Source organism: Streptomyces camponoticapitis (assembly GCF_014646115.1).
Lineage (GTDB): Bacteria > Actinomycetota > Actinomycetes > Streptomycetales > Streptomycetaceae > Streptomyces > Streptomyces camponoticapitis.
Genome location: NZ_BMMV01000007.1, coordinates 165,510 through 217,853 on the forward strand (window position 1 = coordinate 165,510; position 52,344 = coordinate 217,853).

At 67.7% G+C, this 52,344-nt stretch carries 57 protein-coding genes and 1 pseudogene; 11 read left to right on the forward strand and 47 right to left on the reverse strand.

Annotation, left to right across the window (positions count from 1 at the left end):
* Positions 1 to 64 precede the first annotated feature (64 nt).
* On the forward strand, positions 65 to 1,063 hold the full coding sequence (gene coaA, locus IEY79_RS13235) for a type I pantothenate kinase (RefSeq protein WP_373292537.1): 999 nt from the start codon (positions 65 to 67) through the stop codon (positions 1,061 to 1,063).
* Between the two features lie 27 nt (positions 1,064 to 1,090).
* Positions 1,091 to 2,035: a DUF389 domain-containing protein gene (locus IEY79_RS13240; RefSeq protein WP_189107635.1), complete on the forward strand. Its 945-nt coding sequence runs from the start codon at positions 1,091 to 1,093 to the stop codon at positions 2,033 to 2,035.
* Between the two features lie 54 nt (positions 2,036 to 2,089).
* On the opposite strand, the gene glmM is transcribed toward IEY79_RS13240, so the two are convergent.
* The 4 genes from glmM to IEY79_RS13260 form a co-directional block, all read right to left on the reverse strand.
* The gene (gene glmM / locus IEY79_RS13245; protein WP_189107636.1) at positions 2,090 to 3,457 is read right to left on the reverse strand and encodes a phosphoglucosamine mutase; all 1,368 of its coding nucleotides are present in this window, start codon (positions 3,455 to 3,457) and stop codon (positions 2,090 to 2,092) included.
* A 375-nt stretch (positions 3,458 to 3,832) separates the two neighbouring features.
* Positions 3,833 to 4,360, reverse strand: coding sequence for a 30S ribosomal protein S9 (gene rpsI / locus IEY79_RS13250; RefSeq protein ID WP_189107637.1), 528 nt, complete (start codon positions 4,358 to 4,360; stop codon positions 3,833 to 3,835).
* 42 nt (positions 4,361 to 4,402) lie between these two features.
* A complete protein-coding gene (rplM, locus tag IEY79_RS13255; RefSeq protein ID WP_189107638.1) occupies positions 4,403 to 4,846 on the reverse strand; it encodes a 50S ribosomal protein L13 in 444 nt (147 codons plus the stop codon).
* A gap of 241 nt (positions 4,847 to 5,087) precedes the next feature.
* Positions 5,088 to 6,710, reverse strand: coding sequence for an ABC-F family ATP-binding cassette domain-containing protein (locus tag IEY79_RS13260; RefSeq protein ID WP_189107639.1), 1,623 nt, complete (start codon positions 6,708 to 6,710; stop codon positions 5,088 to 5,090).
* Between the two features lie 95 nt (positions 6,711 to 6,805).
* Here IEY79_RS13260 and IEY79_RS13265 point away from each other — a divergent pair, with 95 nt between their 5' ends.
* Positions 6,806 to 7,690 (forward strand): hypothetical protein, encoded by an 885-nt coding sequence (locus tag IEY79_RS13265; RefSeq protein WP_189107640.1) that lies wholly within the window; start codon positions 6,806 to 6,808, stop codon positions 7,688 to 7,690.
* Here the strand turns inward: IEY79_RS13265 and truA are convergent.
* From truA to rpsJ, 31 genes are all read right to left on the reverse strand, one after another.
* The gene (gene truA, locus IEY79_RS13270; RefSeq protein WP_189107641.1) at positions 7,658 to 8,557 is read right to left on the reverse strand and encodes a tRNA pseudouridine(38-40) synthase TruA; all 900 of its coding nucleotides are present in this window, start codon (positions 8,555 to 8,557) and stop codon (positions 7,658 to 7,660) included. The two genes, IEY79_RS13265 and truA, sit on opposite strands and share 33 nt — an antisense overlap.
* Positions 8,558 to 8,657: 100 nt before the next feature.
* Entirely contained in the window at positions 8,658 to 9,167 is a 510-nt protein-coding gene (rplQ, locus tag IEY79_RS13275; RefSeq protein ID WP_189107642.1) for a 50S ribosomal protein L17, read from the reverse strand.
* Positions 9,168 to 9,247: 80 nt separating this feature from the next.
* Positions 9,248 to 10,270 carry a DNA-directed RNA polymerase subunit alpha gene (locus tag IEY79_RS13280; protein WP_003956430.1) on the reverse strand — a complete coding sequence of 341 codons (1,023 nt, stop codon included), beginning with the start codon at positions 10,268 to 10,270 and terminating at the stop codon, positions 9,248 to 9,250.
* A 159-nt stretch (positions 10,271 to 10,429) separates the two neighbouring features.
* Positions 10,430 to 10,834: a 30S ribosomal protein S11 gene (gene rpsK / locus IEY79_RS13285; RefSeq protein ID WP_003956432.1), complete on the reverse strand. Its 405-nt coding sequence runs from the start codon at positions 10,832 to 10,834 to the stop codon at positions 10,430 to 10,432.
* Between the two features lie 64 nt (positions 10,835 to 10,898).
* A complete protein-coding gene (gene rpsM / locus IEY79_RS13290; protein ID WP_189107643.1) occupies positions 10,899 to 11,279 on the reverse strand; it encodes a 30S ribosomal protein S13 in 381 nt (126 codons plus the stop codon).
* Positions 11,280 to 11,465: 186 nt separating this feature from the next.
* Complete coding sequence (rpmJ, locus tag IEY79_RS13295) at positions 11,466 to 11,579, reverse strand: 50S ribosomal protein L36 (protein WP_003956441.1); 114 nt, start codon at positions 11,577 to 11,579, stop codon at positions 11,466 to 11,468.
* Positions 11,580 to 11,634: 55 nt separating this feature from the next.
* On the reverse strand, positions 11,635 to 11,856 hold the full coding sequence (infA, locus tag IEY79_RS13300) for a translation initiation factor IF-1 (protein ID WP_003956442.1): 222 nt from the start codon (positions 11,854 to 11,856) through the stop codon (positions 11,635 to 11,637).
* Positions 11,857 to 12,062: 206 nt separating this feature from the next.
* Positions 12,063 to 12,899: a type I methionyl aminopeptidase gene (gene map / locus IEY79_RS13305; protein ID WP_189107820.1), complete on the reverse strand. Its 837-nt coding sequence runs from the start codon at positions 12,897 to 12,899 to the stop codon at positions 12,063 to 12,065.
* A gap of 162 nt (positions 12,900 to 13,061) precedes the next feature.
* Positions 13,062 to 13,724 (reverse strand): adenylate kinase, encoded by a 663-nt coding sequence (locus IEY79_RS13310; protein WP_189107644.1) that lies wholly within the window; start codon positions 13,722 to 13,724, stop codon positions 13,062 to 13,064.
* The gene (gene secY, locus IEY79_RS13315) at positions 13,724 to 15,043 is read right to left on the reverse strand and encodes a preprotein translocase subunit SecY (RefSeq protein WP_078075536.1); all 1,320 of its coding nucleotides are present in this window, start codon (positions 15,041 to 15,043) and stop codon (positions 13,724 to 13,726) included. The genes IEY79_RS13310 and secY overlap by 1 nt, the downstream gene beginning before the upstream one ends.
* Positions 15,044 to 15,308: 265 nt before the next feature.
* Complete coding sequence (rplO, locus tag IEY79_RS13320; protein WP_023539328.1) at positions 15,309 to 15,764, reverse strand: 50S ribosomal protein L15; 456 nt, start codon at positions 15,762 to 15,764, stop codon at positions 15,309 to 15,311.
* 1 nt (position 15,765) lies between these two features.
* The gene (gene rpmD / locus IEY79_RS13325) at positions 15,766 to 15,948 is read right to left on the reverse strand and encodes a 50S ribosomal protein L30 (RefSeq protein WP_189107645.1); all 183 of its coding nucleotides are present in this window, start codon (positions 15,946 to 15,948) and stop codon (positions 15,766 to 15,768) included.
* Positions 15,948 to 16,550, reverse strand: coding sequence for a 30S ribosomal protein S5 (gene rpsE, locus IEY79_RS13330; protein ID WP_023539330.1), 603 nt, complete (start codon positions 16,548 to 16,550; stop codon positions 15,948 to 15,950). The genes rpmD and rpsE overlap by 1 nt, the downstream gene beginning before the upstream one ends.
* A 46-nt stretch (positions 16,551 to 16,596) precedes the next feature.
* Positions 16,597 to 16,980 (reverse strand): 50S ribosomal protein L18, encoded by a 384-nt coding sequence (gene rplR, locus IEY79_RS13335; protein ID WP_189107646.1) that lies wholly within the window; start codon positions 16,978 to 16,980, stop codon positions 16,597 to 16,599.
* A 2-nt stretch (positions 16,981 to 16,982) separates the two neighbouring features.
* Positions 16,983 to 17,522: a 50S ribosomal protein L6 gene (rplF, locus tag IEY79_RS13340; protein WP_189107647.1), complete on the reverse strand. Its 540-nt coding sequence runs from the start codon at positions 17,520 to 17,522 to the stop codon at positions 16,983 to 16,985.
* A gap of 21 nt (positions 17,523 to 17,543) precedes the next feature.
* Positions 17,544 to 17,942 carry a 30S ribosomal protein S8 gene (gene rpsH / locus IEY79_RS13345; RefSeq protein ID WP_023539333.1) on the reverse strand — a complete coding sequence of 133 codons (399 nt, stop codon included), beginning with the start codon at positions 17,940 to 17,942 and terminating at the stop codon, positions 17,544 to 17,546.
* 226 nt (positions 17,943 to 18,168) lie between these two features.
* Complete coding sequence (locus IEY79_RS13350; protein WP_003948630.1) at positions 18,169 to 18,354, reverse strand: type Z 30S ribosomal protein S14; 186 nt, start codon at positions 18,352 to 18,354, stop codon at positions 18,169 to 18,171.
* Positions 18,355 to 18,356: 2 nt separating this feature from the next.
* A complete protein-coding gene (rplE, locus tag IEY79_RS13355) occupies positions 18,357 to 18,914 on the reverse strand; it encodes a 50S ribosomal protein L5 (protein WP_023539334.1) in 558 nt (185 codons plus the stop codon).
* Positions 18,914 to 19,237: a 50S ribosomal protein L24 gene (gene rplX, locus IEY79_RS13360; RefSeq protein WP_189107648.1), complete on the reverse strand. Its 324-nt coding sequence runs from the start codon at positions 19,235 to 19,237 to the stop codon at positions 18,914 to 18,916. Before rplX ends, rplE begins: the two co-directional genes overlap by 1 nt.
* A 2-nt stretch (positions 19,238 to 19,239) precedes the next feature.
* Complete coding sequence (rplN, locus tag IEY79_RS13365; protein ID WP_023539336.1) at positions 19,240 to 19,608, reverse strand: 50S ribosomal protein L14; 369 nt, start codon at positions 19,606 to 19,608, stop codon at positions 19,240 to 19,242.
* A 103-nt stretch (positions 19,609 to 19,711) separates the two neighbouring features.
* The gene (gene rpsQ, locus IEY79_RS13370; RefSeq protein WP_189107649.1) at positions 19,712 to 20,002 is read right to left on the reverse strand and encodes a 30S ribosomal protein S17; all 291 of its coding nucleotides are present in this window, start codon (positions 20,000 to 20,002) and stop codon (positions 19,712 to 19,714) included.
* Positions 20,002 to 20,226 carry a 50S ribosomal protein L29 gene (rpmC, locus tag IEY79_RS13375; RefSeq protein ID WP_031230018.1) on the reverse strand — a complete coding sequence of 75 codons (225 nt, stop codon included), beginning with the start codon at positions 20,224 to 20,226 and terminating at the stop codon, positions 20,002 to 20,004. The genes rpsQ and rpmC overlap by 1 nt, the downstream gene beginning before the upstream one ends.
* A complete protein-coding gene (gene rplP / locus IEY79_RS13380) occupies positions 20,226 to 20,645 on the reverse strand; it encodes a 50S ribosomal protein L16 (RefSeq protein ID WP_023539339.1) in 420 nt (139 codons plus the stop codon). The genes rpmC and rplP overlap by 1 nt, the downstream gene beginning before the upstream one ends.
* A 5-nt stretch (positions 20,646 to 20,650) precedes the next feature.
* Positions 20,651 to 21,502 carry a 30S ribosomal protein S3 gene (rpsC, locus tag IEY79_RS13385; RefSeq protein WP_189107650.1) on the reverse strand — a complete coding sequence of 284 codons (852 nt, stop codon included), beginning with the start codon at positions 21,500 to 21,502 and terminating at the stop codon, positions 20,651 to 20,653.
* Complete coding sequence (gene rplV, locus IEY79_RS13390; RefSeq protein ID WP_189107821.1) at positions 21,502 to 21,849, reverse strand: 50S ribosomal protein L22; 348 nt, start codon at positions 21,847 to 21,849, stop codon at positions 21,502 to 21,504. Before rplV ends, rpsC begins: the two co-directional genes overlap by 1 nt.
* 43 nt (positions 21,850 to 21,892) lie before the next feature.
* Positions 21,893 to 22,174: a 30S ribosomal protein S19 gene (gene rpsS / locus IEY79_RS13395; protein WP_003966956.1), complete on the reverse strand. Its 282-nt coding sequence runs from the start codon at positions 22,172 to 22,174 to the stop codon at positions 21,893 to 21,895.
* A gap of 14 nt (positions 22,175 to 22,188) precedes the next feature.
* Complete coding sequence (gene rplB / locus IEY79_RS13400; RefSeq protein ID WP_023539343.1) at positions 22,189 to 23,025, reverse strand: 50S ribosomal protein L2; 837 nt, start codon at positions 23,023 to 23,025, stop codon at positions 22,189 to 22,191.
* Positions 23,026 to 23,072: 47 nt separating this feature from the next.
* Positions 23,073 to 23,390, reverse strand: a complete 318-nt coding sequence (gene rplW / locus IEY79_RS13405) for a 50S ribosomal protein L23 (RefSeq protein WP_078075546.1) — start codon at positions 23,388 to 23,390, stop codon at positions 23,073 to 23,075.
* Positions 23,390 to 24,052, reverse strand: a complete 663-nt coding sequence (gene rplD / locus IEY79_RS13410; protein WP_189107651.1) for a 50S ribosomal protein L4 — start codon at positions 24,050 to 24,052, stop codon at positions 23,390 to 23,392. The genes rplW and rplD overlap by 1 nt, the downstream gene beginning before the upstream one ends.
* Positions 24,053 to 24,056: 4 nt before the next feature.
* A complete protein-coding gene (gene rplC, locus IEY79_RS13415; RefSeq protein WP_189107652.1) occupies positions 24,057 to 24,701 on the reverse strand; it encodes a 50S ribosomal protein L3 in 645 nt (214 codons plus the stop codon).
* Positions 24,702 to 24,715: 14 nt separating this feature from the next.
* Complete coding sequence (gene rpsJ, locus IEY79_RS13420) at positions 24,716 to 25,024, reverse strand: 30S ribosomal protein S10 (protein WP_003948644.1); 309 nt, start codon at positions 25,022 to 25,024, stop codon at positions 24,716 to 24,718.
* Positions 25,025 to 25,529: 505 nt separating this feature from the next.
* On the opposite strand from rpsJ, the gene IEY79_RS13425 reads away from it, so the two are divergent.
* The 3 genes from IEY79_RS13425 (at position 25,530) to IEY79_RS13435 (ending at position 26,376) form a co-directional block, all read left to right on the forward strand.
* The gene (locus IEY79_RS13425; protein WP_189107653.1) at positions 25,530 to 25,721 is read left to right on the forward strand and encodes a DUF1059 domain-containing protein; all 192 of its coding nucleotides are present in this window, start codon (positions 25,530 to 25,532) and stop codon (positions 25,719 to 25,721) included.
* A 146-nt stretch (positions 25,722 to 25,867) separates the two neighbouring features.
* Positions 25,868 to 26,119, forward strand: coding sequence for a type II toxin-antitoxin system Phd/YefM family antitoxin (locus IEY79_RS13430; RefSeq protein ID WP_078075549.1), 252 nt, complete (start codon positions 25,868 to 25,870; stop codon positions 26,117 to 26,119).
* On the forward strand, positions 26,116 to 26,376 hold the full coding sequence (locus IEY79_RS13435) for a Txe/YoeB family addiction module toxin (RefSeq protein ID WP_189107654.1): 261 nt from the start codon (positions 26,116 to 26,118) through the stop codon (positions 26,374 to 26,376). The genes IEY79_RS13430 and IEY79_RS13435 overlap by 4 nt, the downstream gene beginning before the upstream one ends.
* 44 nt (positions 26,377 to 26,420) lie before the next feature.
* Here IEY79_RS13435 and IEY79_RS13440 read toward each other — a convergent pair whose 3' ends face one another.
* Complete coding sequence (locus IEY79_RS13440; protein ID WP_189107655.1) at positions 26,421 to 26,630, reverse strand: DUF397 domain-containing protein; 210 nt, start codon at positions 26,628 to 26,630, stop codon at positions 26,421 to 26,423.
* Positions 26,627 to 27,502, reverse strand: a complete 876-nt coding sequence (locus IEY79_RS13445; RefSeq protein WP_229700846.1) for a helix-turn-helix domain-containing protein — start codon at positions 27,500 to 27,502, stop codon at positions 26,627 to 26,629. Before IEY79_RS13445 ends, IEY79_RS13440 begins: the two co-directional genes overlap by 4 nt.
* A gap of 132 nt (positions 27,503 to 27,634) precedes the next feature.
* Here IEY79_RS13445 and IEY79_RS13450 point away from each other — a divergent pair, with 132 nt between their 5' ends.
* The 5 genes and pseudogenes from IEY79_RS13450 to IEY79_RS13465 all read left to right on the forward strand — a co-directional run bounded on the left by IEY79_RS13450 (position 27,635) and on the right by IEY79_RS13465 (position 33,149).
* Positions 27,635 to 28,105 carry an ATP-binding protein gene (locus tag IEY79_RS13450; RefSeq protein ID WP_189107657.1) on the forward strand — a complete coding sequence of 157 codons (471 nt, stop codon included), beginning with the start codon at positions 27,635 to 27,637 and terminating at the stop codon, positions 28,103 to 28,105.
* Positions 28,106 to 28,199: 94 nt separating this feature from the next.
* Positions 28,200 to 29,108, forward strand: coding sequence for an RpnC/YadD family protein (locus IEY79_RS13455; protein WP_189107658.1), 909 nt, complete (start codon positions 28,200 to 28,202; stop codon positions 29,106 to 29,108).
* A gap of 131 nt (positions 29,109 to 29,239) precedes the next feature.
* Positions 29,240 to 30,601, forward strand: a complete 1,362-nt coding sequence (locus tag IEY79_RS13460; RefSeq protein WP_229700847.1) for a HEAT repeat domain-containing protein — start codon at positions 29,240 to 29,242, stop codon at positions 30,599 to 30,601.
* A gap of 27 nt (positions 30,602 to 30,628) precedes the next feature.
* Positions 30,629 to 30,763: pseudogene (locus IEY79_RS37345) on the forward strand (lantibiotic ABC transporter); the annotation flags it as partial.
* Between the two features lie 283 nt (positions 30,764 to 31,046).
* A complete protein-coding gene (locus tag IEY79_RS13465) occupies positions 31,047 to 33,149 on the forward strand; it encodes an alkaline phosphatase family protein (RefSeq protein WP_189107659.1) in 2,103 nt (700 codons plus the stop codon).
* Positions 33,150 to 33,514: 365 nt separating this feature from the next.
* On the opposite strand, the gene IEY79_RS13470 is transcribed toward IEY79_RS13465, so the two are convergent.
* The 10 genes from IEY79_RS13470 to rpoB form a co-directional block, all read right to left on the reverse strand.
* Positions 33,515 to 36,379, reverse strand: a complete 2,865-nt coding sequence (locus IEY79_RS13470; RefSeq protein WP_189107660.1) for a poly(A) polymerase — start codon at positions 36,377 to 36,379, stop codon at positions 33,515 to 33,517.
* The gene (locus IEY79_RS13475; RefSeq protein ID WP_189107661.1) at positions 36,379 to 38,079 is read right to left on the reverse strand and encodes an RNA ligase family protein; all 1,701 of its coding nucleotides are present in this window, start codon (positions 38,077 to 38,079) and stop codon (positions 36,379 to 36,381) included. Before IEY79_RS13475 ends, IEY79_RS13470 begins: the two co-directional genes overlap by 1 nt.
* Before the next feature lie 233 nt (positions 38,080 to 38,312).
* A complete protein-coding gene (tuf, locus tag IEY79_RS13480) occupies positions 38,313 to 39,506 on the reverse strand; it encodes an elongation factor Tu (RefSeq protein ID WP_189107662.1) in 1,194 nt (397 codons plus the stop codon).
* A gap of 165 nt (positions 39,507 to 39,671) precedes the next feature.
* On the reverse strand, positions 39,672 to 41,801 hold the full coding sequence (gene fusA, locus IEY79_RS13485) for an elongation factor G (RefSeq protein WP_189107663.1): 2,130 nt from the start codon (positions 41,799 to 41,801) through the stop codon (positions 39,672 to 39,674).
* Between the two features lie 38 nt (positions 41,802 to 41,839).
* Positions 41,840 to 42,310, reverse strand: a complete 471-nt coding sequence (gene rpsG / locus IEY79_RS13490) for a 30S ribosomal protein S7 (RefSeq protein ID WP_023539364.1) — start codon at positions 42,308 to 42,310, stop codon at positions 41,840 to 41,842.
* A 3-nt stretch (positions 42,311 to 42,313) separates the two neighbouring features.
* Positions 42,314 to 42,685 (reverse strand): 30S ribosomal protein S12, encoded by a 372-nt coding sequence (gene rpsL / locus IEY79_RS13495; RefSeq protein WP_003948652.1) that lies wholly within the window; start codon positions 42,683 to 42,685, stop codon positions 42,314 to 42,316.
* A gap of 385 nt (positions 42,686 to 43,070) precedes the next feature.
* A complete protein-coding gene (locus IEY79_RS13500; RefSeq protein WP_189107664.1) occupies positions 43,071 to 43,508 on the reverse strand; it encodes a hypothetical protein in 438 nt (145 codons plus the stop codon).
* Positions 43,509 to 43,516: 8 nt separating this feature from the next.
* Positions 43,517 to 44,299 (reverse strand): hypothetical protein, encoded by a 783-nt coding sequence (locus IEY79_RS13505; RefSeq protein WP_189107665.1) that lies wholly within the window; start codon positions 44,297 to 44,299, stop codon positions 43,517 to 43,519.
* A gap of 87 nt (positions 44,300 to 44,386) precedes the next feature.
* A complete protein-coding gene (locus IEY79_RS13510; protein WP_189107666.1) occupies positions 44,387 to 48,292 on the reverse strand; it encodes a DNA-directed RNA polymerase subunit beta' in 3,906 nt (1,301 codons plus the stop codon).
* A 134-nt stretch (positions 48,293 to 48,426) separates the two neighbouring features.
* On the reverse strand, positions 48,427 to 51,909 hold the full coding sequence (gene rpoB, locus IEY79_RS13515) for a DNA-directed RNA polymerase subunit beta (RefSeq protein WP_189107667.1): 3,483 nt from the start codon (positions 51,907 to 51,909) through the stop codon (positions 48,427 to 48,429).
* Positions 51,910 to 52,344: the final 435 nt, after the last annotated feature.

Consider the following 52,344-nt stretch of genomic DNA (forward strand, 5'->3'; position numbering starts at 1 on the left):
CCCCCCCCCCCCCCCCCCCCCCCACAACCACCCCCACCCCCCGACCCCCGACAATGGCGACGTGATCACACCGTCTTCGCCGTCACGAAGCGTCCACCGTCGGGCCGAGCACGGGCCGACCCCCTTCGTCGACCTCAGCCGCGCCGAGTGGAGCGCGCTGCGCGACAAGACCCCACTGCCGCTCACCGCCGATGAGGTCGAGCGGCTGCGCGGACTCGGGGACGTCATCGATCTGGACGAGGTACGGGACGTCTATCTGCCGCTCTCCCGGCTGCTCAACCTCTACGTACAGGCCACCGGCCAACTCCGCGGCGCGCTCAACACCTTCCTCCAGGACGCGGGCAACGGCCACGGCGCCCAGCGCGGCACACCCTTCGTCATAGGAGTCGCCGGAAGCGTGGCCGTGGGCAAGTCGACCGTCGCCCGGCTCCTCCAGGCGCTGCTCGCCCGCTGGCCCGAACACCCGCGCGTGGAGCGCGTGACCACCGACGGGTTCCTGCTGCCGATGAAGGAGCTCCGGGCGCGCGGCCTGATGTCGCGCAAGGGCTTCCCGGAGTCGTACGACCGCCGCGCCCTGACCCGCTTCGTCGCCGACATCAAGGCCGGCAAGGACGAGGTGACCGCGCCCGTCTACTCGCATCTGAAGTACGACATCGTGCCGGACGAGAAGCTGACCGTACGACGCCCGGACATCCTCATCGTCGAGGGCCTCAACGTCCTGCAGCCCGCCCTCCCCGGCCAGGACGGGCGTACCCGCGTCGGTCTCGCCGACTTCTTCGACTTCAGCGTGTACGTCGACGCGCGCGCCGAGGACATCGAGACCTGGTATCTGAACCGTTTCCGCGAGCTGCGCCAGACGGCCTTCCAGAACCCGTCCTCGTACTTCCGCAAGTACACCCAGGTCTCCGAGGAGGAGGCCCTCGACTACGCGCGCACCACCTGGCGCACCGTCAACCGGCTCAATCTGCTGGAGAACGTCGCCCCCACCCGCAGCCGTGCCACCCTGGTCCTCCGGAAGGGTGCCGACCACAAGGTGCAGCGCCTGTCCCTCCGTAAACTCTGAACTCCGAGCCAGGGTCTGAGAGCCGCCGTGCTGCATCTGCGCCTGATCGTCCCCGCCGGCCTGACCGACCGTGTCGTGAGCACCCTGGAGCGGACCGTCGGCACCACCCACCTGGTGGTCGTCCCGGGCGCCGCCCGTGACCCGGCGGGCGATCTCGTCCTGTGCGACGTCGCGCGCGAGGCGGGCGACGGGCTCATCGCCGAGCTGCGCGACCTCGGGCTCGACGAGAACGGCTCGATCGCCGCCGACGACATCGGGCTGTCCCTCTCGCGGCACGCCGATCAGGCGGAGGAGGAAGCCCCGGGCGAGGGCGCGGACGCCGTCCTGTGGGAGCAACTGGCGGACGCCACCCACGAGGAGTCCACCCTCTCGGTCACGTATCTCGCCTTCCTCACCCTCGCGACGATGATCGCCGCCTGCGGTGTGGTGCTGGACAACGCGATCCTGATCGTCGGGGCGATGGCCGTGGGGCCCGAGTTCGGGCCGCTCGCCGGGCTCTGTACGGCGGTGGTACGGCGCTCCGCACGGCTCGCCCTGCGCTCGGCGGTCGCGCTGCTCGCGGGGTTCGCCGCCGCGATGCTGCTGACGACCGGCTTCAGCCTGCTGATGAACGCGCTCGGACTGTTCCACAAGTCGATGCTGGAGGCGGACCGCCCGAACACGTCCTTCATCTTCAACCCGGACCTGTTCTCGCTGGTGGTCGCGGTGCTCGCCGGGGTGGCCGGCATGCTCTCGCTGACCTCGGCGAAGTCCGGCGCGCTGGTCGGCGTCGCCATCTCGGTGACCACGGTCCCCGCCGCCGCGAACGCCGCCGTGGCCCTCGGCTACGGCGATCTGAACCAGGTGTCGGGCTCCAGCGGCCAGCTCCTGATCAACCTCGGCGGCATCGTCGTGGCCGGGACGCTCACCCTGCTCGTCCAGAAGGCGCTCTGGGCCGGGGGTCGCGGGAGGCCGGCGCCCGAAAGCCGCTGACCTCCCGCCGGAAGCACGGGTCCGGGAGCCCCGGCCTGATCCGAACGACAGGCCCTAGCCCAGCGCCGACTTCACCACGTCCGCCAACCGCCCGGCCACCGCGCGCGCCTGCTCGATGTCGGCCGCCTCCACCATCACCCGAACCAGCGGCTCCGTACCCGAGGGCCGCAGCAGCACCCGGCCCGTCGACCCGAGCTGCTCCTCGGCCTCCGACACCGCCGTCGCCAGCTCCGCCGACGTCGTGACGCGCGACTTGTCCACGTCCGGCACATTCACCAGGACCTGCGGCAGCCGCCGCATCACGCCCGCCAGGTCCGCCAGCGAACGGCCCGTGCTCGCCACGCGCGCCGCCAGCATCAGACCGGTCAGCGTGCCGTCACCGGTCGTCGCGTGGTCGAGGACGATGACGTGCCCGGACTGCTCGCCGCCGAGGGCGTAGCCGTGCTCCTTCATCGACTCCAGTACGTAACGGTCGCCGACCGCCGTCTGTACGAGGGTGATGCCCTCACGCTCCATCGCGATCTTGAAGCCGAGGTTGGACATCACGGTCCCGACGACCGCGTCCTCGCGCAGCGTCCCCGCCTCACGCATCGCGAGGGCCAGCACCGCGAGGATCTGGTCGCCGTCGACCTCCTCGCCCGCCGCGTCCACGGCCAGGCAGCGGTCGGCGTCACCGTCGTGCGCGATGCCGAGGTCCGCGCCGTGCTCGACGACCGCGGCCTTCAGCAGGTCCAGATGGGTGGAGCCGCAGCCGTCGTTGATGTTCAGGCCGTCCGGCTCCGCGCCGATCGTGACAATCTCGGCGCCGGCGCGCGTGAACGCCTCGGGCGACACGCGGGCGGCCGCGCCGTGCGCCTCGTCCAGGACGATCTTGAGCCCGTCGAGCCGGTTCGGCAGCACCCCGATCAGGTGCGCGATGTACTGGTCGAAGCCCTCGTCGTAGTCCCGGACCCGGCCCACGCCCGCACCGGTCGGCCGCTCCCAGGGGGCGCCCGTGCGATGCACGGTGTTCTCCAGGTACGCGGCCTCGATCCGGTCCTCCAGCTCGTCGGCCAGCTTGTGACCGCCGCGCGCGAAGAACTTGATGCCGTTGTCCGGCATGGCGTTGTGGCTCGCGGAGAGCATCACGCCGAGGTCGGCGCCCAGCGCACCGGTGAGATACGCCACCGCGGGGGTGGGCAGCACACCGACGCGCAGGACGTCCACGCCCGCGCTCGCGAGACCCGCCACCACGGCGGCCTCCAGGAACTCACCAGAGGCACGCGGATCGCGCCCCACCACCGCGGTCGCCCGATGGCCCTCGAACGTACCCGCCTCGGCGAGTACGTGTGCCGCCGCGACCGAGAGGCCGAGCGTCAGCTCCGCCGTCAGGTCCGCGTTGGCGACACCGCGCACGCCGTCCGTGCCGAAGAGTCGTCCCACAGCTGTCCCTCCGAAAATCCTCAGAAATTGCCCCGAAGAGCTCCGCCAAGATCCAAGGAGAACACGGGGATTGCCCGGCGGATCATCCAGGGGATCGGGAAGCTCGGAAAACGAACGCCCCGGCAGCACGGAGTGCCGCCGGGGCGAACATATGCCATACATACGCCGTGAAGCCGTAAGGGCCATGGCGTGGCAGAGCTTGTCGGGTGGCCTTCGATCGGAAAGCGGACGCGGTCTGGTGCGTGCGATTCCAAGGCGCCGGGGTGCCCTCGTAGCGGAGCTACCAGGGCATTTCGGCATCGTGGGAAGCGTACGTGCCAGGGCGTGGACGCCCGGCCAGAGGCCACCCGACAGGCCCTGAGGCCGAGCGAGCGGTTAGCGCTTGCTGTACTGCGGCGCCTTGCGGGCCTTCTTGAGACCGGCCTTCTTGCGCTCGACCGCACGGTCGTCGCGGCTCAGGAAGCCGGCCTTCTTCAGCGGGGCGCGGTTGTTGTCCACGTCCGCCTCGTTCAGCGAGCGGGCCACACCAAGGCGCAGCGCGCCGGCCTGGCCGGAGACGCCGCCACCCGAGATACGGGCGATGACGTCGTAGCGGTTGTCGAGTTCGAGCACCTTGAAGGGCTCGTTGACAGCCTGCTGGTGGACCTTGTTCGGGAAGTAGTCCTCGAGCGAACGCCCGTTGATCTTCCACTTGCCACTGCCCGGAACGATCCGGACGCGGGCGATGGCGTTCTTACGACGTCCCAGGCCGGCGGCCGGCTGGGGGTCGCCGAAGCGGGAAGCCAGCGACTCGGAGGTGTACTCACCCTCGACGGGGGTCTCCGACTCGAAGGTCGTCACCTCGGCGAACGTCTCCTCGCCCTCGGGGGCGTCGACGGGGGTCTCTGCGGTGGTCTCGGCCACGATGTTCCTCAGATTTCTTTTCGTCTTAGGCGGTGGCCGGGATTACTGCGCGACCTGGGTGATCTCGAACGGGACCGGCTGCTGGGCGGCGTGCGGGTGCTGGTCGCCCGCGTACACCTTCAGCTTCGAGAGCATCTGACGGCCCAGGGTGTTCTTGGGAATCATGCCCTTGATGGCCTTTTCCACGGCCTTCTCGGGGCTCTTGGCGAGCAGCTCGTCGTAGCGGACGGAACGCAGACCACCCGGGTAGCCGGAGTGGCGGTACGCCATCTTCTGGGTCTTCTTGTTGCCGGAGAGGTGGACCTTCTCGGCGTTGATGATGACGACGAAGTCGCCCATGTCCATGTGAGGGGCGTAGGTCGGCTTGTGCTTGCCCCGGAGGAGGTTCGCTGCCGTAGTCGCCAGACGGCCCAGGACGATGTCCTGCGCGTCGATGATGTGCCACTGGCGCGTGACATCGCCGGGCTTGGGGCTGTACGTACGCACGGTCGTAGCCTTCGCTTCTTCAGTGAGTGGGTCCTGACAAGGCCACCCGGACGATCACGACAGCCCTGGCAGACGTACGGGGACGCAACCCGTGCCTGCCGCTGGATCATCGGCCCGGTGGACCGGCGTAAGGGCCTCTCACGTGAGAATGAACAAGCCAATACGCATAACGAACCAGAAGGATACCCAGGGTGCGCCGTACGGGTCAAAACGAGGCCCCCCAAGGACCCGGGCCCGGCCGTCAGCGCGCCCGCGCCACCCGCCGCTCGTCCCACACCGGCTCCACGCTCTCCCGCACGACCCCGTCCGACCCGAAGACCAGATAGCGGTCGAAGCTCTTCGCGAACCACCGGTCGTGCGTGACGGCGAGCACCGTCCCCTCGTACGCCTCGAGCCCGTCCTGAAGGGCTTCCGCCGACTCCAGGTCCAGGTTGTCCGTCGGCTCGTCCAGTAGCAGCGCCGTCGTCCCGCCCAGCTCCAGCAGCAGGATCTGGAAGCGCGCCTGCTGCCCGCCCGACAGCTTGTCGAACGGCTGGTCCCCCTGCCGCTCCAGCTCGTAGCGGCGCAGCACGCTCATCGCACCGCCCCGGTCCTTCGCGTGCTCGGTCCACAGGATGTCGACCAGGGTCCGCCCCAGCAGCTCCGGGTGCGCGTGCGTCTGCGCGAAGTGGCCGGGCACGACCCGCGCGCCCAGCTTCCACATCCCCGTGTGCGCGACCGACTGATCGCCGGCGAGCAGCCGCAGGAAGTGCGACTTGCCGGAGCCGTTCGACCCGAGGACCGCGACCCGCTCGCCGTAGAAGATCTCCAGCGAGAACGGCTTCATCAGACCGGTCAGCTCCAGGTTCTCGCAGGTCACCGCCCGCACCCCGGTACGCCCGCCCTTCAGCCGCATCCGGATGTCCTGCTCGCGCGGCGGCTCCTGCGGCGGGCCGGCGTCCTCGAACTTGCGCAGCCGCGTCTGGGCGGCCCGGTAGCGCGAGGCCATGCCGTCGTTGTACTTGGCCTTCTGCCCCAGGGCCCGGACCAGCTCCTTGAGCTGGACGTGCTGCTCGTCCCAGCGCCGGCGCAGCTCCTCGAAGCGGGCGAACCGCTCCTTGCGGGCCGCGTGGTACGTACCGAAGCCGCCGCCGTGCACCCAGACGTCGGACCCGGCCGGGCCCGGCTCCACACTGACGATCCGCTGGGCGCTGCGCGCCAGCAGCTCCCGGTCGTGGGAGACGAACAGCACGGTCTTGGAGGTCTCCTTGAGCCGCTCCTCCAGCCACCGCTTCCCCGGCACGTCCAGATAGTTGTCCGGCTCGTCGAGCAGCAGGACCTCGTCGGGGCCGCGCAGCAGCGCCTCGAGCACCAGCCGTTTCTGCTCGCCGCCGCTGAGCGTCTTCAGCGCGCGCCACTGGGCCTTCTCGTACGGGACGCCGAGCGCCGCGACCGTACAGGTGTCCCACAGGGTCTCGGCCTCGTACCCCCGTACCTCCGCCCAGTCGCTGAGCGCCTGCGCGTAGCTCATCTGCGCGGCCTCGTCGTCCCGCTCCATGATGGCGTTCTCGGCGGCGTCCACGGCCCGCGCCGCGTCCCTGATACGCGGCTGGGCGACGGAGACCAGCAGGTCGCGGACGGTGCGCTCGTCCCGTACGGAGCCGACGAACTGCTCCATCACGCCGAGCCCGCCGGAGACGGTGACCGTCCCGCCGTGCGGCTGGAGGTCCCCCGCCATCAGCCGCAGCAGCGTCGTCTTCCCCGCGCCGTTGGCTCCCACGAGCGCCACGACGGCGCCTTCGCCGACCCGGAACGACGCATCGCCGAGGAGCACCCGCCCGTCCGGTAGGTAGTACTCCAGATGCGCGGCCTCAAGATGTCCCATGCTTCGCATTGTCAGGGCCAGGACCCCACTCTCCCAACCATTTTCCCTTCCCGTACCCCGACCGAAGCACTCCCCGCGCGGTCTAAACTCCCGCCATGAGCTTTGGTCAAGGGGGGCCCTACGGACCGCCCCCACAAGGGCCGTACGGATCGCGTGACCCGCAGGGGCAGACGCCGGACTGGGCCGCGCTCGCCGACGCATCGGCGCAGCGGGCCCGGCGCAGGCGGTGGATGCTGATCGGCGGCGGCGCGCTCGCGTCCGCCGCCGTCGCGGCGATCGTCGCGACAGCCGTCGTGTCCACGAACGCCGACGGCGGTGACCGGGCGGGCGACAAGAACGCGAGCGACCTGCCCGCGCCGCCCGACCTGCCCAGCGAGAGCGCCGAGCCCGAGCCGTCCTTCTCGGAGGCCGTGCCGCTGCCGCCGCCGAACCCGAAGGACTTCATCTCCACCGAGGACAAGGACACGGCGCCGCTCAGCGCGGACACCCTCTTCCCCGGCTCCAAGCTGACGATGGGCGACCGCGAGTACACGAAGGGCGCGACGAACCGCACCACGAACTGCGCGGGTGCCACCCAGGACGACCTGGGCTCGATCCTCGCCTCCAACACGTGCGACCAGGTCATCCGCGCCACGTACCGCCGGGGCGACACGGCGGTGACCGTCGGCGTCGCGGTCTTCTCCACCGAGACGCAGGCGCTGAAGGCGAAGAAGGAGGCGCGCGGCGGTCTGGCCTCGCTCTCCGGCTCGGGTGTCCCGACGTTCTGCCGGGGCGGCGCCATCTGCCGCAAGACCACCAACTCGGTGGGCCGGTACGTGTACTTCACCGTCGGCGGCTTCACCACCGGCAAGGACGTCGTGAAGACGGACAAGGACGTCTACACCACCGGTGACGACGTCGCGGAGTTCACCTTCCTCCAGATCCGCAGGCGCGGTGAGACGCAGGCGTCAGCAGCAGCCACCGCACCCGTCGACCAGTGACGTAGCGCCCGTCCCGCCGGCAGCCGGCAGGGTCCGTCTGTTGCGGGCCAGCCGGTTGCGGGCGGCGAGCTGGTCGTCGGCCGGGTAGCCGACCTCCTCCAGGGTGAGTCCGTGCGGCCGTACGACATGGACGGCCGAGTCCCGCACCCCGGCGGCCAGCACCTTCGCCGGCCACTCCACGGGCCGGTGCCCGTCGCCGACGAACAGCAGCGCGCCCACCAGCGAGCGCACCATGTTGTGGCAGAAGGCGTCGGCACGCACGGTCGCGGTGACGACGCCGTGCGCGTCCCGCTCCCACTCCAGCCGCTGGAGCGTCCGGATCGTCGTCGCGCCCTCGCGCCTCTTGCAGTACGCGGCGAAGTCGTGCTCACCGAGCAGCCCCGCCGACGCGGCGTTCATCGCCTCCACGTCCAACGGCCAGTCGTGCCACAGGACATGACTGCGCAGCAGCGGGTCGACGCCGCCGGGATCGTCGGTGACGCGGTAGGCGTAGCGCCGCCAGATCGCCGAGAAACGGGCGTTGAAGCCCGCTGGGGCCTCCTCGGCCCGCCACACCCGCACATCGTGCGCCAGGCGCCCCGCGAGGCGCCGCAGCAGCCTCTCCCGGTGCTCGGCCCACAGCTCCACGGGCAGGTCGACGTGCGCGACCTGGCCGCGCGCGTGCACGCCCGCGTCCGTCCGCCCCGCGACGGTGAGCTCGTACGTCCGCGCGGACCGGGTCACCACCTTCAGCGCGTCCTCGATGTCCCCCTGGACCGTCCGCCGGGTGGCCTGTCGCGCCCAGCCGGAGAAGTCCTTCCCGTCGTAACTCAGGTCGAGCCGCACCCGTACGAAGCCGGGCGCCGCCCCCTCGATGTCCTCACTCACCCGCGGCTCCTCTCGTAAGCCTCACGAAGCCTCCCGACACGGAACGGGCCCGCCCCCGTGAGGGAGCGGGCCCGTCCGTCGGACAGTCGTCAGAACGCGCTCAGGCGTCCTTGGGCTCGTCCTTGGCCTCGACCGGCTTGGCGTCCTCGACGGGAGCGTCCTCCGTGGAGTCCGCCTCCTTCTTGAGGGCGTCTTCCTTGACGGCGCGCTTCGTGGCGGCCTCGGCCTCACCGGTGGCCTTCTGCGCCACGGTCAGGGCCTCGACCAGCTCGATGACCGCCATCGGGGCGTTGTCGCCACGACGGGGACCGATCTTGGTGATGCGGGTGTAGCCACCGGGGCGGTTCTCGTACCGCGGAGCGATCTCGGTGAAGAGCGTGTGCACGATGCTCTTGTCCGTGATCGTCTGGAGAACGAGGCGACGGTTGTGGATGTCGCCCTTCTTCGCCTTGGTGACCAGACGCTCGGCGACCGGACGCAGGCGGCGGGCCTTGGCCTCGGTCGTCGTGATCTTGCCGTGCTCGAACAGCGCCTTCGCGAGGTTCGCGAGAAGCAGCCGCTCGTGCGCGGCGCTGCCGCCCAGACGGGCGCCCTTGGCGGGCTTCGGCATGGTGTTACTCCTTCATATCTGCACCGGCCGTATCAGGTACCGGTGTCAGTTCCCCGCAGACGGTCGTCTGCGGAAAGGCCTCAGTACTGCTCGGTCTCCACGAACCCGGCGTCCGCGTCGTCGTCCGCGCCGAACGCGTCGGCGGCGGCCGTCGGGTCGAATCCGGGCGGGCTGTCCTTGAGGGCCAGGCCCATGCCGGCCAGCTTCGCCTTGACCTCGTCGATCGACTTGGCGCCGAAGTTACGGATGTCGAGCAGGTCCGCCTCGGACCGCGCCACGAGCTCACCCACGGAGTGGATGCCCTCGCGCTTGAGGCAGTTGTACGACCGAACGGTGAGCTCCAGCTCCTCGATCGGCAGGGCGAGATCGGCGGCGAGCGCCGCGTCCGTCGGCGACGGGCCCATGTCGATGCCCTCGGCGTCGATGTTGAGCTCGCGCGCCAGACCGAACAGCTCGACCAGGGTCTTGCCCGCGGACGCCATGGCGTCGCGGGGGCGCATGGCCTGCTTGGTCTCGACGTCGACGATCAGCTTGTCGAAGTCGGTGCGCTGCTCGACACGGGTCGCCTCGACCTTGTACGTGACCTTGAGCACCGGCGAGTAGATGGAGTCGACCGGGATACGGCCGATCTCCTGGCCCACCTGCTTGTTCTGGACGGCGGAGACGTAGCCGCGACCGCGCTCGACGGTCAGCTCCATCTCCAGCTTGCCCTTGCCGTTCAGCGTCGCCAGGACGAGGTCCGGGTTGTGGACCTCGACACCGGCCGGGGGCGCGATGTCGGCGGCGGTGACCAGGCCGGGGCCCTGCTTGCGCAGGTACATCACGACCGGCTCGTCGTGCTCCGAGGAGACGACCAGCTGCTTGATGTTGAGGATGAGGTCGGTGACGTCCTCCTTGACGCCCGGCACGGTGGTGAACTCGTGCAGGACCCCGTCGATCCGGATGCTGGTGACAGCGGCTCCGGGGATCGAGGAGAGGAGCGTACGGCGCAGAGAGTTACCGAGCGTGTAGCCGAAACCCGGCTCCAGGGGCTCGATCACGAACCGTGAGCGGTATTCGTCGACGACCTCTTCGGTCAGCGACGGACGCTGAGCGATAAGCATGGAAATGCCTCCAGTCTTGGCACCCGCTATTTGATGCCAACAGAACAAGGGTACGGGCTTTCCCGTCATCCGCTGTGGACGGCGGGAGAGCCCGAGCGGGCGGTACGGGGCCGAGGCTCCGTACCGCCCGGAATCCGCACCCTCAGGGGGTGCGAAGAATCAAACGCGGCGACGCTTCGGGGGGCGGCAGCCGTTGTGCGGGGTGGGGGTGACGTCCTGGATCGAACCCACCTCCAGGCCGGTGGCCTGGAGCGAGCGGATCGCGGTCTCACGGCCGGAGCCGGGACCCTTGACGAAGACGTCGACCTTGCGCATGCCGTGCTCCTGCGCCCGGCGGGCGGCCGACTCGGCGGCCATCTGCGCGGCGAAGGGGGTCGACTTGCGCGAGCCCTTGAAGCCGACGTGGCCGGCGGAGGCCCAGGAGATCACGTTGCCCGAGGGGTCGGTGATGGAGACGATGGTGTTGTTGAACGTGCTCTTGATGTGGGCGTGCCCATGAGCGACGTTCTTCTTTTCCTTGCGGCGCACCTTCTTGGCAGCGCCCTGACGACCCTTGGGGGGCATCTATTACTCCTACGGGAGGTGGTCGGTCCTACAGCGAAGACCGCTGATGAGCGTCCGCTGAGGACTACTTCTTGCCCGGCTTCTTCTTGCCGGCGATGGCGCGACGCGGACCCTTGCGGGTACGGGCGTTCGTGCTCGTGCGCTGGCCGTGGACCGGCAGGCCGCGACGGTGGCGCAGACCCTGGTAGCAGCCGATCTCGACCTTGCGGCGGATGTCGGCCTGGATCTCGCGACGGAGGTCACCCTCGGTCTTGAGGTTGCTGTCCACGTACTCGCGGAGCTTGACGAGGTCTTCCTCGGCAAGGTCGCGGACGCGCACGTTGGGGTCCACGCCGGTGGCGGCGAGGGTCTCCTTGGACCGGGTGCGCCCGATGCCGAAGACATAGGTGAGGGCGACCTCGACGCGCTTTTCGCGCGGGAGGTCAACGCCTGCGAGGCGTGCCATTCATGGCTCCTGTGTGATTTCGGAGGTCTTCCGCAGTGACTCTCCCGGACCGCTGTGCTCTCTCCGGGTCCCCGGCCTCCGCCGGAGGTGTCGGCGCCATCAGCTGGTGCGGATGGCGTCGGACACTGCGTATATACGTTTTCGCTCGCGTCGCGCGAAGTACTGCGAGATGCAGGGGGTCGTACGTCAGCCCTGGCGCTGCTTGTGGCGCAGGTTGTCGCAGATGACCATGACCCGACCGTGACGGCGGATCACCTTGCACTTGTCGCAGATCTTCTTGACGCTCGGCTTGACCTTCATGGTGTGAGGTTCTCCGGGTCAGTGCCGGCACCCCGGGGGCGGGGTGAGGCAAGATCTACTTGTATCGGTAGACGATCCGGCCACGCGTCAGGTCGTAGGGAGACAGCTCCACCACTACCCGGTCATCGGGAAGGATTCGGATGTAGTGCATCCGCATCTTGCCGCTGATGTGCGCGAGGACCTTGTGACCGTTCTGGAGCTCCACCTTGAACATTGCGTTCGGGAGAGACTCGATCACGGTGCCCTCAATTTCGATGGCACCTTGCTTCTTGGCCACGCTTCGCCCTTCGAATCGGCTACCTTGATCGATTCTGGACCCCCGTATGCGGACACACGGGTACACCAGAGCCGACGCGTCAGTCTACGGCAGGGCTCTCGAAAACACGAATCGGTGAGTTTGCCCACCCTCGGAGATCGTCAATCCTTGGAACACGGCCCGCACCCGTACGGCCCAGGACCGGCCCCGCCGGGGCGGGCGCCCCGTCACGCCAAGGGATCCGGCGCCGCCGTCACGCCAAGCTCCGCCAGCTTCGCCTTGCCGCCGTCCACCGCCGTCAGGACCAGCGGGCCGTCCTCCGTCAGCGCGACCGAGTGCTCCCAGTGCGAGGACCAGGTGCCGTCGGTCGTGATGACCGTCCACTCGTCCGCCAGGACCTCCGTCTGCGGCGTGCCGAGCGAGACCATCGGCTCGATCGCCAGGCAGAAGCCGGGGACCAGCTTCGGACCCTTGCCGCGCTTGCGTGAGACGTAGTTCAGCAGGTGCGGGTCCATGTGCATCTGGGTGCCGATGCCGTGGCCGCCGTAGTCCTCGACGATGCCGTACTTGCCGCCGCCGGGCTTCGGCTGGCGGCGGATGTACGTCTCGATCGCCCGCGAGACGTCGACCAGCCGCGCACCGCCCCGCATCGCGGCGATCCCCGCCCACATCGACCCCTCGGTCACGCGCGAGAGCTCGATCAGCTCCGGCGCGTGACCGCCGCCCACGAACGCCGTGAAGGCCGCGTCGCCGTGCCAGCCGTCCACGATCGCGCCGGCGTCGATCGAGATGATGTCGCCGTCCTTCAGTACGGTCGTGGTGTCCGGGATCCCATGGACCACCACCTCGTTGACCGAGGTGCAGATCGTCGCGGGGAACCCGCCGTAACCGAGGAAGTTCGGCTTCGCGCCGTGGTCGGCGAGGACCTTGCGCGCGACCTCGTCCAGGTCCTTCGTGGTGGCGCCGGGCACCGCGGCCTCGCCGGTGGCCGCGTGGATCGCGGCGACGACCAGCCCGGCCTCGCGCATCTTCGCGATCTGCTCGGGGGTCTTGATCTCCACCATGACGGCGGCCTGCCTCACTCGGTCGATGAAACGTTGTCTCCCGCGCGGCGTCCGCGCGGAACCATCTACGGTAGTCGCCGGACAGCAGTACGGCCGTGGTGCCCCTCGGGGCGCCCCGGCCGTATCACTGTGCCGTACAAGGTGGAATCGCGGTGACCGGACCTAGGCGGCCCGGCCCCCCTCCTCCAGAGCCGCCATCGCGCGCTCGGTCACCTCGGCGACCTTGCCCAGCGCCGAGATGGTGACCACGAGGCCCTGCTCCCGGTAGTGGTCGATGATCGGCTCGGTCTGCGTGTGGTAAACCTCCAGCCGCGTGCGGACCGTCTCCTCCGAGTCGTCGTCCCGCTGGTACAGCTCACCGCCGCACTCGTCACACACACCCTGCTTCTTCGGCGGGCTGTACGTGACGTGGAAGACGTGCGAGCTGTCGTTGCGGCAGATACGCCGACCGGCGATCCGCTTGACCACCTCGTCCTCGTCGACCTCCAGGTCCAGCACGGCGTCCAGGTGCAGTCCCTCGGCCGTGAGCGCCTTGTCGAGCGCTTCGGCCTGCGAGACGTTGCGGGGGAAGCCGTCCAGAAGGAAGCCGTTCGCGGCGTCCGGCTGCCCCATCCGCTCCAGCGCCATCGCGATGGTGACCTCGTCGGGAACCAGGTTCCCGGCGTCCATGTAGCCCTTCGCCTGCACACCGAGGTCGGTGCCCCGGCTGATGTTGGCGCGGAAGAGGTCACCGGTGGAGATGTGCGGAATGGACAGGTTCTTGGCGAGGTACGCAGCCTGCGTTCCCTTGCCGGCACCGGGCGGTCCGACGAGGACGATTCGCATCAGCGGAGGAACCCTTCGTAATTACGCTGCTGGAGCTGGCTCTCGATCTGCTTCACGGTCTCCAGACCCACACCCACGATGATCAGGATGCTTGTCCCGCCGAACGGGAAGTTCTGGTTCGCGCCGCCGAAGCCTGCCAACGCCATCGTTGGGACGAGAGCGATCAACCCCAGGTACAGCGAGCCCGGCCAAGTGATCCGGTTGAGTACGTAACTCAGATACTCGGCAGTAGGTCGACCGGCCCGGATGCCCGGGATGAAGCCACCATACTTCTTCATGTTGTCCGCTACTTCTTCGGGGTTGAACGTGATGGCCACGTAGAAGAAGGCGAAGAACACGACCAGCACGAAGTAGGTCGCGATGTAGTACGGATGGTCGCCCTTGATGAAGTGGGCCTCGATCCAGGTCTTCCAGCCCGACTGCGAACTGGAGAACTGGGCGATCAGCGCCGGGATGTAGAGCAGCGACGAGGCGAAGATGACGGGGATCACACCCGCCTGGTTGACCTTCAGCGGGATGTACGTGGACGTACCGCCGTAGGACCTTCGCCCGATCATCCGCTTCGCGTACTGCACGGGGATCCGGCGCTGCGCCTGCTCGACGAAGACGACGAGACCCACCATCACGAAGCCGATCAGAATGACCGTGCCGAACTCGATCCAGCCCTGAGCGAGCTTGCCGCTCTCCTTGATGGCCCACAGCGCGCCGGGGAAACCGGCCGCGATGGAGATGAACATCAGGATGGACATGCCGTTGCCGATGCCCTTGTCGGTGATCATCTCACCGAGCCACATGACGGCGGCCGTACCGGCGGTCATCGTGATGACCATCGTGACGGTGATGAAGATCGACTGGTCGGGGACGATCTCCGAGGCCACGGGGCAGCCGCTGAAGAGCGCGCCGCTGCGTGCGGTTGCCACCAGACCGGTGCCCTGGAGCACCGCGAGGGCGACTGTCAGGTATCGGGTGTACTGAGTGATCTTGGCCTGGCCGGACTGCCCTTCCTTCTTGAGGGCTTCGAGTCGGGGGATGACCACTGTCAGCAGCTGCAGGATGATGCTTGCCGTGATGTACGGCATGATGCCGAGCGCGAAGATCGTAATCTGCAGCAGCGCTCCGCCGCTGAACATGTTCACCAAGCCGAACAGGCTGTTATTGCCCTTCTGGGCTGCGTCGACGCACGTCTGTACGTTCTCGTAGCTGACGCCCGGGACGGGGATGTGCGCCCCGAACCGGTACAGCACGATGATGAACAGCGTGAAGAGCAGCTTCTTGCGCAGGTCGGGCGTCTTGAACGCCCGGGCGAACGCGGTGAGCACGGTGCCTCCTGCGACCCCCGCGCTCGCGCGTCAAGGGTGACGGTCTTGAGGATCGACGGATACATATCAGGCAAAAACCACGCGACCACCCCTGCGGACAGTCCGCGTGGCTCGGGGTCCAGGGGCGGACCCCCGGGTTCATACAGCAACAACGCACGCCACCTTACCGGCGTACCCGCTCCACTAGGAACGACCAACCGGGGATGCCCCTTTTGAGAGGCACCCCCGGTTGGTCGTTCAGTCCACCGAATTCGTCCGAGACGTCTCAGACGAGTTCGGTGACGGAGCCGCCGGCGGCGGCAATCTTCTCCTTGGCGGAGCCGGAAGCGGCGTCAACCGAAACCGTCAGTGCCACGGAGATCTCGCCCTGGCCCAGGACCTTGACGAGGCTGTTCTTGCGGACCGCACCCTTGTCGACCAGGTCGGCCACAGTGACCTCGCCACCCTGCGGGTAGAGCTCGGCCAGCTTGTCCAGGTTAACCACCTGGTACTCGGTACGGAACGGGTTCTTGAAGCCCTTGAGCTTCGGGAGACGCATGTGGAGGGGCATCTGCCCGCCCTCGAAGCGCTCCGGAACCTGGTAACGGGCCTTGGTGCCCTTGGTGCCACGACCCGCGGTCTTGCCCTTGGACGCCTCGCCACGGCCCACACGGGTCTTGGCGGTCTTGGCTCCGGGGGCAGGACGGAGGTTGTGGACCTTGAGCGGCTTCTGCTCCGCCATGTCAGTCGACCTCCTCAACCGTCACGAGGTGCCGCACGGTGTTGGCCATGCCGCGGAACTCGGGACGATCTTCCTTGACAACCACATCGTTGACCCGCTTGAGGCCGAGCGAACGAAGGGTCTCGCGGTGGTTCTGCTTGCTGCCGATGTACGACTTCTTCTGCGTGATCTTGAGACGGGCCATTACGCACCCGCTCCCGCACGCGCACGAAGCAGAGCCGCGGGGGCGACGTCCTCAAGGGGCAGACCGCGGCGGGCCGCGATCTCCTCGGGACGCTGCAGACCCTGGAGGGCCGCCACGGTCGCGTGCACGATGTTGATCGGGTTCGACGAGCCGAGCGACTTCGACAGGATGTCGTGGACGCCGGCGCACTCGAGCACCGCACGCACCGGGCCACCGGCGATGACGCCGGTACCGGGGGACGCGGGCTTGAGCAGGACGACGCCCGCCGCCTTCTCACCCTGGATCGGGTGCGGGATGGTGCCCTGGATACGGGGGACCTTGAAGAAGTGCTTCTTGGCCTCCTCAACACCCTTGGCGATGGCGGCCGGCACCTCCTTGGCCTTGCCGTAACCGACACCCACGGTGCCGTCACCGTCGCCCACCACGACCAGCGCGGTGAAGCTGAAGCGACGACCACCCTTCACGACCTTGGCGACACGGTTGATCGCGACGACACGCTCGACGTACGCGGTCTTCTCGGCGGCAGCGCCACCGTCACGGCCCTTCCGGTCCCGCCGCTCGCCGCCACCGGCACCGCTTCCGCGGCGCTGGGGTCCAGCCATTGGATTTACCTCTCTCTGTTACGTCCGCTAGCTCCGGAACCGGGGCTTAGAACTTCAGCCCGGCTTCACGGGCGGCGTCAGCCAGAGCGGCAATCCGCCCGGCGTACTGGTTGCCACCACGGTCGAACACGACGGCCTCGATACCGGCGGCCTTGGCGCGCTCGGCGACCAGGGCACCCACCCGCTGTGCCTGGGCGCTCTTGTCACCCTCGCCACCGCGGATCGACGAGTCCAGGCTCGACGCCGAAGCGAGCGTGTGGCCCGCGATGTCGTCGATGACCTGGGCCACCATGTGGCGGTTGGAACGCGTCACAACGAGCCGGGGGCGGACCTGCGTGCCCGAGACCTTCTTGCGTACGCGGATGTGACGGCGCTTGATGGCAGCGGCCTTGTAGGCCTTGCCCTTGGCGATCTTTACACCGTATGCCATGGCTACTTACCCGCCTTTCCGACCTTGCGGCGGATGACCTCGCCGGCGTACTTGACGCCCTTGGCCTTGTACGGGTCGGGCTTCCGCAGCTTGCGGATGTTCGCCGCGACCTCGCCGACCTTCTGCTTGTCGATGCCCTCGACACTGAGCTTCGTCGGGGACTCGACCTTGAAGGTGATGCCCTCGGGGGCCTCGACGACGATCGGGTGGCTGTATCCGAGCGCGAACTCCAGGTTGGAGCCCTTCGCCTGGACCCGGTAACCGACACCGCTGATTTCGAGCGCCTTGCTGTATCCCTGGGTCACACCGGTGATCATGTTCGCCACCAGCGTGCGGGACAGGCCGTGAAGGGCCTTGTTCTGACGCTCGTCGTTCGGGCGCAGCACCGCGAGGGTGCCGTCATCGCCCTTGGTGACCTCGATCGGCGCTGCGACGGTGTGCGAGAGGGAACCCTTGGGGCCCTTCACCGCGACCGTGCGGCCGTCGATGGTGACGTCCACACCGGTGGGAACCTGGATGGGGAGCTTGCCGATTCGCGACATGAGCTTTTCCTCCGTTCCCGACTACCAGACGTAGGCGAGGACTTCCCCACCTACGCCCTTCTTGCCTGCCTGCTGGCCGGTCAGAAGACCGTGGGACGTGGAGATGATCGCCACGCCCAGGCCGCCGAGCACCTTGGGCAGGTTGGTGGACTTGGCATACACGCGCAGACCCGGCTTCGAGATGCGCTTGATGCCGGCGATCGAACGCTCGCGGTTCGGGCCGAACTTCAGCTCGAGGGTGAGGCTCTTGCCGACCTCGGCGTCCTCGACCTTCCAGCCGGTGATGAAGCCCTCCTGCTGGAGGATCTCCGCGATGTGCGACTTGATCTTGCTGTGCGGCATCTCGACGGTGTCGTGATACGCCGAGTTCGCGTTACGCAGACGCGTGAGCATGTCTGCGATGGGATCAGTCATGGTCATGAATTGGCCTTCGGCCTCTCTCGCCGGGGTTTCCTGTATGCGCCATCCCTCTCCCCGCTCGATGGCGGGACGGGTGCGGTGCGGGGACCTACGGCGTAGTAAGTTTTGGGCGCCGGACGCCCAACCCCGCAAGCCTACGGCATGTGGGGCAGGGCATCCGCCGACCAGTTGCTTACCGAGAGCTCTGGTTGATTCCCTACTTCAACTGAATGCTGAAGTAACGGAATTACCAGGAGCTCTTGGTGACGCCCGGCAGCTCGCCGCGGTGTGCCATCTCACGAAGGCAGACACGGCAGAGGCCGAACTTGCGGTAGACGGAGTGGGGACGCCCGCAGCGCTGGCAGCGGGTGTAACCGCGCACGCCGAACTTCGGCTTGCGGGCGGCCTTAGCGATCAGAGCCTTCTTCGCCACGGTCAGTTCTCCTTGAACGGGAAGCCGAGGTGACGAAGGAGGGCACGACCCTCGTCGTCGTTGGTCGCCGTGGTCACCACGGTGATGTCCATGCCCCGGACCCGGTCGATCTTGTCCTGGTCGATCTCGTGGAACATGACCTGCTCCGTGAGACCGAAGGTGTAGTTGCCACGGCCGTCGAACTGCTTGGGCGACAGGCCGCGGAAGTCACGGATACGCGGCAGCGCGAGCGACAGCGTACGGTCCAGGAACTCCCACATGCGGTCACCGCGGAGGGTGACGTGGCAGCCGATCGGCTGCCCCTCGCGCAGCTTGAACTGCGCGATCGACTTGCGGGCCTTTGTCACGGCCGGCTTCTGGCCGGTGATCGTGGTGAGGTCCTTGATGGCACCCTCGATCAGCTTGGAGTCGCGGGCGGCGTCGCCCACACCCATGTTGACCACGATCTTGACGAGACCGGGGACCTGCATGACGTTCTCCAGGGAGAACTCCTCACGCAGCTTGCCGGCGATCTCCTCGCGGTAGCGCAGCTTCAGACGCGGTGCGGTTGTGGTCGTCATCAGATGTCCTCACCGGTCCGCTTGGCAACGCGGATCTTGTTGCCCTCGTCGTCAAAGCGGTACCCGACGCGGGTGACGACCTTCTTGCCGTCCTTCTCCACGACCAGCTGAACATTGCTGATGTGGACAGGGGCCTCGGTCGTCACGATGCCGCCGGTCTGCGAACCACGAGCGGTCTGGCCGGCCTTGGTGTGCTTCTTGACCCGGTTGACACCCTCGACGAGGACACGGTTCTGCGTGGGGTAGGCCACGATGACCTTGCCCTGCTTGCCCTTGTCCTTACCGGTGATGACCTGAACCAGGTCGCCCTTCTTGATCTTCATGCTTACAGCACCTCCGGCGCGAGCGAGATGATCTTCATGAACTTCTTCTCGCGCAGCTCACGGCCCACCGGGCCGAAGATACGGGTGCCACGAGGGTCGCCGTCGTTCTTCAGAATGACGGCGGCGTTCTCGTCGAAGCGGATGTACGAGCCGTCCTGGCGGCGGCGTTCCTTCACGGTGCGAACGATGACCGCCTTGATGACGTCACCCTTCTTCACGTTGCCACCGGGGATCGCGTCCTTGACGGTGGCGACGATGACGTCACCGATACCCGCGTAGCGGCGACCCGAGCCACCGAGAACACGGATGCAAAGGATCTCCTTGGCACCAGTGTTGTCGGCGACACGCAGTCGCGACTCCTGCTGGATCACGTCTATCTCCTGATCGTCTGCCGGTTCCCGGTGGGGGCCGTGACGTACGTACGGCCCCCACCGAGCCTGGCGGAACTACTCCCAGAGAATGCCCTGGGAGGGATTACTTGGCCTTCTCGAGGATCTCGACGATGCGCCAGCGCTTGGTCGCCGACAGCGGCCGGGTCTCCATGAGGAGGACACGGTCGCCGATCCCGGCGGCGTTCTGCTCGTCGTGCGCCTTGAGCTTGTTCGTACGGCGGATGACCTTGCCGTACAGGGCGTGCTTCACGCGGTCCTCGACAGCGACGACGACGGTCTTGTCCATCTTGTCGCTGACGACGAGACCCTCACGGGTCTTGCGGAATCCGCGGTCGCTCTTCGCGGTCGTCTCGGTCACGTTGCTCTCAGTCATCAGGCGCTCTCCACCGTCTCGATGCCCAGCTCGCGCTCACGCATCAGGGTGTAGATCCGCGCGATGTCCTTCCGGACCAGCTTCAGCCGGCCGTGGTTCTCAAGCTGACCGGTCGCCGCCTGGAAGCGGAGGTTGAACAGCTCTTCCTTGGCCTCGCGGAGCTTGTCGACAAGCTCCTCGTTGCCCAGTTCACGCAGCTCGGACGCCTTGGTAACGGCCGCCATCACGACTCACCTGCCTCGCGCCGAACGATGCGGCACTTCATCGGAAGCTTGTGGGCGGCGCGGGTGAGCGCCTCCTTGGCAACCTTCTCGTTCGGGTAGGACAGCTCGAACATCACCCGGCCGGGCTTGACGTTCGCGATCCACCACTCGGGAGAACCCTTACCGGAACCCATGCGGGTCTCGGCGGGCTTCTTCGTGAGCGGACGGTCCGGGTAGATGTTGATCCAGACCTTGCCGCCACGCTTGATATGACGGGTCATCGCGATACGAGCCGCCTCGATCTGGCGGTTCGTCACGTATGCCGGGGTCAGCGCCTGGATGCCGTACTCGCCGAACGCAACCTGCGTGCCACCCTTGGACATTCCGCTGCGCTTCGGGTGGTGCTGCTTGCGGTGCTTGACCCTACGGGGGATCAGCATTTCGGTCAGGCCTCCGTTCCGCCGGTAGAAGTGGGCGCGGCCTCCGCGGCCGGAGCAGCCGTCGCGTCGGCCTTGGGGGCCTCGGCACCCGGAGCCTGCTGCGGCTTGCGGCCACCGCGACCGCCACGCTCGCCACCGCGGCCACCGCGGCCGGCGGGACGGTCGCTGCCGCCACCACGAGCCGGACGGTTGCCCGCGCGCGCCGCGGCGTTCTCGGCGCGCACCTCGGCGATGTTCTTGACGTCGCCCTTGTAGATCCAGACCTTCACGCCGATACGGCCGAAGGTCGTCTTGGCCTCGAAGAAGCCGTAGTCGACGTTGGCCCGGAGCGTGTGCAGGGGCACGCGGCCCTCGCGGTAGAACTCCGAGCGCGACATCTCGGCGCCGCCGAGGCGGCCACCGCACTGGATCTTGATGCCCTTGGCGCCGGCCTTCATCGTCGACTGCATGCTCTTGCGCATGGCGCGACGGAAGGAGACACGCGAGGACAGCTGCTCGGCGACGGCCTGGGCCACCAGCTGAGCGTCCACCTCGGGGTTCTTGACCTCAAGGATGTTCAGCTGGACCTGCTTGCCGGTCAGCTTCTCCAGCTCGCCGCGGATACGGTCGGCCTCGGCGCCGCGGCGGCCGATGACGATGCCCGGACGTGCGGTGTGGATGTCCACGCGGACGCGGTCACGGGTGCGCTCGATCTCCACCTTGGAGATACCGGCACGCTCCATCCCCTTCGTCATCATGCGACGAATGGCGACGTCTTCCTTGACGTAGTCCTTGTACAGCTTGTCGGCATACCAGCGGGACTTGAAGTCCGTGGTGATACCGAGCCGGAACCCATGCGGGTTAACCTTCTGGCCCATTACCGGGTTCCTTCCTTGCTGCTGACGACCACGGTGATGTGGCTGGTCCGCTTACGGATCCGGTAGGCGCGGCCCTGGGCACGCGGCCGGAACCGCTTCAGGGTCGGACCCTCGTCCACGTACGCCTCGCTGATGACCAGCGAAGTGGCGTCGGAGTGGTCGTAGTTGTGCGCGGCGTTGGCAATGGCGCTGTCAAGCACCTTGCCGACCGGCACGCTCGCGGCCTGCGGGGCGAAACGCAGGACCGCCTGAGCCTCCGTGGCATCCATGCCACGGATGAGGTCCACCACGCGGCGGGCCTTCATGGGCGTGACGCGGATGTACCGCGCCTGGGCCCTGGCTTCCATGGTTGTCCCTTCGGTGTAAGTCATAGTCGTTTCCACCCCGCCGTTAGCGGCGCTTCGACTTCCGGTCGTCCTTGACGTGGCCGCGGAAGGTGCGAGTCGGCGAGAACTCGCCGAGCTTGTGGCCGACCATCGACTCGGTGACGAACACCGGGACATGGATCTTGCCGTTGTGCACCGCGATGGTGTGGCCCAGCATTGCCGGGACGATCATCGAGCGACGGGACCAGGTCTTGATGACGTTCTTGGTGCCAGCTTCGTTCTGGACGTCCACCTTCTTGATGAGGTGGCCGTCTACGAAGGGCCCCTTCTTGAGACTGCGCGGCATCTGAAAACCCGCTCCTAGCGCTTCTTGTTCGTCTTGCGGCGGCGGACGATGTACTTGTTGCTCGCCTTCTTCGGCGAACGCGTACGACCTTCCTTCTGACCCCACGGGCTGACCGGGTGGCGACCACCGGAGGTCTTGCCCTCACCACCACCGTGCGGGTGGTCAACGGGGTTCATGGCGACACCGCGGACGGTCGGGCGGACGCCCTTCCAGCGCATGCGGCCGGCCTTGCCCCAGTTGATGTTCGACTGCTCGGCGTTGCCGACCTCACCGATGGTGGCGCGGCAGCGGACGTCGACCAGCCGGATCTCTCCGGACGGCATACGAAGGTGGGCCATGGAGCCCTCCTTCGCCAGCAGCTGCACGGAAGTGCCCGCGGAACGGGCGAACTTCGCGCCGCCGCCGGGACGCAGCTCGATGGCGTGGATGGTCGTACCGACCGGGATGTTGCGCAGCGCCAGGTTGTTGCCGGGCTTGATGTCGGCGGACGGGCCGTTCTCGACACGGCTGCCCTGCGTCAGGCCACGCGGCGCGAGAATGTAGCGCTTCTCGCCGTCCGCGTAGTGCAGGAGCGCGATGCGCGCGGTGCGGTTCGGGTCGTACTCGATGTGCGCGACCTTGGCCGGCACGCCGTCCTTGTCGTGACGACGGAAGTCGATCAGACGGAAAGCGCGCTTGTGGCCGCCGCCCTGGTGGCGAACGGTCACACGACCGGCGTTGTTACGGCCGCCCTTGCTGTGCAGGGGGCGGACCAGCGACTTCTCCGGCGTGGACCGCGTGATCTCGACGAAGTCGGCGACGCTGGAGCCACGACGGCCCGGGGTCGTCGGCTTGTACTTGCGGATACCCATTTCTCAGTCCTCGGAATATTCCGGACTTCGATTCGATCCGACTCCCGTTAGGAAGTCGGGCCGCCGAAGATGTCGATACGGTCGCCCTCGGCGAGGGTCACGATGGCGCGCTTGGTGTCCGAGCGCTTGCCGAAACCGGTGCGGGTGCGCTTGCGCTTGCCCTGCCGGTTGATCGTGTTGACCCCGGTGACCTTGACCGAGAAGACCGCCTCGACGGCCTGCTTGATCTGGGTCTTGTTGGAGCCGGGCGCGACGATGAACGTGTACTTGTTCTCGTCGAGCAGCGCGTAGCTCTTCTCGGACACCACGGGCTTGACGAGAACGTCACGCGGGTCCGTGAAGGTCTTGCTGGTGATCTCGGCCATCAGGCTTCGCTCCCCTCGGTCTCGGCAGTCTGTCGCGCAGCCCCGCCGGACACGAAGGACTCGAAGGCGGCCTTGGTGAAGACCACGTCGTCGGAGACAAGCACGTCGTACGTGTTGAGCTGTCCCGGGTCCAGCAGGTGGACCTCGGGGAGGTTGCGCGCGGACAGCCACGCGGCCTCGTCGCTCCGCTCGACGACCAGGAGCACGTGCTTGCGCTCACTGACCTTGCCGAGCAGGCTCTTGGCGGCCTTGGTGGACGCCGCGCCCTCGACCACGTCGGAGACGACGTGGATACGAGCGTTGCGGGCCCGGTCCGAGAGGGCCCCGCGCAGGGCGGCGACCTTCATCTTCTTCGGGGTCCGCTGCGAGTAGTCACGCGGGGTGGGGCCGTGTACGACGCCACCGCCGGCGAACTGCGGCGCACGGGTCGAACCCTGACGGGCGCGGCCGGTGCCCTTCTGGCGGTAAGGCTTCTTGCCACCACCACGGACCTCGCCACGGCGCTTGACCTTGTGCGTGCCCTGACGGGCGGCGGCCAGCTGCGCGACGACGACCTGGTGGATCAGCGGGATGCTGACCTTGGCGTCGAAGATCTCGGCCGGGAGCTCGACGGTCCCGGTCTTGTCGCCCGAGGGCGACATGATGTCAATGGTGCTGCTCATGTCTTCAGGCCCCCTTCGCCGCGGTGCGGACCAGGACGAGGCCGCCGTTCGGACCGGGGACCGCGCCCTTGATGAGGAGCAGGCCCTTCTCCGCGTCAACGGCGTGAACGGTCAGGTTCTGGGTGGTGACCCGCTCGTTGCCCATGCGACCCGCCATGCGGAGGCCCTTGAACACACGGCCCGGGGTGGCGCAGCCACCGATGGAGCCGGGAGAGCGGTGCTTGCGCTGGGTTCCGTGACCGGCGCCGAGGCCCTTGAAGTTGTGACGCTTCATGACACCGGCGAAGCCCTTGCCCTTGCTCTTGCCCGTGACGTCGACCTTGACGCCGGACTCGAACGCGGCAGCGGTGATCTCCTGGCCGAGCGTGTACTCGCCGGCGTCGGAGGTGCGGAGCTCCACCATGTGGCGGCGGGGGGTCACGTCGGCCTTGGAGAAGTGGCCCTTGAGGGGCTTGTTCACCTTGCGCGGGTCGATCTCGCCGAAGGCGATCTGGACCGACTCGTAGCCGTCGGAGTCATTCGTACGGACCTGGGTAACGACGCAGGGTCCGGCCTTGACCACGGTCACCGGGACGACACGGTTGTTCTCGTCCCAGACCTGGGTCATGCCGAGCTTCTCGCCCAGGACACCCTTGATCTGCTTTGCCATCTCTTCCGCGCCTCTCAGAGCTTGATCTCGATGTCGACGCCGGCCGGAAGGTCCAGGCGCATCAACGAGTCAACGGTCTTGGGCGTCGGGTCGAGGATGTCGATCAGGCGCTTGTGCGTGCGCATCTCGAAGTGCTCGCGCGAGTCCTTGTACTTGTGCGGCGACTTGATGACGCAGTACACGTTCTTCTCAGTGGGCAGCGGCACCGGGCCCGCGACCGACGCACCAGTGCGAGTCACCGTCTCGACGATCTTCTTCGCCGAAGAGTCGATGACCTCGTGGTCGTAGGCCTTGAGCCGGATGCGGATCTTCTGTCCCGCCATGGCTACTCAGTAGTCCTGTTCTCTCGAAACGCTCTGGCCCCCGGATGAGGCTTGTCCCCTGTGCACAGGGACCGCCTGCCTCCGACCCACGCGGTCGGGCGTGTCGCATTCCCTTTTCGTCGAAATTCCCGAAGGATTTCCCTGCCAAGGGGTGCGGGCCCGAAGTCCGCGAGACCGGGGACGAACGCCCACCGGGCGCCTGGCCGGTACCCCGCTGACACTTCCCAGAAGATTCCCGTACGTCCGCCTCAGCGCTGCCGTGAGAGGCAGATGGGGCGACGAGTACTGTGGGACTCGCTTCCGGTCCTCCCGACGGGAGGCGCGCAGCATCGGCACTCAACCGAGCAACCTGTGCAGTGTGCCATATGGCCCGGAGCCCTGGCCAATCGCGGCCGGAGAGCGTACCCCACGGGGTGAGCGCCGAATCCTCGGGTGGACGCGAAGCACGCGCGGGGCCTGGCCGGAGTCACCTGAACAGGAGGACACTGGTACGTAGAGGTGCATCATGCGCAAAGTAGTGGACAGCCGGGACATGCCGAGCGAAACGGACTGCACCCTCGCGATCACGGGCGAGGAGGACGAGGCGGCCCCCACCCCGACCGAACAGGCGACGTCGCCCCACATCCCCGAGAACACGGCGGAACTGCGAACCCAGCTCCGCCCCAACCTGAGGGACGAGATGCCGCGGCACGCGTGATTCATCGGACTCACCCCCGGCGCGTGGTCCGCCTCCGTGCCACGCGCAGGAGTGGGGCCGCACGGGGTATGCGTCACGCGAAAGCCGAGCCGTCTTCAGACCAGCGCCTGTACAGTTATCTGTACGTAGCGCTGGGAGGCGATCTCATGAGGACGATGTCGTACACCGAGTCGCGGGCAAAGTATGCGGAGACGCTGGACTCGGTCGTCAACGACCGTGAGGAAGTCATAATCACGAGAGCCGGGCACGATGCGGTCGTGATGGTGGCATTGGACGACTACGAGTCCCTCAAGGAGACGGCCTACCTGCTGAGGAACCCTGAGAACGCCCGCCGCCTGCTGGCCTCGATCGACCAGCTCGAGAACGGCGGCGGCACAGTGCAGGAGCTTGCCGAGTGAAGCTGGTGTGGTCCGAGTCCGCCTGGGACGACTACGTGTGGTGGCAGTCGGAGGACCGAAAGGTTCTGAAGCGGATCAATACCCTTCTCCAGGACGTGACGCGCAACGGCAACGAGGGCATCGGGAAGCCGGAGCCGCTCAAGCACGGTTTCCAGGGGTACTGGTCACGCCGTATCACTGAGGAACACCGTCTGGTCCACAAATTGATGGAGGACGAGGTCCGGATCGCGGCCTGCCGCTACCACTACGGCCGCTGATGCCGAACCTCACCCTCTGGGTGTGAGGCGCGTTCAGGGCGGGTTCATGACTCCGACGCGTAGGACACGAAGCTCGCCCACGCGGTGGGTGTGAGGCCGAGGCGGGGGCCTTGGGGGGTCTTGGAGTCACGGACGTGGACCGTGGTGGGGGTGGTGGCGACCTCGACGCAGTCGTTGGGGTTGCTGCTATCGCTGTAGCTGCTCTTGAACCACGCCAGCTCGTTCGCGTCCTCGGCTGAGGTGCTGCGGATCATGTCTCCCCTAGGGCTTCCTCGATGAAGGCCAGAGACTCACGCGCATTAAGAGCCTCGGCCCGGATGATGCCATAACGCAGTTCCAAGATCCTTAGCTGCCTCGGATCGGAGACAGGTCGGCCACCGAACTCCTCATCAGTGCGTCCGACCGACGTGCCATCCCCGAACTTCAGCACTTGGATGCGCCCGCTCGTCCCAGGATGATCCCCATGAGAGGTCGGCATCACCTGGATCTCAACGTTGCGCAACTGCCCTACTTGCAGCAGGTGTTGGAGCTGCCTGCGCAACACCATTTTGCCACCCACCGGGCGGCGAAGCGTGACCTCTTCCTGGACAAAACTCAGCTCGGGCGCCGGCGAACGGTCGAGGATGGAACGCCGGGCCATTCGTGCCGCAACTGCCTGCGCCAATTCGTCGTCCGACAGTGCGGGCCTCCTCGTAGAGAGCAGCGCACGCGCGTACTCCTCCGTCTGGAGCAGACCGTGCAGATTGTGGCTGCCGTACGACAACAGCTCAACTGCCCTGGCCTCCATCCTCGCCAGATCCCGAACCCGCTTCGGATAGCGAACCTCCGCCACGTCCTGCTTCATCGCGGAGATCATCCCCTCCGCCCGCAAGACCCTGTCCGCCTTGTCCAGGTACTCCTGGCGGGGAATCCGCGTGCCCGACTCGACCTTGTAGACCAGGTCCTCGCCGTAGCCGATCGCCTGGCCGAACTCCGCCGCCCGCAGGCCGGCCGCCTCGCGGCGCAGCCGTAGCTGCCTGCCGACCGTCGCGACGACCGCCGCGCCCGATTCGTCGTCCGGGTCGACTTCCCAACCCGGCTCGTCCGTCTCGGTCCTGGGCTCCGTACCGTCCGTGTCCACGCTCACCGCACACCCGCCTCCCTGGTACCGCCGCCCCCTCCGGACAGGCTGGACAGCGCTGGACAAGCCCCGGACAGTCGCCGTACGTACCGGAGTCATCACTGGTCAGCGTATGCATGGACCGCCACGCTGAGTGACGTGAATCAAGAAATCACCCAACTCGGTCTTTCGGAACGCCACTTCGGCGTACTCCTGTCACCCACGCCACGCGGCGCCCGTCTCGCCCGGCGGCTCACCACCGCGCATCTGCTCGCCTGGGACCTGCCGTCCCGGACGATCGAGGCGGCGGAACAGGTGACCGCCGAGCTGGCGACGAACGCGGCCACGCACGGCCGGCTGTCCGGGCGGGACTTCCTGCTGGAGCTGCGCAGGACGGACGACGGGCGGGTGCTCCGCATCGAGGTGACCGACACCCGTGGCGACCGCCTCCCGGGACTCAACCCCCAACTGCCACCCCCGGACGCCGAGTCGGGCAGAGGGCTGCTGCTGGTGGAGGTGCTGGCGGACCGGTGGGGGGTGACGCAGGGGCCGGTGCCGCGCAAGACGGTGTGGGCGGAGCTGGATCTCGTACGGCCAGTCTCATCCTTGCGGGTGAATATGCCCAACTGAGCCATAACCAGGGCGGATTGTCTGCTTATGCTCAGCGAGATCGAAGTCTTGGCATGTGCCAGAGACAAACTCCACTCACTCCACGGGAACCCGCATGGTCAGCTCGCCCCATGAGGCGATGCATCGCATCTTTCAGGACCACCCGGGGCTCTTCTCCGGTGTCTCCGAAGTGCTGGGGGTCGACTTCGGCCCACTCGTGGGGGTCACCGTCATGCCAACGGACCTCACCGAGGCCCGGCCCGTCGAGCGACGCGTGGACACGCTCTTACGGGTCGAGACCGAGGACGGCGCGTCCTATCTCCTCGCGATCGAGGCCCAAGGGAAGAAGGACCGGGACAAGCCCGCAAGCTGGACCTACTACCTGTCGTATCTGTACACGAAGTACCGGCTACCGCCCGTACTGCTGGTCGTCTGCCAGGATCGCGCCACGGCTGAATGGGCGGCGCGGCCCGTCGACATCGGTCTCCCGCAGTGGGCGTCAATCACCCTGCGCCCGCTGGTGGTGGGCCCGCACAACATGCCGGTGATCACCGACGCGGCCGAGGTCCAAAAGGACCTGGCACTCGCCACGCTGGCTCTTATTACGCACGGTGCCGATCGGGACCCCGATGTCATACTCAAAGCGATGACGACCGCGCTGCGGGAAACCCCAGAAGACGTCAAGAACCCGATCGTCGAACTCATCTCACAGGGCTTGGGCAACCTGCCCGCCGCAGCACTCTGGAGGAAACTGGTGGCCGTGGACCTTTCTTTCTACAAGTCGCCGCTCTCGGAGGAAATCCGGAACGAGGGCCGAACTGAGGGCCGGACTGAGGGCCGAACTGAGGGCCGAGCCGAAAGTCGGGCGGAAGACATCCTCTTCGTCCTGGAGCGGCGCGGCGTCGACGTCCCGGAGGACGCCCGCGAGCGCATCACCGGATGCGATGACCCCGAGATCCTGCTGCGCTGGCTCGCCCGCGCCCTCACCACGCCGTCCGCCGAAGGCCTCTTCTCGGACGAGTAGCGCCGGCGACACCCGAGCCGTGACCGCTGGGTCCCACGAAGAGGTCTTCGCGTCAAAGTAGCCCGGCTCCGCCGATCAGGGCCGACCGCACCTCGCGGTCGGCCCTGCCTCGTGGCAGGGAGGGACTGTCAGTGCCGTGTACCACCATGGGCTCCTGGAGCAGCGCGCTCGCGCCCGAGAAGGAGACCGTGGTGGATGCGATCAAGGCCCTTGCCGACCCCGGCCTGCGGGAGGCGGCTCGGGAGAGGCTGGCCGGTTGGGGGAGCGCCGCGGTGGGGCCGCTGCTCGATGAGTTGCTGGGCGCGGACTCGCCCGTTCCGCACGGGCAGATCGAGTTCGTCCTGGCCAAGCGGATCGGACCGGTCGCCTTCGACGGGGTGCAGGCGGCGCTGGCCGCCGCCGGGGACGAGGAGTCGCGCCGCCACGTCAGCCGCGTGTTCGTCGCGCTACGTACGGTCGACCGTTACGTAGCGGCGCTCTCGCACCCGTCCGCCGAGGTGCGGAACTCCGCCGCGTACGGAATCCAGTGCGCCTGCTCGGTGGCCTTCGGCCGGGAGCCGAACCCCGACGTGGACTACGCCCTGGTGATCGACGCGTTGACCCCACTGCTCGCGGATCCGGACCCGGACGTCGCCCAGCGGGCCGAGTGGGTGCTGACGATGCTGGGACCCGGCGTCGTGGAACGAATGCGCGACGTACGCGTCCATGGACCCGGAAATCTGCGGTCCCGCGCCCTGTCCGTCCTCGCGTCGGTCGGTGGCGAGGAGGCGCTGTCGCCGGCGGACCGTGCCGCTGTGGAGCGGCTGATCCGTATCAAGGTGCTGGACGACCGGGCCCAGCCCCTCGACACCTGCTCCACCTCCTGGATAGCCGTCCCCACCGGCGACCAGCGGGGAATCGTGGAGGTGCTCGGCCTCTTCGAGGCGCGGCCCGCGACGTTCGAGCTGGGGCTGAACGTCGGAATGCACGACAGCCACGACGGCGCCGAGTACGGCAGGGTCTACGTCACTCCGGAGGTCGACGGTTGGACCCTGGTGCTCGGTCCCTGGTGCAATCCCGTTGATCCGGAGCGCGCGGAGGATGTCCTGCGCGTCGTCACGGAGCTGAGCCGCCGCTACGGCCGGGCCCAGGCGTACTACTACGGCGAGCAGGGCGGCGGGGCGGGGTGGCTCGTCGTCGAGGACGGGACCGTCGTACGCCGGTTCGGCTCGTACTGGAGCGACGACGGCGCGCGGTACACGGTGGGCGGGCCCCTGCCCGAGGAGCGGGACGCCTGCGTCGAAGAGGGCATCACCCCGGTGGGAGATCCCGGAGCCGACGACGAGGAGTGGGCGGATCTCGCCGCGTATCTGTCCCCGCAGCTCGCGGACCAACTGGGCGTGAGTCCGCTGGACCTGGGCCCGCGGAACTCGGTGCGCGGGATCGGGGCGGTGGCTCTCACCCCGTACGCGCGCGAACACGGAAGGCCGCACACGGGCGCGTACGCGATCTGACGTGCGGGCACGACCGTCCAGAGAGAAATGAGCGGTACGAGCACGGTGAAGGACATCGATCCCCGCGGTACGCGGCACGGTGAGACGACGGCGCTCGGCGTGCCGCAGCGCCACGAGGGAATCGACTTCTCCGAGCCGATGCTGTTCGGGCTCGCTACGGGCTGTCCTTCAGGTCGGACGAATCCCTCCACGACATGCCTGTCGGGGCTCCTGGGTTTTCACGGGCGCCGGGCTCCGCGCCTTCGGACAGCCCTCGACCCCCTCCGACTCGGCGGACCAGCGCGAATACAGGATCAGGGGATTTTGCAAATGCCCTGGTTGTTGGCCGCCTGACCGTCGATGTCCGGCCGGTCCCCCCTCGGTCTGCGTTCACGCAGCGTTGGCGTTCACCCGCTGGCATGAACAGGTTGTAGTGACCACCGAATTCCCCAGGCAAGGAGCTTCCATGGCCCCCGATCCGATCTCCCCTGCCCCCGGGCCCGAACCCGGCGGCAGGGGCCGCACGATGAGCGGCGCCACCCGTCGCCGGTTCATCCAGGGCACCGGGGTCACCGCCGGGTCACTGGTGCTCGGCGCGACCGCCGGGGCCGGCGGCGCGTACGCCGCTCCGAAGCCGAAGCATGACGGCAGCCACGACCATGGCCTGCCGAGGGGCTTCAAGGGCGACATGTCCGACCTGAAGCACGTCGTGATCCTGATGCAGGAGAACCGGTCGACCGACCACTACTTCGGCACGTTCCCCGGCATCCGCGGCTTCAACGACAAGCAGGCGCTCCGCTTCCAGGACGGCACCACCGTCTTCCAGCAGAAGGACCGCGACGGCAAGATCGTCGCCCCGCAGGTCGACGACGGCAACTGGGGCAACGACCACGGAGCCTGGGGCGACGTCAACCACCGCAAGTGGGATCAGTGGGTGCAGCACAACGGCGCGAGCTGCATGAATTACCACAGCGACGCCTACATGGGCTTCTACCACTCGGTCGCCGCCCAGTACACCATCGCCGACCAGAACTTCTCCTCGGAGTTCGGGCCGACGGACCCCAACCGGAAGTACCTGTGGAGCGGTACCGCCAACAGCGAGACCGGCAACACCGACGAGTCCAACTACTCCCGCTCCTGGACCACGGTGCCCGAGCAGCTCCAGCAGGCCGGCATCGACTGGCGGCTGTACTCGGACAACAGCGGCGACGGGCGGCAGGGTTACATCAGCACCTGGGTCGGCGACTACGGCGACAACGAGCTGAAGTACTTCAAGGGGTTCGACCCGGAGGGGCTGAGCGCCGACGACCCGAAGTTGCGGCCCGGCACCGGGCTGATCTGGCGCGCCAACGCCACGTACTACTCAGGCATGACCTCCCCGAACGACGACTCCGACGACAACCTCGACGCGGTCCTCAAGAACTTCCGCGACGCCTGCCGACCGGGCGCCGAACACCCGCTGCCGGCGGTCTCCTGGATCGTGGCGCCGTACGGCTGGTCCGAGCACCCGGACGCGGACACCCGACACGGCGAGCGCTATGTCAGCAGGGTGCTCGACATCCTGCAGAGCAACCCCGACATCTGGAACCACACCCTCTTCATCCTCAACTACGACGAGAACGACGGGAAGTTCGACCACGTGCTGCCCCCGTGGCCCGAGCCGGGCACGGCGCGCGAGTACGCCGGCGACTACCCGCTCGGTTTCGGTCCGCGCGTACCGATGCTGCTGGTCTCACCGTGGAGCCGTGGCGGCCACGTCGCCTCGGAGGTCTTCGACCACACGTCGACGATCAAGTTCCTCGAAACCTGGTCGCAGCACCTCGGCAAGCCGTTCCGGTCCCCCAACATCAGCGAGTGGCGGCGTTCGATCGCGGGCGACCTCACCAGCGCTCTCGACTTCACCGACCCGCGGCCGGGTCCGGCCGTCTTCGCCGACCCGGTCGCGGAGAAGTCCGTCTCGGTCGCCGCCCACCACATGACGCCGCGCCCGCTGAGTTTCCATCCGCACGCGACGGTCTCGGTGGACCACAAGTCGGGAACGGTCACCGCCACGATGAGCCTGTCCGGCGGCCCGAAGGACAAGGCCCTGAGCTTCCAGGTCTTCCCCGACAAATACCGGCCGTTCTCCAACACGCCGTTCACCGTCACCGCGCGCAAGTCCCGCGAGTACACCTGGGACGCCAAGGCCACCGACGGCAAGTACGCGTTCTCGATCTACTCCAACGACGGTTTCGTACGCTCCTTCGCCGGCCAGCTCCCGCCCGCCGGAAAGAAGAACGACGATGGCCTCCCGCGCGTGGACGTCGACCTGCTGAAAGCCGAAGGCACCAAGCACGAGGCGCGCGTGAAGCTCACGTTGCGCAACGACGGCAACCAGCCGGTGCGCTACACCCTCGTCCCCCACGACTACCTCGGCCACACCCAGAAAGTCACGGTCGAACACGGCAGGTCGAAGGTCGTCACATGGCCGACCCAGGACGGTTACTACGACCTGGTCATCACCGTCGACACCGACACCACCTGGACACAGCGCTACGCCGGCCGGGTGGCGGACACGGGAAAGCACTGATCCCCACAGGATCTTCCCTAGGGCCGACCGCGTCTCGCGGTCGGCCCTTCTGTGTCACTTCGGGCGAACTGCGCGGTTCCCCCGCAAGCCATCTCACCGGGTCGCGGAGAAGCGCGACCCGGTCCGCGGCGACCCGGTGCGGTGGGCAACCACCTCGTCCAGCACCGTGAACCGACCCTCGTCGCGATCGGCCCCGCCGTCCACATCCAGTCGCTGCCCGCCGGAGCCCGGATCGGCGTCAAGTGCGTGACCGCCCGCTTCCCGGAGGGCGAGGAGCGTATCGGCGCCGCACCGCGGAAGTTGGAGGCGGCGGGCTATCTGGAAGGCACTCGCCGCCTCACGGTGAGCGGGGAGGCCGGGGCAGCTCAGCGCAGGGTCGGTACGTCGCCTCCGCGCGTCCACGCGACATCCACGTCCCGCAGGCCCCGGCCCCACGGCGACACGATCTCCGTGAGCGTCGCCGCGTCCGGTGGGGTGGCGCCGAGGCCGATCGCGTAGTGGACGCGATCCCGGTCCCCGTCCGTCGTGTACGGGCGCGGCCAGGCGTGGGCGTCCCGTACGCCGGCCGCTTCGAGCGCGGTGAGCAGCGCCCGTACGCGGCCACGGAACCGGCCCAGTGTGTCCGGGCGGCGCGTGGACACCGTGGCCACCGCCCAGGCCGCGTGGCGACGGTGGAGGGGTGGGGGTGCGGCGAGTGCGGGGCAGGCGCCCGTATCCAGGAGTTCCCAGGCCCGGTAGAGCTCCTGGACCAGTAGGTCGCGGTGGCCGGGGCCGACCTGTTCGGTGCAGGTGCGGATGGGGGTGGTCGGGGTCAGGACGGTGACCGGGGCGGTGACTCCCTTGCTGGGAAGGGGCGTTGTGAGGGAGACCGGTTCGCGCCAGTCCCAGGCCGCCCATGTGCCGAAGAAGTGCCGGAGCAGATCCTCGGGCCGGAGCGGCGCGTCCGGCTCCATGACCGTGCGTGCCGCCAGCACCGCCCATGCCAGGCCGGGCAGCCCGCCGAAGGGAGCGGAGTCCAGGCCGCGCGCCGCCGCCCACGTCTTCACCTCCCTCGCCAGCCGGGCGAAGGCACCGTGGCGGTCGCCGACCGCGTCGCGTACGGCCACCGCGTCGCTCACCGCGCTCAGCGCGACGGCCGCCGCCTCGCCGAGTTCGGCCCGGCGGTCCACGGCCCGCGCCGGAGGCAGTGAACCGGCCGCGACCACTGCCAGGTCGACGCCCAACTCGCCCACCGTGAACCGGAGTCCGGGCACGCGTGCGCCGATCACCTCCCGTACGGGGGACGCGCCGGGCGGGAGCGCGGCGGCGACCCGCCGCCGTATCCCGTCCATGTCCGCCTCCTCGCCCGGCACCACCGCCACCAGGTCCAGATCCGCACGGGCCGACGCGCAGCCCATACGGCGGGACCCCACGACGTGTACGACGCCCTCGGCCGGCGTCCGCGGCGCGAGGAGCCGGGCGGTCTCGCCGGCATCGGCGGCGGGCGGCCCGGCAAGCGGCCCGGCGGGCGGCTCGTCCTCCGGGACCCACGTGATCTCGCCCGTACCGAGCGCGATCCTCGCCCGCACCCGCATGGGCTCCTCGCCCCGGCGCGACAGCAACACCAACTCGCCCACCGTGGCGCACACTTCGCCGAGCCGCGCCTCGATGCCGGCCGCATCCCCCTGCGGGTCCCGGCTCCGCCTCAGCGTCAGATGCGGCGTGAACCCCTCGGCCCGCCGTCCGCCGCAGCGTGGGAACCGCCGTTCCAGCGCCCGCCGTAGCTCCGTCCACGGCGCGTCCGAGCCCTCCGACTCCGAGCCCTCCGCCGCCGGGTCCAGCCAGAGCGTGGCGTCCTCACGGTGCCCGAAGGTGTGCACCCCGCCCAGCCGCGCCGTGAACGGCACCGTCTCCGCGGCGGCAGCCGACAGCAGTGGCCCCGCGCGCTCGAAGTCGGACTCCGGGACGAAGCCGAAGAGCAGGTTCACATGCGGCGGCCGGCGGTCGAACTGTGGATCGTGCTCCCGCCGGAGGGCCTGGAGGGGAGACCACAGCTCCTGTGGCGGTATCCAGGCGACGGCCGTACGAGCCGTGGCCCGGACGTCCAGCACATCCGCGGGGGTGTCCGGCGTCCCGAGAGCGACCTCCGCCTCCACGCCGTAGTGGTCGGAGATGTAGAGCCCCCGCGCGTCCGGCGTGTCCCCGCGCAGCACCGCCCCGGCCACCACCCCGCTCCCCCGCAGCAGCACCCGGTCGAGCCGGGCGGCGCGGCCCGACAGCGAGGACACCGCCGCCAGCGGATTGGTGACCGGATCGAACGTGGGCGTGCTGTCCTCGGAGCCGTACACCTCCGTCCAGGCGTCCCGCAGCCCGAGCGCGGCGGCCGGTCCTCCGCCCCCACCGGAGCCGTCGTTGAAATCCCCCAGCAGGATCTGATCGGCGTCGACACCGCCCAACCCCTCGGCGAGGGCGGCCAGTTCGCCACGGCGCCGGTCCGCGCCGTCCTTGGAGTGGTCGCTGCTCAGGTGCGTGGTGGCCACCACGAGCGGCCCCGCCCCGGTCTCCACGGTGAGCGCGGTGACGGCCTTGTGCGGGCCGAGCGTGTGCCGCCCGGCCTCCCGTACCGGCAGCCGGCTGAGAAGCAGCAGACCGGTGTCGTCGACGTCGCGCCCGCCCGGGTCGGTGCCGAGCGTGTAACTCGCCCGCACCCAGGGAGCGTTCAGGAGCATCGTGAGCAGGTCGGCCTCGACCTCCTGGAGGGCGATGATGTCGGCCCCGGACTCGGCGAGCGCGGCGAGCAGCAGGGGGCGCCGGGCGGCGGTGTCGACGCGTTCGCTGTCGTAGCGGTCCCAGAGGGTGTTCCAGGTCAGGACGCGCAGCGAGGCGGAAGCGGGTACGGAGGCGACACGCGCGGGCACCCGCTCCCCGCCCGCGGGCACCCACTCCCCGCCCTCGTACGCGTACGGCGCGCACGCCGAGAAGAACGGCGCCCGCAGCAGCCGCGCGTGCCGCACCCGCCCCGCGTCCGTCGCGTCGATGCGGTCGACGCCGGTCGCCCGGTCCCAGACGACCTCGCCGTCCGCCTCCACGAACAGCACGCGGTGCCACGGGATGTCGCCGCCGGGCACGAACGCGGGCAGCGGGATGCGGCCGGGGGTCGTACCGCGCCGGCTGACGCCGAGGACGAAGCGCGCCGGGTCGAAGCGCGGGTCCCAGCGCACCTGGTGGTAGAGCTGATCGCTGGTCCGCATCACGTTCCCCCGCTCCCGATGTCGTCGGCGTCCTCGACGGCCCCGGTCGCGCCCACGTACCACGTACGGTGCGCGTCTCCCGGATACGGCGGTACGAAGCGGTGCAGCTGCCCCGTGAGTACGTCGGCCGGCACTGGATGCGGCCGTACGCCGTTACGCCTGACCAGCTCCGCCTCGTCCACGAGCAGCACCGCGTGGGTGACGAACGCGTCGCGCCGCCGTGCCACCGCCTGGACGAGCGAACGCTGCTGCCGGTTGAGCGAGGTGGCGTCCCACACGACCGTCCCCCCGGCCGCGAGCGCCCGGTCGAGGCGGTCGAGGCCGTCCCGGAGGACGTCCCCGTTGGCGCGCTGATCGGCGCGCGCGCCGCGCTCCTCGCGCAGGTCGTCCAGCGAGACGCGCGTCCCGACGCCGGTGAGTCCTCCTACGAAGGTGCTCTTCCCGCTCCCCGAGGGCCCCACGAGGTGAATCAGCGAGGGGAAGTTGCCGGACCGCCACCGCCAGGTCGCGGCCACCGCCTCCTCGACGGTCGTCAGCCGCCCTGCAGTCCAGGCGTCACGGGCCTCGGCCCAGCACCGTTCGACGGCTTCCGGTCCGAGCCCGTCGAGCGCGGCGCGCAGCCCCGTACGCAGAGGCGCCACCGGCTCGGGTCCCAGCAACCCGGCCTCTTCGGCGATCAGCGCGGACCACTCGACCTGCTCCGACCGGCTCTCCGGCACGGCCCCGGCGACGGCGTGCAGCACCGCCAGGTCGACGGCGAGCGCCATCCGCGCGAGCCCGGCACGCCGCTCCTCGTCGGGGAACGGTCGGTGCAGCGCCGGATGGAGACCCACCAGGTCCGCGACTCTCCTCGCCCCCGCCATACCCAGCGGCGCGACGAGCGCGGCCGCGAGCCGCCCACGCGGCACATGGTGCAGAAAAGCGGCCAGAACCCCACCCAGCCGGTCGTCCCCGTGCCGCCCGCCGGCGTCGAGCCGCCCGGCGACCTCCAATGCCGCTCGCCCGTCCCCCTCGGCACCCACGGCCTTCGCCAGGGCCCCCGCGTCCACGGGACCCCCCGACCGCACGTCCCACAACGCGGCACTCGCACCGAGCCCGTTCTCCACGACGGCGGCGTGCATCCAGTGCGTGTCGGTCTGTACGTGATGCGGCCGCACCCACTTGGCGAGCCGGCGCCCGAACTCCTCGCGTACGAAGGCCTCGACGGTCCGTACGACGTATCCCTCCTGCCGCGCGGGGTCCAGCCTCAGCCCCCGCAGGGCCCGTTCGTCGAAGGTCCCGCGCCACAGGACGCGCGGTGCGGGTATCCCCAGGCGCCGCAGTGTCCGCACGGTCTCGTCCCAGCCGAGACAGCGTTCGCCGTCCCACACGGAGAAGCCGTAGAACCAGCTCTCCAGGTCCTCGTAAGCGATCGAGTGGCGGGCGTACATGTTCTCGCCGCACACCCGCGTCCCGTCGGGTATCAATGCCCCGATCCGCCCCTGCAACGCCTTCACCCAGGCCCGTGACGGATGATGCCCGGAATCCAGCGACCGGGCGTGCAGCCCGTCGCGGTACAGGGTGGTGTTCTCCCCGTCCATCTTCTCGGTGACGACGACTTCCCGCCCCCGCAGCCCGCCCAGGTCCCCGGCCCGCACGTCGTCGGCCCCGACCCCGGGCGACCAGGGCAGATGTGACGTCCTCGGATACGCCGTACGCATGCCCCACTCCCCCGCCGCCCCGTGACCACCTGCCCGGCAACCCTAGGAGCGCGACGGAACGCGATCCATCGAATAAGGGGCGACTCGGCTTCGAGGACAACGGCTTCCCGCCTGCAAAAAAGAAAAGTGGGCCCCGCACCAACTTCGGTGCGGGGCCCACTTCTTGGTCGCTCGTGTGAGAGCTACCAGGTCGAACAGTCAGCCGTCGGAACAGCGGACCGGCAGATCGGCGATTACTTGCTGATCTTGGTGACCTGGCCGGCGCCCACGGTCCGGCCACCCTCACGGATGGCGAACTTCAGGCCCTCCTCCATGGCGACCGGCTGGATCAGCGCGACCGTCATGAGGGTGTTGTCGCCCGGCATGACCATCTCGGTGCCCTCGGGGAGGGTCACGACGCCGGTCACGTCGGTCGTACGGAAGTAGAACTGCGGGCGGTAGTTGTTGAAGAAGGGGGTGTGACGGCCACCCTCGTCCTTCGACAGGATGTAGGCCTGGGCCTCGAACTCGGTGTGCGGCGTGACCGAACCGGGCTTGATGATGACCTGGCCGCGCTCGACATCCTCGCGCTTGATGCCACGGAGGAGCAGACCGACGTTCTCACCGGCCTGGCCCTCGTCGAGCAGCTTGCGGAACATCTCGATGCCGGTGACCGTGGTGGTGGTCTTCTCGGTCTTGATACCGACGATGTCGACGGTCTCGTTGACCTTGAGCACACCACGCTCGATACGACCGGTGACGACCGTGCCACGGCCGGTGATCGTGAAGACGTCCTCGATGGGCATGAGGAACGGCTTCTCGACGTCACGCTCGGGCTGCGGGATCGACTCGTCGACGGCCTTCATCAGGTCGAGGACGGTCTGGCCCCACTCCTTGTCGCCTTCGAGCGCCTTGAGCGCCGAGACCTTGACGACCGGCAGGTCGTCGCCCGGGAACTCGTACTCGGAGAGGAGCTCACGGACCTCGAGCTCGACGAGCTCAAGGATCTCCTCGTCGTCCACCATGTCGGCCTTGTTCAGCGCGACGACGATGTACGGCACGCCGACCTGGCGGGCCAGGAGCACGTGCTCCTTGGTCTGCGGCATCGGGCCGTCGGTCGCGGCGACAACGAGGATGGCGCCGTCCATCTGCGCCGCACCCGTGATCATGTTCTTGATGTAGTCCGCGTGACCGGGGCAGTCGACGTGCGCGTAGTGACGCGACTCCGTCTGGTACTCGACGTGCGCGATGGAGATGGTGATACCGCGCTGGCGCTCCTCAGGAGCCTTGTCGATCTGGTCGAAGGCCGAGGCCTCGTTCAGGTCCGGGTACGCGTCATGCAGCACCTTGGTAATGGCGGCCGTGAGGGTCGTCTTACCGTGGTCGATGTGACCGATGGTGCCGATGTTGACGTGCGGCTTAGTCCGCTCGAACTTCGCCTTCGCCACTGGGGTCCTCCTGGAGTGGTTCTGTACGCCTTACTCATCGGCGCCAGGTGATCTTTGCTGGGATGCCGGGGCCCGGGGCGCCGGACACTCGCACGGTCTCCCGTACGCGTTGTCCGGCGGCCCCAGGGCTTGCCGGTGACAAGCCTAAAGCGTGCTCGGGACGAGCTACTCGCCCTTGGCCTTCGCGATGATCTCCTCGGCGACGTTCCGGGGAACCTCGGCGTAGGAGTCGAACTGCATCGAGTAGCTTGCGCGACCCGAAGTCTTGCTGCGGAGGTCTCCGACGTAGCCGAACATCTCCGAGAGGGGCACGAGGCCCTTCACGACGCGAGCGCCGCTGCGCTCCTCCATGGCCTGGATCTGGCCACGGCGGGAGTTGAGGTCACCGATGACATCGCCCATGTAGTCCTCGGGCGTGGTGACCTCGACGGCCATCATCGGTTCGAGAAGCACGGGCGACGCCCGGCGGGCGCCGTCCTTGAACGCCTGCGAACCGGCGATCTTGAACGCGAGCTCGGAGGAGTCGACCTCGTGGTAACCACCGTCGAGAAGAGTGACGCGTACGCCCACCATCTCGTAGCCGGCCAGGATGCCGAACTGCATGGCCTCCTGCGCACCCGCGTCCACCGAGGGGATGTACTCACGGGGGATACGGCCGCCGGTCACCTTGTTCACGAACTCGTAGGTCGCGTCGCCGCCCTCGATGGGCTCCAACGCGATCTGCACCTTCGCGAACTGGCCGGTACCACCGGTCTGCTTCTTGTGCGTGTAGTCGATACGCTCGACGGCCTTGCGGATCGTCTCACGGTAAGCGACCTGCGGCTTACCGACATTCGCCTCCACGCGGAACTCGCGCTTCATGCGGTCGACAAGCACTTCGAGGTGAAGCTCGCCCATACCACCGATGATGGTCTGGCCGGTCTCCTCGTCCGAGTGAACCTGGAAGGAGGGGTCCTCCTCCGCGAGGCGCTGGATGGCGACACCCAGACGCTCCTGGTCACCCTTGGACTTGGGCTCGATCGCGACCTGGATGACCGGCGCCGGGAAGTCCATGGACTCCAGGATCACCGGGTTCTTGTCGTCGCTCAGCGTCTCACCGGTGGTGGTCTGCTTCAGGCCCATGACGGCGACGATGTCACCGGCGCCCACCGACTCGATCTCCTCACGCTTGTTCGCGTGCATACGGTAGATCTTGCCGATGCGCTCCTTCTTGCCCTTCACGGAGTTCAGCACCGCGGTGCCGGCCGTGAGGCGACCGGAGTAGATCCGGACGAAGGTGAGCTTGCCCAGGTGCGGGTCGCTCGCGATCTTGAAGGCGAGGCCGGCGAACGGCTCGTCGTCGGACGGCTTGCGCCTGACGATCTGCTCCGGGTCCTTGACGTCGTGGCCTTCGATGGCGTCGACGTCGAGGGGGGAGGGCAGGTAGCGCACGACCGCGTCGAGCAGGGGCTGAACGCCCTTGTTCTTGAACGCGGTACCGCAGAAGACGGGCGTGACGGTGACGGAGTCGGCCGCACCCTTGGAGGCGAGCGTGATACGGCGGATCGCCGTGTGCAGCTGCTCCTCGGTGGGCTCCTGGCCCTCCAGGTACAGCTCCATCATCTCGTCGTCGTTCTCGGACACGACCTCGAGAAGCTTGCCGCGCCATTCCTCGGCGGCCTCGGTGTGCGTGTCCGGGATGTCGACGACGTCGTACATCTCGCCCTTGGTGGCCTCGGCGGACCAGACGAAGGCCTTCATCGACACGAGGTCGACGACGCCCTTGAAGTCGGCCTCGGCACCGATCGGAAGCTGCATCACGATCGGGACCGCGCCAAGGCGGTCCGAAATCATGTCGACGCAGCGGTGGAACTCCGCGCCGGTCCGGTCGAGCTTGTTGACGAAGCAGATACGCGGCACGCCGTAGCGGTCCGCCTGACGCCATACGGTCTCGGACTGCGGCTCAACGCCCGCCACGCCGTCGAACACGGTGACAGCACCGTCGAGGACGCGGAGCGAACGCTCCACCTCGACGGTGAAGTCGACGTGACCCGGGGTGTCGATGATGTTGATCGTGTGATCGACATCGTCGAGCGGCCAGTGACAGGTCGTCGCGGCAGACGTGATCGTGATGCCGCGCTCCTGCTCCTGCTCCATCCAGTCCATCGTGGCAGCGCCGTCGTGGACTTCACCGATCTTGTAGCTCACACCGGTGTAGAACAGGATCCGCTCAGTGGTGGTCGTCTTGCCCGCGTCGATGTGGGCCATGATCCCGATGTTGCGGACCTTGGCCAGGTCAAGCGAAGTGGTGGCCATGAGGCTCAATCTTCTCTCGGTCTCGATGTGGGCGCTGACTACCAGCGGTAGTGCGCGAAGGCCTTGTTGGACTCGGCCATCTTGTGCGTGTCCTCACGCTTCTTGACCGAAGCGCCGAGGCCGTTGGAGGCGTCGAGCAGTTCGTTCATGAGGCGCTCGGTCATGGTCTTCTCGCGACGGGCGCGGGAGTAACCGACCAGCCAGCGCAGCGCGAGGGTGGAGGCGCGACCGGGCTTGACCTCGATCGGCACCTGGTAGGTGGCGCCGCCGACGCGGCGGGACTTGACCTCGAGCGACGGCTTGACGTTCTCAAGCGCGCGCTTCAGCGTGATGACCGGGTCGTTGCCGGTCTTCTCGCGGAGGCCTTCCATGGCGCCGTAGACGATCCGCTCGGCGGTGGAACGCTTGCCGTTGAGCAGAAGCTTGTTGATCAGCGACGTGACAAGAGGAGAACCGTAGACCGGGTCGATGATGACCGGGCGCTTCGGGGCAGGGCCCTTACGAGGCATTGTTTACTTCTCCTTCTTGGCGCCGTAGCGGCTGCGGGCCTGCTTGCGGTTCTTGACTCCCTGGGTGTCCAGGGAACCGCGGATGATCTTGTAGCGAACACCCGGCAGGTCCTTCACACGGCCACCACGCACGAGCACGATGGAGTGCTCCTGCAGGTTGTGTCCCTCACCCGGAATGTATGCCGTGACCTCGATACCGGAGGTCAGTCGCACACGTGCGACCTTCCGCAGGGCGGAGTTGGGCTTCTTCGGGGTGGTCGTGAACACACGCGTGCAGACGCCGCGGCGCTGAGGGGAACCCTCGAGGGCAGGCGTCTTGTTCTTCTCGACCTTGTCCTGCCGGCCCTTCCGGACCAGCTGCTGGATCGTAGGCACTACTTCTCCGGTTTCTGTGTGCCGTCAGTAAAACTAACCTGGAACATTCGCCGACCCACGCGGTCGGGTGTGTCGAATACTGCAAGATCCCGCTGGAGGCGAGGAAAGCGCAGATCGCGGTGGCCTTCGTCCGAACTCACCATGCGGTTGAGGACACGCACAGGAGCCCAGGCACACCCCAGGCACAAGGTCTGAGCGTACCTACCGCATCGACTCCGGTCAAAACAAATGGAGTGACCCCGAACACGCCGGGCGAACGCTGCTCGGACACATCTCGGCGAAGGCAGCCGCCGCCGCGATCTCCCGGGTGCCGAGTCGCCGTCAGACGCGCTGGGGGTCAGGGCAAAACCGCAGGTCATCTCCCTGCTGACGCAACAGCAATCGGTCAGGCGTCCCGAGAGCTGGTATCGGCACGGCTGAGATAGTCCTTGATCAGCTCGACATCGGCCCGATCCTTTGGCCGGTCGGAGCGCTCCTTCCAGCCGAGGACCTCCCGGAGCGGGCAGAACGGAATCCCTTGAACCCGCTCCGCCGACTCGATCAGCCTGCCGGGATCGCCGGTACCGGGAAGCCATCGATCGAAGACTTCGATCTGCCCGTCCGCGAGCACGACCATCCGGCCATGACCGGAGGGTGCCGCAACGGGGACTGCCATGGTCGACACCGCTTTCCAAGCTGCTCCGCGAGCCACCAGGTCAAGGTCGCCGATCTCATCCCTCAGACCGTGCGCGAGCAGGGGACCGCTGCCGGCGACCACGTAGTCGTCCGGCGGCAGCCCCAGGGACAGCAGCTTCAGGATCAGGGAGACCCGACGCAGATCCAATAGATCTCCTAGAGAACAGGAAGCCCCACGATCACCCGGGCCACCATGCTCATCGCCAGTGATGCGATGACGCTGGCCAGCGTACCTACGAGGAAATATTCGGACGCATGCCTGCCGTGATCGAGAGAAGGAATCCGGGCGAGCGATTTGGCCGCGAGCACAAGCGCCGCTGCTTCTGGCTGGCCCGCCGCGAGAAACGCAAAGAGTAGGCCCCTCTCCAACAACCCGATCCCGCTTCCGCCGTTCATGAACTCAAGAGCGGCAGCTTTCTCCGGTCCGGACGGCAGGGCGTCAATCTCTCTGCGCACCTGGCGGGTGGCCAGCATGGCCAAAATTCCACCACCGAAAACGGAAAGCAGGAGCGCGGAGGTGAAGACAGCCACCTGATCGTTGCGGGTGACCTCGGACCCCAGCGAGGCAAGATTCGGACCCGCGATCCACAACGACAAGATCGCCGATGCCGCAATCGCTCCCGCCCCAAGCCGTCTTGCGACCGAGGAAGCCGTTCCGAAGACGGGGAAGACGACAGAGAAGCCGAAACTTGGACTTCCTACCCCAAAGTGCCAGAATATCGCCCCGAAGGAGAGCAGGGTCGCAGCTACCAGTGCACACCATGCTCTTCCGTCGGAAGTGTAGGGGCTGATCACGTAGGCCCCGTAAAGGGCAGTAAAGGCCGCCGTCGCTCCCGGACGAACTCTTTGCCAGCCGAGACCCCACGGGACGACAACCGCCGCAGTCAGACCAAGAGAAATCCTCGCCGTTTCCACGTCTGCTCCCCCGACGATATTCACTACATCGAATTCTCAATCAGCGGCCGGTCCCGCCGATACGCCGAAGGGCGGCCACCCCCGCAGGGTGACCGCCCTTCGTATCGCTACTTACTGGTTGTACGGACCGTAGTCGTAGTCCTCCAGCGGAACGGCCTGGCCGGAGCCCGTGCCGAACGGTGAGTAGTCGATGTCGTCGTAGCCGACCGCCGAGTACATCGCGGCCTTGGCCTCCTCGGTCGGCTCCACCCGGATGTTGCGGTAGCGGGAGAGACCCGTACCCGCCGGGATGAGCTTTCCGATGATGACGTTCTCCTTGAGGCCGATCAGGGAGTCCGACTTGGCGTTGATCGCCGCGTCGGTCAGGACCCTGGTCGTCTCCTGGAAGGACGCCGCCGACAGCCAAGACTCCGTGGCCAGCGAGGCCTTGGTGATACCCATCAGCTGCGGACGGCCGGAGGCCGGGTGGCCGCCTTCCGTGACCACGCGACGGTTCTCGGTCTCGAACTTCGAGCGCTCGACGAGCTCGCCCGGCAGCAGTTCCGCGTCGCCGGACTCGATGATCGTCACACGGCGCAGCATCTGCCGGATGATGATCTCGATGTGCTTGTCGTGGATCGACACACCCTGCGAGTTGTAGACCTTCTGGACCTCGCCGACCAGGTGGACCTGGACCGCGCGCTGACCGAGGATCCGCAGCACGTCGTGCGGGTTGGTGGCGCCGACGGTGAGCTTCTGGCCCACCTCGACCCGGTCACCGTCGCCCACGAGCAGCCGGGCGCGCTTGGAGATCGGGAACGGCGTCTCCTCGCTTCCGTCGTCCGGGGTGACGACGAGCTTCTTCGTCTTCTCGGTCTCCTCGATGCGGACGGTGCCCGCGGCCTCGGAGATCGGCGCGACGCCCTTGGGCGTACGGGCCTCGAAGAGCTCGACGACACGCGGCAGACCCTGCGTGATGTCGTCGCCCGCCACACCACCGGTGTGGAAGGTACGCATCGTCAGCTGGGTGCCGGGCTCACCGATGGACTGGGCGGCGATGATGCCGACCGCCTCACCGATGTCGACCAGCTTGCCGGTGGCCAGCGAACGGCCGTAGCAGAAGGCACAGGTGCCCACCGCGGACTCACAGGTCAGGACCGAGCGGGTCTTGACCTCCTCCACGCCGGCCGCCACGACCGCGTCGATCAGGACATCGCCCAGGTCGACGTTGGCCGGTGCGATGACCTTGCCGTCCACGACGACGTCCTCGGCGAGCATCCGCGCGTACACGGACGTCTCGACGTCCTCCGCCTTGCGCAGGACACCGTCCTCGCCGCGCTCCGCGATCCGCAGCTTGAGGCCGCGGTCGGTGCCGCAGTCCTCTTCGCGGATGATGACGTCCTGCGAGACGTCCACCAGACGACGGGTGAGGTAACCCGAGTCGGCGGTACGCAGGGCGGTGTCGGCCAGACCCTTACGGGCACCGTGCGTGGAGATGAAGTACTCCAGCACGGACAGGCCTTCACGGAACGACGCCTTGATGGGACGGGGAATCGTCTCGTTCTTGGCGTTCGACACCAGACCACGCATACCGGCGATCTGACGCATCTGCATCATGTTTCCACGAGCACCCGAGTTCACCATCATGAAGATGGGGTTGGTCTTCGGGAAGTTCGCGTTCATCGCCTCGGCGACCTCGTTGGTCGCCTTGGTCCAGATCGCGATGAGCTCCTGGGTGCGCTCGTCCTTGGTGATCAGACCGCGCTCGTACTGCTTCTGGACCTTCTCGTCCTGGACCTCGTAACCCTGGACGATCGCCTTCTTCGCCTCGGGCACGACGACATCGGAGATGGCGACGGTGACACCGGAGCGGGTCGCCCAGAAGAAGCCGGCCGCCTTCAGGTTGTCGAGCGTCGCCGCCACGATGACCTTGGGGTAGCGCTCGGCGAGGTCGTTGACGATCTCGGAGAGCTGCTTCTTGCCCACCGAGTAGTCGACGAACGGGTAGTCCTCGGGCAGCAGCTCGTTGAAGAGCGCGCGGCCCAGGGTCGTACGCAGCCGGAACGGGTCGCCCTGCTGCCACTCGGCGTTCGTCTCGCCGTCCTCGCCGACGGGCGGGGTCCAGCCGCGCGGCGGGATGGTGCCCACCGGGAAGCGGATGTCGACCTTCGCCTGGAGCGAGAGCTCGCGGTTGTCGAACGCCATCGTGGCCTCGGCGCTGGAGCCGAAGGACCGGCCCTCGCCGATGACCTCGCGCTCCTCCTCGTCCGTGGTGAGGAAGAAGAGGCCGAGCACCATGTCCTGGGTGGGCATGGTGACGGGACGGCCGTCGGCCGGCTTGAGGATGTTGTTCGAGGACAGCATCAGGATGCGGGCCTCGGCCTGCGCCTCCGCGGAGAGCGGCAGGTGGACGGCCATCTGGTCACCGTCGAAGTCCGCGTTGAACGCGGTGCAGACGAGCGGGTGGATCTGGATGGCCTTGCCTTCGACCAGCTGGGGCTCGAAGGCCTGGATGCCGAGGCGGTGCAGGGTCGGAGCACGGTTCAGCAGCACCGGGTGTTCGGCGATGACCTCTTCGAGGACGTCGTACACGACGGTGCGGCCACGCTCGACCATGCGCTTGGCCGACTTGATGTTCTGCGCGTGGTTCAGGTCCACCAGGCGCTTCATCACGAACGGCTTGAAGAGCTCCAGCGCCATGGCCTTCGGCAGACCGCACTGGTGCAGCTTGAGCTGCGGTCCGACGACGATCACGGAACGGGCCGAGTAGTCGACACGCTTGCCGAGGAGGTTCTGGCGGAAACGGCCCTGCTTGCCCTTCAGCATGTCGCTGAGGGACTTCAGGGGCCGGTTGCCGGGACCGGTGACCGGGCGACCGCGGCGGCCGTTGTCGAACAGCGCGTCGACGGCCTCCTGCAGCATCCGCTTCTCGTTGTTCACGATGATCTCGGGGGCACCGAGGTCAAGGAGACGCTTGAGGCGGTTGTTGCGGTTGATCACACGGCGGTACAGGTCGTTTAGGTCGGAGGTCGCGAAGCGGCCACCGTCCAGCTGCACCATCGGACGCAGGTCCGGCGGGATCACCGGCACGCAGTCCAGCACCATGCCCTTGGGGCTGTTGCTGGTCTGCAGGAACGCGGAGACGACCTTGAGGCGCTTGAGCGCACGGGTCTTCTTCTGGCCCTTGCCGGTACGGATGATCTCGCGGAGCCGCTCGGCCTCTTCGTTCAGGTCGAAGGACTCCAGGCGCTTCTGCAGAGCGGCCGCGCCCATGGAACCGTCGAAGTACGTGCCGAAGCGGTCACGCAGCTCGCGGTAGAGCAGCTCGTCGCCCTCCAGGTCCTGGACCTTGAGGTTCTTGAAACGGCTCCACACCTCGTCGAGCCGGTCGATCTCGCGCTGCGCACGGTCGCGCAGCTGCTTCATCTCACGCTCGGCACCTTCGCGCACCTTGCGGCGCACGTCGGCCTTGGCGCCCTCGGCCTCCAGCTCGGCCAGGTCGGTCTCGAGCTTCTTGGCGCGGGCTTCGAGGTCGGAGTCGCGACGGTTCTCGACCTGCTGGCGCTCGACGGAGACATGCGCCTCCAGCGACGGCAGGTCACGCGTACGGCGCTCCTCGTCCACGAACGTGATCATGTACGCGGCGAAGTAGATGACCTTCTCGAGGTCCTTCGGCGCGAGGTCGAGCAGGTACCCCAGACGGGACGGAACGCCCTTGAAGTACCAGATGTGGGTGACGGGCGCGGCAAGCTCGATGTGGCCCATCCGCTCACGGCGCACCTTGGCGCGCGTGACTTCGACGCCACAGCGCTCACAGATGATGCCCTTGAAGCGGACACGCTTGTACTTGCCGCAGTAGCACTCCCAGTCCCGGGTCGGACCGAAGATCTTCTCGCAGAAGAGTCCGTCCTTCTCGGGCTTGAGCGTGCGGTAGTTGATGGTCTCCGGCTTCTTCACTTCGCCGTGGGACCAGGTCCGGATGTCGTCCGCGGTGGCGAGGCCGATCCGCAGCTCGTCGAAGAAGTTGACGTCGAGCACTTGTCGTCAATCCCTCTTTCGGGGTCGAGTCTCAATCAATGGTCTGAAGGGGGTCCCGCCCGAGCCCACCAGGGCGCGAGGGGAGGGTCCGGGAGGAGCCGGCCGCCCCGAGACAGGAGCGGCCGGACAACCCGTCAGACCTCTTCGACGCTGCTCGGCTCTCGCCGGGACAGGTCGATACCGAGCTCCTCCGCCGCGCGGAAGACGTCCTCGTCCGTGTCGCGCATCTCGATGGACATACCGTCCGAGGACAGCACCTCCACGTTGAGACAGAGCGACTGCATTTCCTTGATGAGCACCTTGAAGGACTCGGGAATGCCGGGCTCGGGGATGTTCTCGCCCTTGACGATGGCCTCGTAGACCTTCACGCGGCCGGTCACGTCGTCGGACTTGATGGTCAGGAGCTCCTGGAGGGCGTAAGCGGCGCCATAAGCCTCCAGCGCCCACACCTCCATCTCACCGAAGCGCTGACCGCCGAACTGGGCCTTACCACCCAGCGGCTGCTGGGTGATCATCGAGTACGGACCGGTCGAGCGGGCGTGGAGCTTGTCGTCGACCAGGTGGTGGAGCTTCAGGATGTACATGTAGCCGATGGAGACCGGCTCGGGGAACGGCTCACCGGAGCGGCCGTCGAACAGGCTGGCCTTGCCGGAGGCCTTGACCATCCGCTCGCCGTCGCGGTTCGGGATCGTGGCCTCGAAGAGGCCGGAGATCTCGTCCTCGCGCGCGCCGTCGAAGACGGGTGTCGCGACGTTGGTACCGGCGGCGACCTCGTCGGCGCCGATGGTCTTCAGCCGCTCCATCCACTCCTCGCTGCCCTCGACCTTCCAGCCCTGGCTGGCGAGCCAGCCGAGGTGGATCTCCAGGACCTGTCCCGGGTTCATCCGGGACGGGACGCCGAGGGGGTTGAGGATGATGTCGACCGGGGTGCCGTCCTCAAGGAACGGCATGTCCTCGATCGGAAGGATCTTGGAGATGACGCCCTTGTTGCCGTGCCGGCCGGCGAGCTTGTCACCGTCGGTGATCTTGCGCTTCTGGGCGACGTAGACGCGGACCAGCTGGTTCACGCCCGGAGGAAGCTCGTCGCCCTCCTCGCGGTCGAAGACGCGGACACCGATGATCTTGCCGGTCTCGCCGTGCGGCACCTTCAGCGAGGTGTCGCGGACTTCACGGGCCTTCTCACCGAAGATCGCGCGGAGCAGACGCTCCTCCGGCGTCAGCTCGGTCTCACCCTTGGGCGTGACCTTGCCGACGAGGATGTCCCCGGCCGTGACCTCGGCACCGATACGGATGATGCCGCGCTCGTCGAGGTCCGCGAGGACCTCTTCGGAGACGTTCGGAATGTCCCGGGTGATCTCCTCCGGGCCGAGCTTGGTGTCACGGGCGTCGACCTCGTGCTCCTCGATGTGGATCGAGGAGAGGACGTCGTCCTGCACCAGCCGCTGGCTGAGGATGATCGCGTCTTCGTAGTTGTGGCCCTCCCACGGCATGAACGCCACGAGGAGGTTCTTGCCGAGCGCCATCTCGCCACGCTCGGTGGCGGGACCGTCGGCGAGCACCTGGTTCTCGACGACCCGGTCACCCTCGGAGACGATGACCTTCTGGTTGACGGAGGTGCCCTGGTTGGAGCGGGAGAACTTGGCGATGCGGTACGTGGTGTACGTGCCGTCGTCGTTGGCGATGGTGATGTAGTCCGCGGAGACCTCCTGGACCACACCCTCCTTCTCCGCCTTGATGACGTCACCCGCGTCGACCGCGCAGCGGTACTCCATGCCGGTGCCGACGAGCGGCGCCTCGGAGGTGATCAGCGGCACGGCCTGGCGCATCATGTTCGCGCCCATGAGGGCGCGGTTGGCGTCGTCGTGCTCCAGGAACGGGATCATCGCGGTCGCGACCGACACCATCTGGCGCGGCGAGACGTCCATGTAGTCGACGTCGTCACCGGGGATGTAGTCGACCTCGCCGCCACGACGGCGGACCAGGACGCGCGGCTCGGTGAACCGCATCTCCTCGGACAGCGTCGCGTTGGCCTGGGCGATGACGAAGCGGTCCTCCTCGTCGGCGGTCAGGTAGTCGACGTCGTCGGTGACGACACCGCCGACGACCTTGCGGTACGGCGTCTCGACGAAACCGAACGCGTTGACCCGGCCGTACGACGCGAGCGAGCCGATCAGGCCGATGTTCGGGCCTTCGGGGGTCTCGATCGGGCACATGCGGCCGTAGTGCGAGGGGTGCACGTCACGGACCTCGAAGCCGGCCCGCTCACGGGACAGACCACCGGGGCCGAGCGCGTTGAGCCGGCGCTTGTGGGTCAGACCCGACAGCGGGTTGTTCTGGTCCATGAACTGCGACAGCTGGCTGGTGCCGAAGAACTCCTTGATGGAGGCGACGACCGGCCGGATGTTGATCAGGGTCTGCGGCGTGATCGCCTCGACGTCCTGGGTCGTCATGCGCTCACGTACGACGCGCTCCATCCTCGCCAGACCCGTACGGACCTGGTTCTGGATGAGCTCGCCCACGTTGCGCAGACGGCGGTTGCCGAAGTGGTCGATGTCGTCGGTCTCGACCAGGATCTGGGTGCCGCTCTCGCCGACCGTCTCGGTCTCACCGGCGTGCAGCTTCACCAGGTACTTGATCGTGGCGATGATGTCGTCGGTGGTGAGCACACCGGCGTCCAGCGGCTCCGCAGCGCCGAGCTTCTTGTTCACCTTGTAGCGGCCGACCTTCGCGAGGTCGTAGCGCTTGGGGTTGAAGTAGAGGTTCTCGAGCAGCGTCTGGGCCGCCTCGCGCGTCGGGGGCTCGCCCGGACGCAGCTTGCGGTAGATGTCGAGCAGCGCGTCGTCCTGGCCCTGGGTGTGGTCCTTCTCCAGGGTGGCGCGCATCGACTCGTACTCGCCGAACTCCTCCAGGATCTGCTCGGTCGTCCAGCCGAGAGCCTTGAGCAGAACGGTGACGGACTGCTTGCGCTTGCGGTCGATACGGACACCGACCATGTCGCGCTTGTCGATCTCCATCTCCAGCCAGGCACCCCGGGACGGGATGATCTTGGAAGAGAAGATGTCCTTGTCGGACGTCTTGTCGATCGAGGAATCGAAGTACACACCCGGCGAGCGGACGAGCTGGGTCACCACGACACGCTCGGTGCCGTTGATGACGAACGTGCCCTTGTCCGTCATGAGCGGGAAGTCGCCCATGAAGACGGTCTGGGACTTGATCTCGCCGGTCTCGTTGTTGGTGAACTCGGCGGTGACGAAGAGCGGGGCCGCGTACGTGAAGTCGCGCTCCTTGCACTCGTCGATCGAGTTCTTCGGCGGCTCGAAGCGGTGGTCGCGGAAGGTCAGCGACATCGACCCGGAGAAGTCCTCGATCGGAGAGATCTCCTCGAAGATCTCCTCCAGACCCGACTTCCTGGGGACGTCCTGGCCGCTCTCTAGAGCTGCCTCGACACGCGCCTTCCATACGGCATTGCCGAGCAGCCAGTCGAAGCTCTCGGTCTGCAGCGCGAGGAGGTTCGGAACCTCGAGGGGCTCCTTGATCTTTGCAAAGGAGATGCGCAGCGGGGCGGTGCTGGCGCCGTTGTTCGTATTCGTGGTCGAGGCGTTGCGCGAGGCGGCCAAGAGGGGGTCCTTCCGAGGGCTCGGACTCACTACGCGCGTACCGGTCCCGAGCGGGACACACCGGATGACAGGCCCCTAAAAGGGCTGGTCAGCCGACGATGTCTTGCATGGGGGTGCCCCTGGTGACGGGCAGGGAGCAGCTAACAGGCAGCGCAAAGGGTCAGTGTAGCCACTTGGCACACTGATGTCCAGGCCGGGTTTTGCGAGACCCTCGTTGTACTCAACACCTTGTCTCAACTGCGTTCGGACCCACGCCGTAGGCGCACATCGATCCTGCCCTCTTCGTCGCCGATCCATGCCTCGGATTCGGATCGATTATGACGACGCGTCCTGAGAATTGCGCGCTGCGTGCGGTTCGTCAAGGCCCCCCGCTCCGTACGGATCGTCACCGGTCGTACGGAAGGCACGGCGATGATCACCATACTCGCAGCCGGA

Coding starts and splice junctions, on each gene's coding strand:
- IEY79_RS13260 (WP_189107639.1), bottom strand. CDS start 6,710: ATGGGACATCTTGAGGCCGCGCATCTGGAGTACTACCTACCGGACGGG.
- IEY79_RS13265 (WP_189107640.1), top strand. CDS start 6,806: ATGAGCTTTGGTCAAGGGGGGCCCTACGGACCGCCCCCACAAGGGCCG.
- rplQ (WP_189107642.1), bottom strand. CDS start 9,167: ATGCCGAAGCCCGCCAAGGGCGCCCGTCTGGGCGGCAGCGCCGCGCAC.
- IEY79_RS13280 (WP_003956430.1), bottom strand. CDS start 10,270: ATGCTTATCGCTCAGCGTCCGTCGCTGACCGAAGAGGTCGTCGACGAA.
- rpsK (WP_003956432.1), bottom strand. CDS start 10,834: ATGCCCCCCAAGGGTCGTCAGGGCGCTGCCAAGAAGGTGCGCCGCAAG.
- rpsM (WP_189107643.1), bottom strand. CDS start 11,279: ATGGCACGCCTCGCAGGCGTTGACCTCCCGCGCGAAAAGCGCGTCGAG.
- rpmJ (WP_003956441.1), bottom strand. CDS start 11,579: ATGAAGGTCAAGCCGAGCGTCAAGAAGATCTGCGACAAGTGCAAGGTG.
- map (WP_189107820.1), bottom strand. CDS start 12,899: ATGGTGGAGATCAAGACCCCCGAGCAGATCGCGAAGATGCGCGAGGCC.
- IEY79_RS13310 (WP_189107644.1), bottom strand. CDS start 13,724: ATGCGAATCGTCCTCGTCGGACCGCCCGGTGCCGGCAAGGGAACGCAG.
- rplO (WP_023539328.1), bottom strand. CDS start 15,764: ATGGCGGAGCAGAAGCCGCTCAAGGTCCACAACCTCCGTCCTGCCCCC.
- rpmD (WP_189107645.1), bottom strand. CDS start 15,948: ATGGCCCGTCTCAAGATCACGCAGAAGAAGTCGTACATCGGCAGCAAG.
- rpsE (WP_023539330.1), bottom strand. CDS start 16,550: ATGGCTGGACCCCAGCGCCGCGGAAGCGGTGCCGGTGGCGGCGAGCGG.
- rplR (WP_189107646.1), bottom strand. CDS start 16,980: ATGGCATACGGTGTAAAGATCGCCAAGGGCAAGGCCTACAAGGCCGCT.
- rplF (WP_189107647.1), bottom strand. CDS start 17,522: ATGTCGCGAATCGGCAAGCTCCCCATCCAGGTTCCCACCGGTGTGGAC.
- rpsH (WP_023539333.1), bottom strand. CDS start 17,942: ATGACCATGACTGATCCCATCGCAGACATGCTCACGCGTCTGCGTAAC.
- rplE (WP_023539334.1), bottom strand. CDS start 18,914: ATGACGACCACAACCGCACCGCGTCTGAAGCTGCGCTACCGCGAGGAG.
- rplX (WP_189107648.1), bottom strand. CDS start 19,237: ATGAAGATCAAGAAGGGCGACCTGGTTCAGGTCATCACCGGTAAGGAC.
- rpsQ (WP_189107649.1), bottom strand. CDS start 20,002: ATGACTGAGAGCAACGTGACCGAGACGACCGCGAAGAGCGACCGCGGA.
- rpmC (WP_031230018.1), bottom strand. CDS start 20,226: ATGGCGGCCGTTACCAAGGCGTCCGAGCTGCGTGAACTGGGCAACGAG.
- rplP (WP_023539339.1), bottom strand. CDS start 20,645: ATGCTGATCCCCCGTAGGGTCAAGCACCGCAAGCAGCACCACCCGAAG.
- rpsC (WP_189107650.1), bottom strand. CDS start 21,502: ATGGGCCAGAAGGTTAACCCGCATGGGTTCCGGCTCGGTATCACCACG.
- rplV (WP_189107821.1), bottom strand. CDS start 21,849: ATGGAAGCCAGGGCCCAGGCGCGGTACATCCGCGTCACGCCCATGAAG.
- rpsS (WP_003966956.1), bottom strand. CDS start 22,174: ATGCCGCGCAGTCTCAAGAAGGGGCCCTTCGTAGACGGCCACCTCATC.
- rplB (WP_023539343.1), bottom strand. CDS start 23,025: ATGGGTATCCGCAAGTACAAGCCGACGACCCCGGGCCGTCGTGGCTCC.
- rplW (WP_078075546.1), bottom strand. CDS start 23,390: ATGGCCGAGATCACCAGCAAGACCTTCACGGACCCGCGTGACGTTCTC.
- rplD (WP_189107651.1), bottom strand. CDS start 24,052: ATGAGCAGCACCATTGACATCATGTCGCCCTCGGGCGACAAGACCGGG.
- rplC (WP_189107652.1), bottom strand. CDS start 24,701: ATGGCAAAGCAGATCAAGGGTGTCCTGGGCGAGAAGCTCGGCATGACC.
- rpsJ (WP_003948644.1), bottom strand. CDS start 25,024: ATGGCGGGACAGAAGATCCGCATCCGGCTCAAGGCCTACGACCACGAG.
- IEY79_RS13425 (WP_189107653.1), top strand. CDS start 25,530: ATGCGCAAAGTAGTGGACAGCCGGGACATGCCGAGCGAAACGGACTGC.
- IEY79_RS13430 (WP_078075549.1), top strand. CDS start 25,868: ATGAGGACGATGTCGTACACCGAGTCGCGGGCAAAGTATGCGGAGACG.
- IEY79_RS13440 (WP_189107655.1), bottom strand. CDS start 26,630: ATGATCCGCAGCACCTCAGCCGAGGACGCGAACGAGCTGGCGTGGTTC.
- IEY79_RS13455 (WP_189107658.1), top strand. CDS start 28,200: ATGGTCAGCTCGCCCCATGAGGCGATGCATCGCATCTTTCAGGACCAC.
- IEY79_RS13465 (WP_189107659.1), top strand. CDS start 31,047: ATGGCCCCCGATCCGATCTCCCCTGCCCCCGGGCCCGAACCCGGCGGC.
- IEY79_RS13470 (WP_189107660.1), bottom strand. CDS start 36,379: ATGCGGACCAGCGATCAGCTCTACCACCAGGTGCGCTGGGACCCGCGC.
- IEY79_RS13475 (WP_189107661.1), bottom strand. CDS start 38,079: ATGCGTACGGCGTATCCGAGGACGTCACATCTGCCCTGGTCGCCCGGG.
- fusA (WP_189107663.1), bottom strand. CDS start 41,801: ATGGCCACCACTTCGCTTGACCTGGCCAAGGTCCGCAACATCGGGATC.
- rpsG (WP_023539364.1), bottom strand. CDS start 42,310: ATGCCTCGTAAGGGCCCTGCCCCGAAGCGCCCGGTCATCATCGACCCG.